The organism is Microlunatus kandeliicorticis (assembly GCF_014137855.1).
Lineage (GTDB): Bacteria > Actinomycetota > Actinomycetes > Propionibacteriales > Propionibacteriaceae > Microlunatus > Microlunatus kandeliicorticis.
The window spans coordinates 514,318-571,669 of record NZ_JACGWT010000001.1; the positions used below are offsets into that span (position 1 = coordinate 514,318).

Annotated in this window: 55 protein-coding genes and 2 riboswitches (1 of these 57 cut by a window edge); of the genes, 32 read left to right on the forward strand and 23 right to left on the reverse strand. The window is 69.5% G+C overall.

The window, feature by feature from the left end; all coding sequences use genetic code 11:
• The 4 genes in view from FHX74_RS02290 to FHX74_RS02305 are tightly spaced (at most 28 nt apart) and all read right to left on the reverse strand, a layout consistent with a single transcriptional unit that may run on beyond the window.
• On the reverse strand, positions 1-1,626 hold the 5' portion of the coding sequence (locus FHX74_RS02290; protein ID WP_182558448.1) for a hypothetical protein. It extends 225 nt beyond the left edge of the window; the window shows 1,626 of its 1,851 coding nt (coding positions 1-1,626); the start codon lies at positions 1,624-1,626; its stop codon lies beyond the left edge, outside the window.
• A complete protein-coding gene (locus FHX74_RS02295; protein ID WP_182558449.1) occupies positions 1,607-2,422 on the reverse strand; it encodes a hypothetical protein in 816 nt (271 codons plus the stop codon). Before FHX74_RS02295 ends, FHX74_RS02290 begins: the two co-directional genes overlap by 20 nt.
• Before the next feature lie 28 nt (positions 2,423-2,450).
• Positions 2,451-2,822: a DUF6112 family protein gene (locus tag FHX74_RS02300; RefSeq protein WP_182558450.1), complete on the reverse strand. Its 372-nt coding sequence runs from the start codon at positions 2,820-2,822 to the stop codon at positions 2,451-2,453.
• Between the two features lie 25 nt (positions 2,823-2,847).
• The gene (locus FHX74_RS02305; RefSeq protein ID WP_182558451.1) at positions 2,848-3,669 is read right to left on the reverse strand and encodes a hypothetical protein; all 822 of its coding nucleotides are present in this window, start codon (positions 3,667-3,669) and stop codon (positions 2,848-2,850) included.
• A 137-nt stretch (positions 3,670-3,806) separates the two neighbouring features.
• On the opposite strand from FHX74_RS02305, the gene FHX74_RS02310 reads away from it, so the two are divergent.
• The 3 genes from FHX74_RS02310 to FHX74_RS02320 all read left to right on the forward strand — a co-directional run bounded on the left by FHX74_RS02310 (position 3,807) and on the right by FHX74_RS02320 (position 6,641).
• Entirely contained in the window at positions 3,807-5,066 is a 1,260-nt protein-coding gene (locus tag FHX74_RS02310) for a hypothetical protein (protein ID WP_182558452.1), read from the forward strand.
• 124 nt (positions 5,067-5,190) lie between these two features.
• Positions 5,191-5,634 (forward strand): helix-turn-helix domain-containing protein, encoded by a 444-nt coding sequence (locus tag FHX74_RS02315; RefSeq protein ID WP_182558453.1) that lies wholly within the window; start codon positions 5,191-5,193, stop codon positions 5,632-5,634.
• Positions 5,631-6,641: an NAD-dependent epimerase/dehydratase family protein gene (locus FHX74_RS02320; RefSeq protein ID WP_182558454.1), complete on the forward strand. Its 1,011-nt coding sequence runs from the start codon at positions 5,631-5,633 to the stop codon at positions 6,639-6,641. Before FHX74_RS02315 ends, FHX74_RS02320 begins: the two co-directional genes overlap by 4 nt.
• A gap of 231 nt (positions 6,642-6,872) precedes the next feature.
• Here the strand turns inward: FHX74_RS02320 and FHX74_RS02325 are convergent, their stop codons facing one another.
• Positions 6,873-7,931, reverse strand: a complete 1,059-nt coding sequence (locus FHX74_RS02325) for a hypothetical protein (RefSeq protein WP_182558455.1) — start codon at positions 7,929-7,931, stop codon at positions 6,873-6,875.
• Between the two features lie 372 nt (positions 7,932-8,303).
• Here FHX74_RS02325 and FHX74_RS02330 point away from each other — a divergent pair, with 372 nt between their 5' ends.
• The 9 genes from FHX74_RS02330 (at position 8,304) to FHX74_RS02370 (ending at position 17,376) form a co-directional block, all read left to right on the forward strand.
• Complete coding sequence (locus FHX74_RS02330) at positions 8,304-8,657, forward strand: WhiB family transcriptional regulator (protein WP_182558456.1); 354 nt, start codon at positions 8,304-8,306, stop codon at positions 8,655-8,657.
• 164 nt (positions 8,658-8,821) lie between these two features.
• Complete coding sequence (locus FHX74_RS02335; protein ID WP_182558457.1) at positions 8,822-9,868, forward strand: hypothetical protein; 1,047 nt, start codon at positions 8,822-8,824, stop codon at positions 9,866-9,868.
• 225 nt (positions 9,869-10,093) lie between these two features.
• The gene (locus FHX74_RS02340) at positions 10,094-11,059 is read left to right on the forward strand and encodes a hypothetical protein (RefSeq protein WP_182558458.1); all 966 of its coding nucleotides are present in this window, start codon (positions 10,094-10,096) and stop codon (positions 11,057-11,059) included.
• 465 nt (positions 11,060-11,524) lie between these two features.
• The gene (locus FHX74_RS02345) at positions 11,525-12,658 is read left to right on the forward strand and encodes a tyrosine/phenylalanine carboxypeptidase domain-containing protein (RefSeq protein ID WP_182558459.1); all 1,134 of its coding nucleotides are present in this window, start codon (positions 11,525-11,527) and stop codon (positions 12,656-12,658) included.
• A gap of 134 nt (positions 12,659-12,792) precedes the next feature.
• A complete protein-coding gene (locus FHX74_RS02350; protein ID WP_182558460.1) occupies positions 12,793-13,416 on the forward strand; it encodes a hypothetical protein in 624 nt (207 codons plus the stop codon).
• Between the two features lie 1,875 nt (positions 13,417-15,291).
• A complete protein-coding gene (locus tag FHX74_RS02355) occupies positions 15,292-15,768 on the forward strand; it encodes a universal stress protein (RefSeq protein ID WP_328823576.1) in 477 nt (158 codons plus the stop codon).
• Entirely contained in the window at positions 15,765-16,508 is a 744-nt protein-coding gene (locus tag FHX74_RS02360; protein WP_220483383.1) for a 2,3-bisphosphoglycerate-dependent phosphoglycerate mutase, read from the forward strand. The genes FHX74_RS02355 and FHX74_RS02360 overlap by 4 nt, the downstream gene beginning before the upstream one ends.
• Positions 16,505-17,008 (forward strand): fluoride efflux transporter FluC, encoded by a 504-nt coding sequence (locus tag FHX74_RS02365; protein ID WP_182558462.1) that lies wholly within the window; start codon positions 16,505-16,507, stop codon positions 17,006-17,008. Before FHX74_RS02360 ends, FHX74_RS02365 begins: the two co-directional genes overlap by 4 nt.
• Positions 17,005-17,376: a fluoride efflux transporter FluC gene (locus FHX74_RS02370; RefSeq protein WP_182558463.1), complete on the forward strand. Its 372-nt coding sequence runs from the start codon at positions 17,005-17,007 to the stop codon at positions 17,374-17,376. Before FHX74_RS02365 ends, FHX74_RS02370 begins: the two co-directional genes overlap by 4 nt.
• Before the next feature lie 332 nt (positions 17,377-17,708).
• Here the strand turns inward: FHX74_RS02370 and ccsB are convergent, their stop codons facing one another.
• On the reverse strand, positions 17,709-18,704 hold the full coding sequence (gene ccsB, locus FHX74_RS02375; RefSeq protein ID WP_328823631.1) for a c-type cytochrome biogenesis protein CcsB: 996 nt from the start codon (positions 18,702-18,704) through the stop codon (positions 17,709-17,711).
• A gap of 443 nt (positions 18,705-19,147) precedes the next feature.
• Here ccsB and FHX74_RS02380 point away from each other — a divergent pair, with 443 nt between their 5' ends.
• Entirely contained in the window at positions 19,148-20,521 is a 1,374-nt protein-coding gene (locus FHX74_RS02380) for a multicopper oxidase family protein (protein ID WP_328823577.1), read from the forward strand.
• Between the two features lie 45 nt (positions 20,522-20,566).
• Here FHX74_RS02380 and FHX74_RS02385 read toward each other — a convergent pair whose 3' ends face one another.
• From FHX74_RS02385 to FHX74_RS02430, 10 genes are read right to left on the reverse strand one after another with little or no spacing between them, the layout of a single operon-like run.
• On the reverse strand, positions 20,567-21,622 hold the full coding sequence (locus tag FHX74_RS02385; RefSeq protein ID WP_182558465.1) for a M56 family metallopeptidase: 1,056 nt from the start codon (positions 21,620-21,622) through the stop codon (positions 20,567-20,569).
• Positions 21,619-21,999 (reverse strand): BlaI/MecI/CopY family transcriptional regulator, encoded by a 381-nt coding sequence (locus tag FHX74_RS02390; protein ID WP_182558466.1) that lies wholly within the window; start codon positions 21,997-21,999, stop codon positions 21,619-21,621. The genes FHX74_RS02385 and FHX74_RS02390 overlap by 4 nt, the downstream gene beginning before the upstream one ends.
• A 60-nt stretch (positions 22,000-22,059) precedes the next feature.
• The gene (locus FHX74_RS02395) at positions 22,060-23,466 is read right to left on the reverse strand and encodes an NADH-quinone oxidoreductase subunit N (RefSeq protein WP_235970210.1); all 1,407 of its coding nucleotides are present in this window, start codon (positions 23,464-23,466) and stop codon (positions 22,060-22,062) included.
• Between the two features lie 13 nt (positions 23,467-23,479).
• Positions 23,480-24,967 carry a complex I subunit 4 family protein gene (locus tag FHX74_RS02400; protein ID WP_182558467.1) on the reverse strand — a complete coding sequence of 496 codons (1,488 nt, stop codon included), beginning with the start codon at positions 24,965-24,967 and terminating at the stop codon, positions 23,480-23,482.
• A 1-nt stretch (position 24,968) separates the two neighbouring features.
• On the reverse strand, positions 24,969-26,861 hold the full coding sequence (locus FHX74_RS02405) for an NADH-quinone oxidoreductase subunit 5 family protein (RefSeq protein ID WP_182558468.1): 1,893 nt from the start codon (positions 26,859-26,861) through the stop codon (positions 24,969-24,971).
• On the reverse strand, positions 26,858-27,172 hold the full coding sequence (gene nuoK / locus FHX74_RS02410) for an NADH-quinone oxidoreductase subunit NuoK (RefSeq protein WP_182558469.1): 315 nt from the start codon (positions 27,170-27,172) through the stop codon (positions 26,858-26,860). The genes FHX74_RS02405 and nuoK overlap by 4 nt, the downstream gene beginning before the upstream one ends.
• Positions 27,169-27,738 carry an NADH-quinone oxidoreductase subunit J gene (locus FHX74_RS02415; protein ID WP_182558470.1) on the reverse strand — a complete coding sequence of 190 codons (570 nt, stop codon included), beginning with the start codon at positions 27,736-27,738 and terminating at the stop codon, positions 27,169-27,171. The genes nuoK and FHX74_RS02415 overlap by 4 nt, the downstream gene beginning before the upstream one ends.
• A complete protein-coding gene (locus tag FHX74_RS02420; protein ID WP_182558471.1) occupies positions 27,735-28,661 on the reverse strand; it encodes an NADH-quinone oxidoreductase subunit H in 927 nt (308 codons plus the stop codon). Before FHX74_RS02420 ends, FHX74_RS02415 begins: the two co-directional genes overlap by 4 nt.
• Positions 28,658-29,749, reverse strand: a complete 1,092-nt coding sequence (locus FHX74_RS02425) for a hypothetical protein (RefSeq protein WP_182558472.1) — start codon at positions 29,747-29,749, stop codon at positions 28,658-28,660. Before FHX74_RS02425 ends, FHX74_RS02420 begins: the two co-directional genes overlap by 4 nt.
• Entirely contained in the window at positions 29,740-30,084 is a 345-nt protein-coding gene (locus tag FHX74_RS02430) for an NADH-quinone oxidoreductase subunit A (RefSeq protein ID WP_182558473.1), read from the reverse strand. The genes FHX74_RS02425 and FHX74_RS02430 overlap by 10 nt, the downstream gene beginning before the upstream one ends.
• A gap of 159 nt (positions 30,085-30,243) precedes the next feature.
• Between FHX74_RS02430 and FHX74_RS02435 the strand changes: the two genes are divergently transcribed.
• The 3 genes from FHX74_RS02435 to FHX74_RS19975 all read left to right on the forward strand — a co-directional run bounded on the left by FHX74_RS02435 (position 30,244) and on the right by FHX74_RS19975 (position 33,196).
• Complete coding sequence (locus tag FHX74_RS02435) at positions 30,244-30,453, forward strand: heavy-metal-associated domain-containing protein (protein WP_182558474.1); 210 nt, start codon at positions 30,244-30,246, stop codon at positions 30,451-30,453.
• 11 nt (positions 30,454-30,464) lie between these two features.
• A complete protein-coding gene (locus tag FHX74_RS02440; protein ID WP_328823632.1) occupies positions 30,465-32,804 on the forward strand; it encodes a heavy metal translocating P-type ATPase in 2,340 nt (779 codons plus the stop codon).
• A 65-nt stretch (positions 32,805-32,869) separates the two neighbouring features.
• On the forward strand, positions 32,870-33,196 hold the full coding sequence (locus tag FHX74_RS19975; protein ID WP_328823578.1) for a metal-sensitive transcriptional regulator: 327 nt from the start codon (positions 32,870-32,872) through the stop codon (positions 33,194-33,196).
• A gap of 80 nt (positions 33,197-33,276) precedes the next feature.
• Here FHX74_RS19975 and FHX74_RS20885 read toward each other — a convergent pair whose 3' ends face one another.
• Both FHX74_RS20885 and FHX74_RS02455 read right to left on the reverse strand, forming a co-directional pair.
• On the reverse strand, positions 33,277-33,966 hold the full coding sequence (locus FHX74_RS20885) for a DUF305 domain-containing protein (RefSeq protein WP_220483385.1): 690 nt from the start codon (positions 33,964-33,966) through the stop codon (positions 33,277-33,279).
• A gap of 57 nt (positions 33,967-34,023) precedes the next feature.
• Entirely contained in the window at positions 34,024-34,434 is a 411-nt protein-coding gene (locus FHX74_RS02455) for a hypothetical protein (protein ID WP_182558476.1), read from the reverse strand.
• A 64-nt stretch (positions 34,435-34,498) separates the two neighbouring features.
• On the opposite strand from FHX74_RS02455, the gene FHX74_RS19985 reads away from it, so the two are divergent.
• The 7 genes from FHX74_RS19985 to FHX74_RS02490 are packed head-to-tail and all read left to right on the forward strand — an operon-like array spanning position 34,499 to position 44,148.
• Positions 34,499-34,774, forward strand: a complete 276-nt coding sequence (locus FHX74_RS19985; protein ID WP_456238295.1) for an arsenic resistance protein — start codon at positions 34,499-34,501, stop codon at positions 34,772-34,774.
• Positions 34,771-36,318 (forward strand): 4Fe-4S dicluster domain-containing protein, encoded by a 1,548-nt coding sequence (locus FHX74_RS02465; protein WP_182558477.1) that lies wholly within the window; start codon positions 34,771-34,773, stop codon positions 36,316-36,318. Before FHX74_RS19985 ends, FHX74_RS02465 begins: the two co-directional genes overlap by 4 nt.
• Positions 36,319-36,367: 49 nt before the next feature.
• Positions 36,368-39,316 (forward strand): molybdopterin-dependent oxidoreductase, encoded by a 2,949-nt coding sequence (locus tag FHX74_RS02470; RefSeq protein WP_182558478.1) that lies wholly within the window; start codon positions 36,368-36,370, stop codon positions 39,314-39,316.
• Positions 39,313-40,341 carry a molecular chaperone TorD family protein gene (locus FHX74_RS02475; protein WP_182558479.1) on the forward strand — a complete coding sequence of 343 codons (1,029 nt, stop codon included), beginning with the start codon at positions 39,313-39,315 and terminating at the stop codon, positions 40,339-40,341. The genes FHX74_RS02470 and FHX74_RS02475 overlap by 4 nt, the downstream gene beginning before the upstream one ends.
• Positions 40,338-41,438 (forward strand): Mrp/NBP35 family ATP-binding protein, encoded by a 1,101-nt coding sequence (locus FHX74_RS02480; RefSeq protein ID WP_182558480.1) that lies wholly within the window; start codon positions 40,338-40,340, stop codon positions 41,436-41,438. Before FHX74_RS02475 ends, FHX74_RS02480 begins: the two co-directional genes overlap by 4 nt.
• Before the next feature lie 12 nt (positions 41,439-41,450).
• The gene (locus tag FHX74_RS20890; protein ID WP_182558481.1) at positions 41,451-42,719 is read left to right on the forward strand and encodes a molybdopterin molybdotransferase MoeA; all 1,269 of its coding nucleotides are present in this window, start codon (positions 41,451-41,453) and stop codon (positions 42,717-42,719) included.
• 55 nt (positions 42,720-42,774) lie between these two features.
• The gene (locus FHX74_RS02490) at positions 42,775-44,148 is read left to right on the forward strand and encodes a chloride channel protein (protein WP_220483386.1); all 1,374 of its coding nucleotides are present in this window, start codon (positions 42,775-42,777) and stop codon (positions 44,146-44,148) included.
• Positions 44,149-44,158: 10 nt separating this feature from the next.
• On the opposite strand, the gene FHX74_RS02495 is transcribed toward FHX74_RS02490, so the two are convergent.
• Positions 44,159-44,389 (reverse strand): hypothetical protein, encoded by a 231-nt coding sequence (locus tag FHX74_RS02495; protein ID WP_182558482.1) that lies wholly within the window; start codon positions 44,387-44,389, stop codon positions 44,159-44,161.
• Between the two features lie 113 nt (positions 44,390-44,502).
• On the opposite strand from FHX74_RS02495, the gene FHX74_RS02500 reads away from it, so the two are divergent.
• Positions 44,503-45,441 (forward strand): LysR family transcriptional regulator, encoded by a 939-nt coding sequence (locus tag FHX74_RS02500; protein WP_182558483.1) that lies wholly within the window; start codon positions 44,503-44,505, stop codon positions 45,439-45,441.
• Positions 45,442-45,444: 3 nt separating this feature from the next.
• Here FHX74_RS02500 and FHX74_RS02505 read toward each other — a convergent pair whose 3' ends face one another.
• A complete protein-coding gene (locus tag FHX74_RS02505; protein ID WP_182558484.1) occupies positions 45,445-46,080 on the reverse strand; it encodes a uracil-DNA glycosylase in 636 nt (211 codons plus the stop codon).
• Complete coding sequence (locus FHX74_RS02510; protein WP_182558485.1) at positions 46,077-46,607, reverse strand: DUF421 domain-containing protein; 531 nt, start codon at positions 46,605-46,607, stop codon at positions 46,077-46,079. Before FHX74_RS02510 ends, FHX74_RS02505 begins: the two co-directional genes overlap by 4 nt.
• 109 nt (positions 46,608-46,716) lie before the next feature.
• On the opposite strand from FHX74_RS02510, the gene FHX74_RS02515 reads away from it, so the two are divergent.
• The 6 genes from FHX74_RS02515 (at position 46,717) to FHX74_RS02540 (ending at position 52,893) form a co-directional block, all read left to right on the forward strand.
• Positions 46,717-47,901, forward strand: coding sequence for a TDT family transporter (locus FHX74_RS02515; RefSeq protein WP_182558486.1), 1,185 nt, complete (start codon positions 46,717-46,719; stop codon positions 47,899-47,901).
• A 133-nt stretch (positions 47,902-48,034) separates the two neighbouring features.
• Entirely contained in the window at positions 48,035-49,042 is a 1,008-nt protein-coding gene (locus tag FHX74_RS02520; RefSeq protein ID WP_182558487.1) for an SDR family oxidoreductase, read from the forward strand.
• 182 nt (positions 49,043-49,224) lie between these two features.
• Positions 49,225-49,419 carry a hypothetical protein gene (locus FHX74_RS02525; protein ID WP_182558488.1) on the forward strand — a complete coding sequence of 65 codons (195 nt, stop codon included), beginning with the start codon at positions 49,225-49,227 and terminating at the stop codon, positions 49,417-49,419.
• 38 nt (positions 49,420-49,457) lie between these two features.
• Entirely contained in the window at positions 49,458-51,179 is a 1,722-nt protein-coding gene (locus FHX74_RS02530) for a glycoside hydrolase family 15 protein (protein WP_220483387.1), read from the forward strand.
• 27 nt (positions 51,180-51,206) lie between these two features.
• On the forward strand, positions 51,207-51,959 hold the full coding sequence (locus FHX74_RS02535) for a potassium channel family protein (protein WP_182558490.1): 753 nt from the start codon (positions 51,207-51,209) through the stop codon (positions 51,957-51,959).
• Between the two features lie 34 nt (positions 51,960-51,993).
• Positions 51,994-52,893: a PrsW family intramembrane metalloprotease gene (locus FHX74_RS02540; RefSeq protein ID WP_328823579.1), complete on the forward strand. Its 900-nt coding sequence runs from the start codon at positions 51,994-51,996 to the stop codon at positions 52,891-52,893.
• 9 nt (positions 52,894-52,902) lie between these two features.
• Here FHX74_RS02540 and FHX74_RS02545 read toward each other — a convergent pair whose 3' ends face one another.
• Together FHX74_RS02545 and FHX74_RS02550 are read right to left on the reverse strand one after the other, a co-directional pair.
• Positions 52,903-53,262 (reverse strand): hypothetical protein, encoded by a 360-nt coding sequence (locus FHX74_RS02545; protein WP_182558492.1) that lies wholly within the window; start codon positions 53,260-53,262, stop codon positions 52,903-52,905.
• A 52-nt stretch (positions 53,263-53,314) separates the two neighbouring features.
• Positions 53,315-53,863, reverse strand: a complete 549-nt coding sequence (locus FHX74_RS02550) for a universal stress protein (protein ID WP_182558493.1) — start codon at positions 53,861-53,863, stop codon at positions 53,315-53,317.
• Positions 53,864-53,895: 32 nt separating this feature from the next.
• Positions 53,896-53,987, reverse strand: a riboswitch (Fluoride riboswitch).
• 70 nt (positions 53,988-54,057) lie between these two features.
• A riboswitch (Fluoride riboswitch) is annotated at positions 54,058-54,119 on the forward strand.
• A gap of 11 nt (positions 54,120-54,130) precedes the next feature.
• On the opposite strand from FHX74_RS02550, the gene FHX74_RS02555 reads away from it, so the two are divergent.
• Both FHX74_RS02555 and FHX74_RS02560 read left to right on the forward strand, forming a co-directional pair.
• Positions 54,131-55,798, forward strand: coding sequence for a MutS-related protein (locus FHX74_RS02555; RefSeq protein ID WP_182558494.1), 1,668 nt, complete (start codon positions 54,131-54,133; stop codon positions 55,796-55,798).
• Entirely contained in the window at positions 55,795-57,306 is a 1,512-nt protein-coding gene (locus FHX74_RS02560; RefSeq protein WP_182558495.1) for a MutS-related protein, read from the forward strand. Before FHX74_RS02555 ends, FHX74_RS02560 begins: the two co-directional genes overlap by 4 nt.
• Positions 57,307-57,352 lie beyond the last annotated feature (46 nt).

Genomic DNA, 57,352 nt, shown 5'->3' on the forward strand with positions numbered 1-57,352 from the left:
ACGTGGGGTTCCGGAGCCATAGGGGGCGCGCGAGATCGGCGGCGATGGCACATGGGGCGCCTCGACGTCTCCGAGGACGCCGCCGCCGGTGGCGGCGTGGCCGGCCATCCAGCGTCCACCGGACTCGAGCGCGCCGGCGGCCAGCACCGCGCCGACGGCGGCCAGGCCGATCGGGCCGGCCGCGGCCCCGGCACCGGCGCCCGCGGTCCGGGCCGCAGTTGTCCCGCGGGCCGAGCCGACGGCGAGCGCCGGTCGTGGAGCATTGCGATCCATGATCATCCGGGTCATGTCCATCGTCGACTGCGCGGACTGCGCCGTCTGCGTGCTCAGCCCTCCGCCGGACCGTGGACCGGAACCGGCCGAGGTGTTCATCAGGCCTCCCGAGAACCGGTAGACCACCCCCGGCAGGAGCGCCGCGACCAGGATGATCGCCACGCCCAGCAGTGCGTCGGAGAACGTTGCCCGGGGTTCGCCGACGTTCGGGACCGACACCATCACCGCGCCGAGCCTGACCGCGATCACGATCAACGGTTTGGCGAGCAGCAGTGCGACGAACATCCGGACGGCCGCGGAGAACCACTCGCGGCTCATCCGTGGTCCGGCGGTGCCGGCCAGGCTGAGCGGCAGCGCCATGATGATCATGAGCAGACCGACATTGCGCATCAGCAGCGCGATTAGGGTCGAGACGATCGCGGCGATCAGCAACAGGCAGACGAGCAGCGCGGTGAGACTGCCGGGCTCGTAGGACGGGGTGAGCGGAAGCGAGCCGGTCGCGTCGGAGATGTACTCGATCCAGCTGGCGAACCGCTGGCCGGCGCGGTCAAGGTCGGTGTGGCCCGTGGCGTCAGGGCGTCCGGCCAGCCAACGGGAGATCTCGTCGGACGCCTTCATCAACAGCACGGCCGCACTCACCCCGCCGGACCAGAACAGTCCCCAGACGACAACGCCGAGGATCGTGTTGCCGAACTGGCGGAAGTCGAACCGAATGGCCGAGATGATCAAGGACATCAGCAGCACGCCGAGCAGCAGGACGGCGCCGACGCTGCCGATGTCGCTGTAAAGCGAGACGATCCCGGCGTTGCGCCAGCCGTCGAGCAACGAGATCACCGCAGTGTTCCCGGTGAGGACGGTCAACAGGCCCTGCCAGAGGCTGACGATGGACTGCTCGAGCCAGAGGTGCACCTGCTGGGTGAGGCAATCGTAGGCGCCGGGCGAGGTGGCGAGGCAGGCCAGCTTCTGCGCGGTCGGGGCGATCCTGTCCAGGAACAGCGTCCGTGCCGGGTCGAGCAGCCTGTCGAGAGCCTCGGCGCAGAACGGGACGGCGGCACGCGCCGGGCCGGGAAGGGCGGCCTGGCAGGCTGCGCGGATACCGCTGTTGTCGCCGTCTGGGTCGACGTTCTCGACGATCACCGATCGGCACACCTTGTTGGCGTCCACGGTGCTCGGCAGCTTGGGGATCTCCGGTACGGACCGGCAGACATCGGCGGCGACCTGCTCGGCCACCACTCGGCGCTCGTCCGTCGACGGGCCGGCCTCGGCCCTCGGAGTTGCCGAGGCCAGCAGGCCGGTCGCCAGCAGCAGCGTCACCGCGGCGACGAGCGCGGTTCTACCGCGGCGCGTCGGCATACTCGAACCAGGTCTGTCGGGCGGTGTCGGTGATCTCGCCCGGATCGGCAGGGGTCCGCGACAGGATGGAGTGTTTCTCCGCGGGCGTCGGGTTGCCGCTCGGGTCGGTGGGGTCGGCCGCGGCGCCGCCGGTGGCGGAGATCAGTGCGCCGTCGAGCTTCCAGTCGTCCTGCGCCCAGGTGAGGTCGATGGCGACGATCGGCCAGACCTGGTCGGTCACTCCAGCGGAGTCCTTGGTGACCTCGGGCGCCCAGATGTAGATGCGCGCCGCGGTGGCGGAATAGGAGCGGACGGCGTAGGCGCCACGCGCGGGCTCGGGCTGGTCCTCGCTCAGCGACGACATGCCGGAGCGGAGATCGGCGAAGGACGCCTCGAGCTTGCCCTTGGCCGCGGCGTCAGTGGTGGTGGCGGCCGCCAGGCTGGCGGCAGTGGTTGCGTTCTTGATCCGGATCGAGTTCATCCACATCAGGTAGTTGGTGGCTGCGGCGATGGCGCCCGACCGGTCATGGGCGTAGCCGAGCGGCACTCCGTCCGGTCCGGTGGTGTGGCCGCCGGCGGCGGTGGTTACGTTGCCCGTGGTGAGCGCCGGCTCGGGCGACCCTTGCTGGTTCGTCGGGGAATAGCTCGGGCTCGGCGAAGGGGTCGGAGCCGCGGAGGTCGCCGGGGTCTGCGGAGTGGTGGGCGGCGGCGTGGCGGTCCCGCTCCGGCCGGCCGTGTAGGCCACGAGGGCGACGACTCCGAGCACGACGACCAGCCCGACGATCACGGCAACAGTCCGACGGGAGGTTTGGGCCACGGTGCTCTCCTTCGCGTACCGCCTCGGCTCATGCTCCGGCGTTGTAGAAGAAGTTGATCAGAGTTGCCGAGATCCCGACCAGGAACGCAACGCCGAGCGAGGCGAAGATCCCGACCTTCCCTACGGTGCTGGCCTGGTGGAAGCCGAGCCGCGGCCCGATGGCGAGGATGAGCCCCGAGAGCAGCAGGCCGACCAGGCAGGCGACGATCGCGTAGAAGCCGATGGTGTTGATCAGGTCGCCGATCGCAGCGCTCCCGGGGGCGTTCTGCGCCCCGGCGGCGATGTCCGGGCCCTCCACCACGTTCTTGCCGCCCTTGGGTGCGGCGACAGCGACGGTAGGCGTCAGGACGCCGGCGAGCGTGACGTAGCCGATGGTGAGCAGGCGGACGAATCTGGGCATGGGTCCTCCGGAGGGGATGGGCGGGTCAGCGCGGGATGGTGACGCGGTGGATGTCGAGACACAGCTGGGTGAGGATCAGGCGAAGACTTGGTCGCAGCTGCCCGTGCGGCGGTAGCGACCCGAGGGGTCCGAGCGATCGATCCGCCGGCAGTCGCCGGACGGTGGTGGTGCGGATACCCAGCGCGGTGGCGGTCGCCCGGCTTCGCCGGTCTGACGACCCCAGCTGGTCGTTGATTACGACCACGGTCCGAGAACGAGGAAGCTCACCCGTCGAGTGCAGCCAGGCCAGCGCCGAGGCGAGATCGTTCAGGCTGTGCTGGTCCGGACGAACGACCAGCACAACGGCGGCCGAGGGCGATGCGGTGACGGCTCGCAGGCAGGGCGCAAGGCCAGCGGAAACGTCGAGGACGGCTAGCCCGGAGGTCTCGCTCGGGACTCCCGCTCGGTCCTGGAGGTCAACGAGCGGGCTAATGCCTTTCCACCTCCGCCGAATCGTGGTGACGGTGTCCGGTTCGACCTCGCCCACCACGAGCCGACGCATCGCGTGCTGCTGTGCGGGGAGCGCGGAAGCGAGGGTGCCGGCGATCAGCCCGACGAGCGTCGTACGGCCTACGCCGCCGGCCAGGCTGCAGACCAGGATGCGGTGGCTGTCCGGCCATTGGGCGTTGGCCAGCTGGTCCGCGGGCCACACCCTGTCGCGCCGTGGACCAGCCAGTCGTCGCACCGCGCGGTCTCCCCCCGAAGACGCGACCGCGGTCAGCCTCTGACCCCGAACGAGGTCGACCGAGACCGGGCGGGATCCGTATCCCGCGCCGACCGGCTCGGCGTACTCAAGGTCATCAGGCATGGTTGTAATGGTAACTGTAGTTAGGGCACATGCCAAGCGTGCTTTCTGACGATTTGGCTGCCTTCCGCCTCCGGAAGCGCTCTGGGCACGTATTCTTCGTCGGGTCCGGCCCCCTTTCAGAATCCGGAGCGCCTCCAGTGAGCAATGAGATCGAGCTGATCACCGACGACGAGGGAATCGCTGTCATCGGGGAGTCGTCGGCCGTCGAGCGCTTTCTCTCCTCAGCCAATCTGCCGTCCCGGGACCTCGGGCTGCACGAACGCCTGGGATCGGCCCTCAGCACGGGCGCAGGCCTCGCGCAGGCCGGCTCGGAGCTCGCGGCGACCTCGGGACGTTGGGTCAAGCTGACGGAGAAGTCGGCGCAAGCGATGAAGACCGGTCAGCTGATGACCGGCTCGTCCTCGGATGTCGCTCGGGCGATCGTTGTCGATAAGGGCAAGCAGACCAAGCACATCCTCGAGATCGTCAAGACGACAACGCCCACGTCGATGCTGACGAACCCGGCGATCCTGGCGGGTGCGGCCGGCATCATGGCCCAGTTGGCGATGCAGCAGACAATGGACGAGATCACCGACTATCTCGCCGTGATCGACGAGAAGGTCAGTGACGTCCTTCGCGCGCAACGGGACGCCGCGCTGGCTCAGCTGGTCGGCGTGGGCTCGGTCATCGACGAGGCGATGACGATCCGCGAACACACCGGCCGCGTGTCGGAGACCACGTGGTCGAAGATCCAGGCCACCTCCCTGACGGTCGCACAGGCGCAGTCGTATGCCCTGTTCCAGCTCGACGCGCTGGCCCAGAAGATGGAGAAGAAGAAGCAGGCACCCGACCTGGCGAAGGTGACGAAGGAGGCCGAGGAGAAGGTCGGTGAATGGCTTGCCGTGCTGGCCCGCTGTTTCCAGCTTCAGGACGCGATCGCCGTCCTGGAACTAGACCGCGTGCTCGACGCGAGTCCTGACGAACTCGACCGGCATCGCATCGCGCTGCAGGCCGCCCGCAGTCACCGGCGAGAGGCGATCGGGCGCAGCACCGAACGCCTGATGGCGCGGATGGATGCCGCGTCGGTGACCGCCGACGCACAGGTGCTCCTCCATCCGATCGCCTCCCACGCCGTGACGCGCTCGAGCAACCAGGTCGGAGACGGCGTCGTCGCTTTTCACGCCCGCCTGGGCATCGACTCGGACCGCCAGGCGCTCGAAGCGAAGGCATGGGTGGCGGCCGCCACTGACATGAAGGACCTCGCACTGGAGACAGGGGTCGACGGGGTCGAGGCCGCTCGACGGTTCGGGGTCAAGACCCTCGGCAGCGCGCGGACCGCCGCCTCCAACGTCGGTGGTGGCCTGACCCAACGACTCGCACGGCGTAGGAAGGACGAGGATCCGGAGCCCGTTGACTGACATTGCGCGTCTCGGCAGGCCCAGGTTGTAATCGAAAGTTTGGTGGTTGAGCGTGCGCGCGTTCCACAGTTCAGCGATTGTGGGACACTCGCGCCGAGAGGACAGCTGGCCTGTGAGGAGGATCGTGGCGTCGGACGGCATCCCCGGCCTGGCCGAGAAGGTGAACCATCTCTTCGCCACCGTTCCGGCTCCCACCAGAAGCGGCTTGTACTCGAACGACACGGCCGCCGCGGCGTTGGCTGAGCGCGGGATCACCGTGTCGGGTGTTCATCTGTCGCACCTGCGGTCCGGGCGTCGGGACAACCCGTCGGCGCGGCTGCTGGCCGCCATTGCCGAGCTCTTCGGGGTGCCGATCGGCTACTTCTTCGACCCGACCATGGAAGACACCCTCAACTCCGAGCTGGACGCGCTGTCGGCGATCAAGGACCCGCGGGCCAAGGAGCTGATGGTGCGGGCACAGGGCCTGAGCCCGGAGAGCATGGACCAGGTCACGGCGATGCTCGACCGGATCCGTGCTCTGGAAGGTTTGGACGGCGGCCCGGGCGGCAAGGCGAAGAAGTCGCGGTGAGGCTGCTCGTCCTCGGTGGCACGGGCTTCATCGGCCGTGCCGTGGTCGAGGCCGCCCTGAGCGCCGGGCACGAGGTGACGACCTTCAACCGCGGGGTGAGCGACACCGACGTCATGGGCGTGCAAGTGATCCGGGGCGACCGAGGAGATGCCGAGTCGATCGCCGCGCTGGTCCGCTCCGGCCCTTGGTCCGTTGTGATCGACTGCTCCGGCTATGTCCCACGGAACGTGCTGGCGGTCACCCGAGCGCTCGAGCCGGTCGCCGGTCACCTCGTCTTCATGTCGTCGGTCAGTGCCTACGCCGGCTGGCCGGTCGCGCCGCTCGACGAGGCATCCCCGCTCCTCGAGGCGCCGGCCGACGCCGGGCCCGACTTCGGCACGGACACCGAGGACGGGCCCACCCGCTACGGCTACCAGAAGGCCGGGTGCGAGGCCGCCGTGCACGAGGTCTTCGGTCCGAGCCGGTCGACGGTTCTTCGTCCCGGTGTGGTGCTCGGGCCGCGCGAATATGTAGGTCGGCTGGTGTGGTGGCTCAACCGTGTCGCCACCGGGAAACGGGTGATCGCCCCTGCGCCAGCCGAACGCCACATCCAGCCCATCGACGTCCGCGACCTCGCCGACTTCACCCTCCGCTGCTCCGAGCTCCACCTGTCCCGAGCGTTCACCATCGCCGGCCCGGTGCGGCAGACCACGTTCAAGGATCTGATCGACGCCTGTCGCTCGGTCACCGGATCGAGTGCCGAGGTGAGCTGGGTGCCTCCCGACATCCTCACGCGCCTAGGTGTGCGGCAATGGTCGGAGCTGCCGCTGTGGCGCACGGCGGACGGCGTGTGGAAGCTCGACAGCACCCGTGCCTTCGACGCGGGGCTCAGCTCCCGTCCGATCGCCGGGACTGCAGCCGCGACCTGGTCGTGGATGCAGTTGGGCGGCCTCGTCGACGGCCGGGAACGCGCCTCGGAGATTGGATTGTCGCCGGCGCACGAGCAGGCTCTTCTCGCCGTCATCTGATGCAGGTGCGGTCGCAGCCGGGCCGGCGTGATCAGGGAGCGAGGCCTCGCCGCTTGGCCTCCGCGACGGCCTCGGAGATACCCGCCCTGGCGGAGAGCACGACCCGAGGTCGCTCTGCTTTGTCCAGTCCACGCTGGCAGGATCGACGATCGTCATGGTGCTTCCTTTCAAGCGGTTCGTGGGGCCACGGTACGGCTGCCTTCCGACAGTCCGACCTAGTCGAAGCTCGGGTCAATCGCCGAGCGGCCGCGGCTTCGCGGCTTCCGCGGCGAGTCGACCGGCAGCGAGGTAGGCCTCGGCCTGTTCCGCGAGCTCGCGTGCTTCCCGGTTCGCTTCCAGGGGTCGGAGGACCGTGAGCACGTTCTTGAGTCGGCCTGTTGTGGAGACCGTGCTGCGGTCAGGGCTCAGGTCGAGCGCGGGGGTTATCAGGGCTCGGGCGGTGGCGATGTCGCCGTCGAGCGCACTGGCAGCGGCGCCGTCGATGAGCAGGCCGTTGACCACGTTCGTCGACGGCGCTGGGTCGCTGACCAGGGCCCGGATCGCGCGGTAGGTCGTCTTGAGGGCCTGGTGTCCGTCGCCGACGCGCAGCCAGGCGGCTCCGGCGCACGCGGTGCCCCGGACGTAGCCGAAGGCGAACTCACCGCCGATGCCGTCGTGGAGGTCGTCACGAAGCCCCTCCATAAAGTCGAGCTGGGCGTTGGCGGCCCCGATCGAGGCACGGACGCCCTCGACGTTGCCGGCCACGGCGTGAGCGCGGGCCTCGATGTGGTGCAGCCGGTAGCTGGGGGCACCCATTGGAGCGATCGCGAGGCCGTGGTCGACGTGGTCGAGGGCGAGCCGAGGGTCGGCCCGCCAGAACGCGAGCGTGGCCCGTAGACCGAGGGTCCAGGCGTGCAAGGAACTGTGTCCGGACATATCTGCATAGCTCGACGCGGTCCTTGCCAGCGTCTCGGCCGCATCCCACCGGTCGAGGTCGAAGGCGAGCGAGGCCATCAGCGCGTTCAGCTGGCCGAGCGAAGCGTAGAGGTCGACCAGCTCGGACGGCCGTCGCGTCCGGTCCGCGAGCGTGCTGGCGACCTCGCTGACGTCGCGGGCGTGCCGCAGACCGGCCAGCCGCGACTCGGTGTCGTAGCCGTTGGCCAGACTCATGACCTCCTGGACCAGAGTCGGCAGCACGTCGGCCGACAGCCGTCCGGAGCGCAGCAGTGCCTCGGTCGAGGACTGCTGGGCGACGCGGCGGATCCAGTCGCCGTCGGGCTCCGGTTCGGGTCGGGCACGGTCGATCGCCATCAGCAGCGAGAAACGTTCCCGCTCGGCAGGGGCGAGACCGGTCAGCACGGTGTCGAGCAGGGCTGCGGTCTCGGTGCGAAGCCGGCTGTCGGGCCGTTCGTGCCAGCGAGCGACACCGCGGGTCGAGAGGCCGAGGCGGTGGGCGAACGACTCCTGCGTCTCGCGAGTGGCCTCCTGCAGGGCGACGGCGAGCGCGCCGGTCCACTCGGTGACGGCCGTCGGACGTGCAGTGCCAGTTCGGTCTGGCTGCAGTGCCGGTTCATGGTCGACCGGATGGGGGAGCGGTTGGCTTCCAGCCATGACGATCAGGATGGGGCACGCCTCTGACAATCGGAAGCACCGATCGGCTCCCGCGCCGACGCGGCAGCACCGATGAGCGACACACCGGTCGACGGGTCGGTGATCATGACGCTCGCGGAGCAGCAGTACCGGGCGTCGGTGATCCGGCAGCTGCAGATCAGCGTCGACTGGCAGCTGGTGGAGTGGGTCGACGGAGCGGCCTGCCGCGACAGCGGACGCGCTGATCGTCCGACCTGCGCACGCTGCCCGGTCCGGGCCGAGTGCCTGGCCGCGGCGCTGGTGGCCGGCGACACGGCCGAGTGGCGCGGGGGAGCAGACCGGGAGGAACGCGCCGGCCTGTGGGAAGACCTCGAGCGGGTCTACCTCGGCCATCGCGACCGCGGGTTCATGCAGCTGGACCGCTCGCTCACCGGGCGGTGGGGATGACCTGGTCGGTGACCGTACCGGTGCGGCCGCTGCCACGGTGGTCTGGCGACCGGTGGTGCGCGGTCGAGGCCGCACGGACGGCGGTGCGCTGCCGGGACGATCTGGCCGTTTTCTATCGCAGCGCGACGCTGCCGAAGCCAAGGAGACAGCTGCAACCGGCGCCGGTGGTTCGGCACCTCGCGCGTGCACTCACCGAGTGGGAAGACCTCCCCGACGGTGCGAGCGCGTCGGAGCTCACACGGCGCTCGCTGGAGCTGGGGCTGGCCGCGCAGCCGGTCCACGACCCGATCAGGCTGGCGGTCCGCTGTGGCGCCGACCGCTCGGAGCGTCTGCGCCGGCTGCCGGCGTACGTCCTCACCCCGGACATGGTCGACGTCTGCATCGCGGCCGCCAACACTCTCGACTACGACAACATCGCCGAGACAGTTCCGGAGCCCGACCTCACGTCGGGGTTCCTGCTGCTGCCCCAACCGCTGCCGATGTTGAGTGCGGGTACGGAGCACCTGATGTTGCCGCGGGCGCTGGCCTGGTTCCCCAGCCAGACCGTCGACCGCGGACGCGTCTGGGGTCCGGCCCACTTCGACAGCCTCGAAGACGTCCCGCTCGTTCCGACCACCCGGATGATGTGCTGGGGCGATCCCGGGGCCGACAACAGACTCGGTCCGCCGATGGCGCTGCTCGGTGACCACTGGTGGTCGGCCGGCCGGCACTACGCCGAGGACGAGCTCGCCGGATGTGTTGCCACCACACAGGCATTGGTCCGGAAGATGCGCGCGGATCGGACCGACCCGGGACCACCGAGGGCGGAACGGGTCGGCAGCCACACCGCAGGTGAGCCGGTCAACGATCATGACTGCCACTTCTTGCCCCGGTTCCTGCTGGCGTTCTGGCGGCTGTGCGAGCAGTCTCTCACCGAGACCACGCCTCAGCACTCGACCGGACGCGGGCCTCGGCACCAGCAGGCCGGGGACCCGGCGGATGTGCGGGTCGTCGCGCTCCGGACGCGACGGTCACGGCAGTGCGAGCCGGACGCCTCCGGTCTCACGCCGCGGAGCTGGTCGCACCGCTGGATCGTGTCCATGCACCGACGACACCAGTGGTACCCCAGCGAAGGCCGGCACAAGATCATCTTCGTCGGCCCGTACGTCAAGGGACCGGCTGATCGACCGCTGCAGCCCAGCCCCGAGACCGTCCGCGCACTGGCCCGCTGAAAGATCCTGGCGAACATCACTCGTGTCAAATGGTAACTGTGGTTACCATCTAGTCATGGGAACGGTGAGGCTGAGGTGATTGGGCGCATGCTTGCAGGGCTTGTCCTGGTGCTCGGTCTCGCGGTCGCCCTCCCGGCTGGTGGCTTCCTGGCCACCCAGAGCGCGTCGACGGGATGCACCGACACCGCGGCGGTGAGCGAAACGGCAACGGCGGCGGGCGGATCCGTGTCCGCACAGCAGATCCGCAACGCCCGGACGATCGACCAAGTCGTCCGCTCGCTCGGATTCTCCGGACAGGCTGCGCTGGTCACTCTCGTCGCCGCGGTCGGCGAATCGGACCTGGTCAACGTCGACTACGGCGACACCGCCGGGCCCGACAGCCGCGGCCTGTTCCAGCAGCGCTCGAGTTGGGGCACCGAGGCCCAACGCATGGACCCGGTCTACGCCACTCAGTCCTTCCTGCTCGGACCTCAGCACGACGGCAAGGCCCATGGTCCCGGCGGGACCGGTCTCGTCGCCATCCCCGGCTGGCAGTCGATGACGCCGGCCGCGGCCATCCACGCCGTCCAGATCAACGCCGACCCGAACCACTACACGAAATTCATCCCCGAGGCCCGCCAGATCGCCGCCCGAGCCGGCATCGACCTGACCCACGCCGGCTCGGACTTAACGTCCGCGGGCCTGGCCGCTGTCAGCTCCGGCGGCTGCACGGGGATTACCGCCGACGCCGCGGCTGTCGGCACCGGCGCCTGCCCCCTCGACGGAGTCTTCGCCCCCGGCCACAAGAACCCGAACACCTGCAACCAAGCCCTCGCCTTCGAGCAGGCCCAGATCGACAGCGGCACCCACCAGTGGCACCGCGCCTGCCTCGCCCTCGTCGCCCGCGCGTACGGCTGGCACGGCTCCGGTGAAGCAACCGCCCGCCAGGCCGCCCAGACGATCATCGACGCCGGCCAGATGCACACCGACACCACCGACATTCCTCGCGGCGCGATCCTCTGGTGGGACGGCTCCGCCGTCGGCAACTCAGCCGGCCACGTCGCCATCTACGCCGGTGGCGGCCTCATCTACTCCAGCGACGCACCGGCCAACGATGGCAGCGTCGGCCGGGTGCCCTGGGACTACCCGATGTCGCGCTGGCACCAGCGGCTGCTCGGTTGGTCGCCGCCGTACTTCCTTCATAGTGCGTGAGCAGCAAGCTAGAGCGCCTCCAGCCTGGGGGTCCACAATTCAGCGAGCGATCAGAGTTGCAGGACTACCGAAGAAAAAGTTAGCAATGAGCCGCAAGAACGAGCGGCGCGGGTCGATCGGAGGCTCGGCGTGACGCAACCACCTGGAGGGCCACCGATCAGCGGCCACCTTGATTCGATGACTCAGGCACTGTGGCACGGAGCGTGACTCAGAGCGAAATAAACGGCGGCGTCTAGTTAGCGACGGTAGCTGGGTTGGGCCGCGTCGAAGGTCGCTGTAGAGCTCACTGGTTTCAGATCTTCGCTTCCTCAACCGATCGGATCGCCGACCCGCTAGTCAACCCCCTTGACGTCTTGGCAAACTGCATCGATTGCAGTCCAGAACGGCAACCGACATAACCCGAAAGGTTTCGCTGCCGACTGCGCTTCGACCGTGTCCATGACCTTCTAGACAAACGAGTCTTCCATGTGCGACCATCCGGAAATGCGCGTTGAGCAAGCTCTCGAGGAGTACAAGGCGGCGACACGGAGTTTGCACTTTCTAAAACGGCTGACCCCGCGTTCGATTACGCAAGACCGGGCTGACTTGATCAATTACGCGAAAAGCGGTAAAAAAAGTTCTCTCTCCTGGGTGCTCGAGCCGAACTCAGATCTTGCCTCAGAACGACTCAGAACCGCGGCGGCACGGATCGAGCAGGTTCTTCCAGGCCACGCTGGCTCATTGCTTAACCTTGCTGAGGGATTAGAGTTGGCCGGATCCGAGCATAAGTCGCATGAATTTCTGGAGTGGTCGGAAAATAGGTACGGATCACCGTCCGACGACCTCATACGCTCGGCGAACAGCATCCTGGAACGAGACGCACTACCCGAGAGGAAGAACATTCCGTCTAACGGGGTTTTCGATGTTTTCAGTGAGGTTGTTACTCAAGTCCTGCCAAGCCGGTTCGTTGTAAGGCTTGACATGCAGTCTGGCGCAAAGGCAAGCGTGTCTGGTCATACAATTCGAGTTCGTGATCAGGAAGTATTTAGTCACGACGAAGTGCTGCGGTTGGTTGTTCACGAAATTGGGACCCATGCATTTCGAAGAGCTAACTCGGACGCTCAGCAAGTCACCGAATTGCTTTCATCACATGACTCAGATGCATGGACAGAAGAGGGACTGGCAGTCTATAACGAGCACCACCTTGGCGTCGCAAGCGACAATACGAATCGCATCTATGCGGCACGCGCTATTGCGGCACAAACTGCTCAGACGAATGGAATATTCGAGGTCCTAGACTTCCTCACACAGCACTTCGAGCCGAGTCGAGCTGTAGATATCGCCATCCGTTGCAAGAGAGGCCTTGTGAGACCGACTCGCCAAGGGGCCTTCACGAAAGATCTAGCTTACCTGGGGGGGTTTTTGGCGGTCAGTCAGCAAATTGAAGGTAACTGTGGTCTGTGGAGCGTACTGATGTCCGCCAAGGTTGCCTTGCACCGGCTCCCTGAAATGCTTGAAGCCAAGAACAGGGGTGCCCTAGTCTCACCCGAGTATCTTCCTTCGACAAGCCTCGTTGAGCTTTCCACGAAAGCCCTCGCGCTCGGAGGATGGCGGGAGTGATCCACGACGGAATCATCGCTGTCACCGCCGCGTTTATCGCGGCATTTCTAAGCTACGCGTTCGGGCGAATTGTGCTACGACCGAGACTCAGGTCGTCTCGTGTCCTTCGGGAACGAGTTTACGACGGCAAGCATGTGACCCAGATCAAGATCATGAACGGGAGCCCCCTTCGATCAATTGTGGATATCCGTATTTATGCTGCCGTTCTTATTCCTTTTATTGATCGTGAGTTCGATCAGCAAGCAAAAAACTTACTCCGAGTTCCCTTGCCCTTAAGCGTGCAAGATGCACTTCGTCTCGAGCAGCGGCGAACTCGCGTCATAAATCTAAGGGCGGATGACTTAACAAATTTCAGCCGCGTCCGACTTACTGAGCTGGGTTGTGGCGATATTGCCGATGCAACAGCCGATGGTTCACGCCAGGTTCGAGATTTGCTGGATCTAAAGCTCGTGGAACCGGGGATTTATGATTCTCAGCATGATCCAAGGACTCGCTTGGTGATAGAGATACTTTGCAAGGATAGCATTACTGGAAGAGATTTTGCTCTGCAGATCGGACCTATTTATTCGTCGGACCTAAAGCATGGGCATTGGAAACATGGCGACGACAGTCCGTCGGGTAGACTTGCAAGAGCTGTGGCCAAGTGGGTTGTGCGGTGGCGGAACGCTGTGAACCGGCAGGACGCAATTGGCTTTATAGAGGAGAAAGAAAGCAGAGCCAGCGATCACTTAAGCTCGGTCGCTGCAGATCGAGAGTAGCAGACCCTTGGTATTAGTTTTTGGATAGTGCGCGAATCTCTCCAAAAGTTAATAGGTCAAGATCAACGAATCCTCATTGCTCAGCGGTGGTCAAGGTTGCCGCTTAAGCAGAGAATAAAGGATTCTTGAGAAATAGTGTGAGGCCTCGTTGCACTCAGCGTAGCAAGCATCGCGTTCTTTCGAACCGGCTAAAGCGCGACTTCGATCGCTGCCAGCACATTTGCGGCAGCCGGTGGTCATGCTCGCAAGCGGTTGGCATACTCTAGAAATTCACCGGCGCTGTCGCTGGTCTGCAGGCGCATCGCTGGTCGAGTCAGCGTGGCCGATCGGGATAAACGAGGGTTGTTCTTGAAGGGGGCCGAGTTGGCCGCGGGCAAGATCCGTGCGTCCGCAGCGCTCAGCTGAAGACTCAGAGTGTGTGAGTGGAGAGCGTCGTGCTGCCAAAGGAATCGGCCGTGAATCAGGTCAGATGGTCCACATGGGTGGGGACATGGCGGGTTAACAGCTGACCGAGGGCAGGGTCCGCCGGCGGGCGCGGGACACGTCGTCACAGTCGTAAGATGCGCCGTCGTCCGATGGGACAACCGAGTTATACTTGAGGATTCCGCATGCGTCCGGTCTAATGAATCGTTTGGCGAGTTCACACCAGATCAGCCCTCTCTCGCTTGAAACGTTCCCTGCCTGGTGGCCATCGCCCAGAAGCACAGCGGGGTCTGGGGTGCATGCTATTGCTCGTACTTTCACGGCGACACCGAGCACACGGTGAGAGACGACTACGGCCGGGCGACATTCAAGCAGAGACTGGTCGCCGAGGGCATCGCGCATGCGGCTCTCGTCTTCGATGGTGCAGGCGCCATCGCTTGGTGTGAGTTCGGGAGACCCGTCGAGCTGCCCAACATCTATCACCGCAAGCAGTACGACGCCGGTGAGTCAAGGCCGGCACCGTGGCGGATCACCTGCTTCTTCGTCGAGCGCAGCGGCCACGGGTTTGCTGCCCCTCGATCGCTATCTCGAGCTTCATACCCTGGCGTCCCTGCCAGGGATCGTCCTTCAACCGGTCGCTCTTGCTCTGCACGCCCTGGTGCTCGCGCAAGCCGGGGGGTCGCTTTGGTGGACTGGTCTAGCAGTTGGTGTGGCTTGTTGCTTCTTGGCCGTAATCTTCGTGCTGCGTTTGGACACGCAGTGGGGCGGGCTGCTGGAGCGAGCAGCGATCTGGCCCTGCCTCCTTGCGCTCCCGATGCTTGCTGCGTCCTTCGTGCGGAAACGCAGCGGTTCACGGGTTGGCTGATCGTCAAAAATCGTTGACGGGTGCCCTTGCCACGATTCGACCGTAATCCAGCGACAGCGCTGTAGGCCCGGTCGGGGTGTCGAAACCAGTGACGCAAGATCGGAGTCCATGCCGCAACCGGCTACCTTGTTGCGGAGCTTGCGGAACTCTTGGGCCCTGTGCCAGGGTGCCGAAACCCTCCGATTGACACCCGCGTTGACCTTTGTTGGACCCCGCGGAGGTAGCCATGATTTCAGAGCTTCGTCACCGCATCCGTCACCCGGCGGTGACCCCATCGGAGCCGCAGCCCCGATGATCACGTGGTGTTCAGCGGGCGGTGATGTCAGGGGTGGCCGAAGGCATCGCGTAGCGACGCGCAGCGCTCCCGATCCTGACGGCTGTCGGTCCCGGAACGTGACGAGTGAGTGAGGCGGCTCGCGCGACCAGCTCTCCGGGTACATACTGACAGTGTCTTCGGGCTCGGTAGTGGGGCTTACCGGACACAACCTCGACGCTTCGTCGACAACAGTCCCTATCTCAGCTAGTCGCGCCTTTGCGCGCCCGAGGTAGGGAGTGTTGTGTCAGAACCAGTCGGAAGCGGACCAGTCGTGGTCGGTGTCCTTCCAGGCTTCGCGCCGGGGGTCGTCGAGGTGGCGGCATCCATCGCTCGTCGCTTCGGTACGACGCTGGTGTGCGTTAGCGTCGACACCTCGCTCGTTGATCTCGGTACGCGTCCGGACGGGTCGGTGATGATGGAGCCGATCGACCCTGACACCGCTGACACGACCCCGCGCGGCCTGTCAGACGGCGACGAGACGACAGTTCGTGCCGCCGCCTCGACCTACGGCGTCGACGTCTCGTTCGTCCCGCGGATCGGAGATGCCAGCCGGGCATTGTCGCAGGTGGCGGAGGACCGCGACGCGGTGATGCTGGTCGTCGGAACCAGGACGGCAGGTGGGCGGATCGCGGAGTTCTTCACGGGGTCGGTTGCCGCACGGCTGGCCCATCAGCAGCACCGCCCGGTACTCGTGGTGCCGGTCGACCCGGTCGGGTTCGACGCCTCGCTGCCCTGGGACACCCTGTGACCGGGCAACTGGTGCTGCTCCGCCACGGGCAGAGCACGGCCAACGCTGCCGGAATCTTCACCGGGTTGCGGGACGCGGCGTTGACCGAGAAGGGCATCACGGAAGCGACCCGGGCAGGGTCGCTGCTGCTGCACGCCGGCATTCGACCGGACCATCTGCTCACGTCGACACTCGAGCGGGCTCTGCACACGGCGGAGATCGTTACCGACCTCCTCGGACGTGGGGCGCCGATCGAGTCCACGTGGCGGTTGAACGAGCGGAACTACGGCGCCCTCACCGGCATGTCGAAGCAAGGCGCGAAGGCGGCGTTGGGGACGGAGGAGTTTTTTGCCATGCGTCGGACCCGCACGGGTCGGCCACCACGCATGTCGATCTGTGCGTGGTTGGCGCTGGGGCGGACGCCGGCTCTTCGTGGGCTGCCGTGGCCGGCAGTTCGTCGAACCGAATCGCTTCTCGACGTCATCCGCCGAGTACGACCCGTCTTGTCGGACTGCATCATCCCACTGCTCCGCGACGGGAGGTCGGTGCTCGTCGTCGCGCACGGCAACTCACTGCGGGCACTGTGCGCCTGCATGGACGACCTGACGGACGGTGAGATCGCGGACCTGAACCTTCCTACCGGCGAACCCCTGCTCTACCGGTTCGACGGCGACGGTGGGCTCTGTCCACGGGGTGGGCAGTACCTGCATCCGGCAGCACGAGCGGCAGCGGCGGCGGTCGCCGCGGAAGGTGGAACATGACGTCCCGATCGGACACGGACCTGCTCGATGGGCAGCTTCCGCCCGACCCTGACATCGACGCCGACGATCCCGAACCTGGTGCCCGGCCTGTGCATCTGCGGTGGCGGTACGTGGGCGCCGTCGCAGTCGGCGGCACCGTCGGTACCGCCGCACGCGACGGACTCAGCACCGCGTTCCCCGCTGAGCACGAAGTGTCGTGGGCGATCTTCTGGATCAACATCGCCGGTGCGCTCATGCTTGGTGTGCTCCTGGAACATCTCGCGCATCGCGGACCGGACGAAGGTCGCCGGCGAACCCTCCGGCTGCTGCTCGGAACTGGAGTCCTCGGCGGGTTCACCACCTACAGCACTCTTGCGACCAGTACCGCGGTGTTGTTCCTCGGCGGCCGGGGGCTGGCCGGCACCGGCTACGCACTCCTGACGGTTCTCGCCGGCGCGATCGCCACCGGACTCGGCCTCGCGATCGCGGGCTGGGTCCGACCGAACGGAGCTACCTCATGAGCGTCCTGGCCTTCCTCGCTGTCGCTGTCGCTGGCGGTGTCGGCGCAGCGACTCGGTTCTTCGTCGACGGGGCGATCAACCGGGGCCGGGAGTTCCGGCTCCCCGTTGGCACTCTGGCGATCAACATCACCGGCTCGTTCCTCCTCGGCGTCGTCACCGGCGTTGCCAGTCACCTCGGCGCTACTCCAGTAGCGGTGCTTGGGACGGGGTTGATGGGTGGCTACACCACGTTCAGCACCGCCAGCTTGGAAACCGTCCGCCTCGCCCGCACCGGCCGCACCACCGCAGCCGCGATGAACGGGCTCGGGATGCTCGTCCTCTCCGTCGCTGCAGCAGCCGGAGGGGTCGCCCTCGGCAACCTCACCTGATCAGTCGACGGAGTCGACCAATTCATGCCCGTCGACATCTCAGACGAGATCCCCTGCGGCAGCGGCAGAAGGTACGAGGTCGACCAGAACCAGTTCGCGGTGATCGCGCAGAACAACCAGCGCAGGCGCAGGACGCCGAGCTCTGACAAAGGTCGGGGATCGACGTCAGCCAGCCGGGTGAGCGTTGATGACGTAACCAGGGATCGTTGGCTGGACCTGTGGCGGCGGTTCACGATCGCTTTGCATCGTGGGTCTTGTGCGGTGCTCGGCTTCACCAAGCTCAGCGCCCCTTCTCGGTAGGAACGGGTCGGCGCTCTGCAACCGGCCCCAGCTCAGACGCCGGCGTAGGAGTGCAGACCGGTCACCAACAAATTGATGCCGATGAAGTTGAACCAGAAGACCGCCACGCCCACGATGGCGATGATCGCGGCATTTCGGCCCCGCCAGCCGGCAGTAGCGCGCGCGTGCAGGTAGCAGGCATAGATCACCCAGGTGACCAGCGCCCAGGTCTCCTTGGGGTCCCAACCCCAGTAGCGGCCCCAGGCGTACTCGGCCCAGACCGCCCCGGCGGCGACGGTGAACGTCCACAACGGAAAGGCGAAGGCGTTGAACCGATAGGCCCAGACGTCGAGCTGGGCGGCCGTCGGAAGTCGACAGAGGTGGCCCTGGACCTGGCCGCGGCGCTCGGCGTTCCGCCGGATCAGGTAGAGCACGGAGGTCGCGGCGCCGAGATTGAAGGCGGCCGCCGAGACCGTGGCCCCGGCGATGTGGATCAGGAACCAGACCGAGTGCAGCGCCGGCACCAACGGGGCCACGGCGACGTAGAAGACGGTGACCGCCAGCCCGTTGCCCAGCGCGGCCAGGAGGGTGACCGGCAGGCCAAGCCAGCCGAGCCCGGCTCGTCTGACCAGCACCAGGTAACCGCCCACCACCAGCACCATCGCCGCGGTCAGGAACTCGAGCATGTTGCCCCAGGGAGCCCGCTGGGCGGCGAGTCCGCGAAGCACCACCCCGCCGAGGTCGAGGGCGAACCCGAGGACGGTGAGCGTCAGCCCGACCCGGGCGGCGGCCGCCGAGACACGGGGAACGGGCACCGGGGAGGTGGGCGACGGAGAGGTGGGCGACGGGCAGACGGGCGCCGTGGAGGCGGCCGCTGACCGGGCCGTGAACCGCCGAGACGTCATCGCGCCGGTGGACGTCCCCCTGGTCGTCGTCGCGGCGGCGAGTCGCGGTCCGGCGACCCGCGTGCTCGTGACCAGCGGGAGTGCCACCATCCGACCCGCCGACCATTCGACCGCGTGGGCGATCATCGCCAGGACGTAGAGCATCGTCGCACTGACCAGACTCAGGCTCGAGAGCGCTTCCACCGAATCTCCTCCGCTCCGCCGGCGCCCAGAACGGGCCCGGAGTGGTCCGGTCGGCAGGATTCGCCGCCAGCAGCGGGACCTCCGGCAGATCCCGACGACGGCCACCCCGGGGCCGAACTACTATGAAGCATAGGAGATGGCTGCCGGCAGGACCCGATCGGGGCTTACCGGTACCGGACGAATCTGGAGACAGCAGCATGGCAACAGAGAACGAGCATCCCTCGAGCGACGAGGGCACGACGGGGCCGGTCCCAGCCGGCATGCCCATGCGTGCTGGGGGCCTCAGTCGCCGCCGGGTACTGGGGGCCGCGGCCGGAGGTCTGGCTGTGGCCGGGGTGGGGACCGGAGCGTGGCTGGTCGGACGACCGCGACCGGTCGCACCAGGTGGTCCGCAGGTTCTGGCGGTGGAACGTGATCGACCGACCACCGGACGGGTGGTCGAGAGGGTTCTCCGGCTCGGCCCGGCCGAACTCGACCTGGGCGGCCGGGTGGTCCGCACCTGGGCCTTCGACGGACAGGTCCCGGCCGCCCCGATCCGGGCCGAACCGGGGGACGAACTGCGGATCCGGGTGCGCAACGGGCTGCCCGAGCCGACCACCGTCCACTGGCACGGTCTAGCGCTCCGCAACGACATGGACGGGGTGCCCGACGTGACGATGGCGCCGATCGCGCCGGGCGCGGGCTTCGACTACGGCTACGTCGTCCCGGAACACCCTGGAACCTACTGGTTCCACCCTCATGTCGGGACCCAGCCCGACACCGGCCTCTACGGTCCGCTGATCGTGACCGATCCGGCCGACAACGGCTACGACGAGGACGTCGTCCTGGTCCTCGACGACTGGACGGACGGCTGGGGTCGTTCTCCGCAGGCTCTGTTGACCGACGCTCGCCGCAACGGCATGGGTGGCGGAGCGGGAGGGAGCGGCGGAATGGGCGGAATGGCGGGGATGGGGATGCCGTCGGCGACCGAGCCGTTGGGCGCCGATACCGGCGACGTCAGCTACCCGGCTCATCTGATCAACGGCCGGGTGCCGTCCGACCCCTTCGTCGTCTCGTCGTCGCCGGGGCGTCGACTGCGGCTGCGGTTGATCAACGCCGGTGCCGACACCGCCTACCGGTTCGCGGTCGGTGGCCATCGGTTGACCGTGACCCATGCCGACGGCTTCCCGGTCCGGCCGGTCGAGGTCGACACCCTGCTGCTCGGGATGGGGGAGCGCTACGACGTCACGGTGACCGCCGGTAGCGGTGTCTTCCCCGTCGTCGCCGTACCGGAGGGGAAGAAGGATCCGATCGCTGCCGGGCTGCTGCGCACGGCCCGCGGGCGTACGCCGCCGATGGGGACCCGACCCGCCGAGCTGCGCGGCCGGATGCTCGGTTACGGCGACCTGGTCGCCACCGATGCGGTTGCGCTGAGGTCGAGAGCCCCGGATCTGAGCCTGTCGATGTCCCTCACGATGGCCGACGGCGGCAGGCAGTGGCTGATCAACGGGCGCCCGTACGACGACCGGCAACCGCTGCCGGTCGAGCAGGGGCAGCGGGTTCGCCTCGACCTGGTGAACCGATCGATGATGTTCCACCCGATGCATCTGCACGGGCACAGCTTCGCGCTCGCCCGGGGCGACGGGAACGGCCCGCGCAAGGACACGGTGAACGTGCTGCCGATGGGCCGGACGAGCATCGAACTGGACGCCGACAACCCGGGTCAGTGGCTCGCGCACTGCCACAACACCTACCACCTGGAACTCGGGATGGGCACCGTGCTCTCCTACCGGACCTGACCCGCGCCGCCGGACCGGACCGCCCAGCGAGGTGATCGGCGCCGATCAGGACAACAGACCGGAGGCCGGGCATACCCGGTCCAGCCAGGCGGCCACCGCAGGTGTCAGGGCCACCAGCACCGGGGCCAGGGCCAGCGCGGTCGTGAATGCGACAGCAGCCAGTCCGGCGCCCGGTGGGTGCGACTCGCGGGTGAGTCGGGCGATCCGGGCCGGTACGTCCGCCCCGCCGGCTCCGAGGGTGCCGATCGGTGGCTCGGCGCCGCCCAACGCCACCATCGCGGTGGCGACGGCGCGCCGTCCGGAGACGCGGACCGCGGCGTCGTCGGCAGCCATCTCGACCAGGGTCCGGAGTTCGCGGGCGGCCAGTGCGAAGACACCAACCGATGCGAAGGTGCGTTGCAGCACGCCCGCGCCGAACAGGATCCGGTCGTGGCGGTGGGTCAGGTGATCGCGTTCGTGGGCGAGCACGGCGGCCAGCTCGCCCGGGTCCAGCCGCCCCAGCGCGCCGCTGGTGAGCACCACGACCGATCTGCGGCCGGGCAGCACGTAGGCGGCTGGACGTGGGTGCGGCAGGACCAGGGCCGCCGAGACCGGCTCGAGCTCGGCGACCAGGTTCAACGCGGCACGGTGCCGGCGTTGGCTGGACCGGGTCGCCCGCCACACCCCGTGTCCGACCACGGCCAGCCGGAGCACCGGGATGCTCACCGTCACCGCCAGCGCGACGACCGCAGCCGTCCGCGACCATCCCGGCATCGAGGCGAGGGGATGGTCAATCGGACCGGCGCCCAGGCAGAGCCGGGCCAACGCGGCGAGCCAGTGCTGACGCTCGTCCGGCGGGACGACCGGGCCGGGCCGGAGCGGGGCGGCCGGGAGGAGGCCGGGAGCGACCGGCCGCCAGCGTGGCACGGGTACCAGCGCCATCACGGCGACCACCGCGGCCGCGAACGGGGTGAGCAGTACCGACACCGTCAGTCCCCGCCAGGCGGCGATGCCCAGTCGGGGGTGCCGGTGTGGCCAGGACGCTGCGGACAGCGTCCGTGCGCCCCCGGTGGCGAGCAGGACCGTGCCGGTCAGCAGCAGCGACACCAGCGCTGCGTTCATCGCGACCGCTCCGGGGGCTCGGGCTCACGGTCCAGCCAGGCCCGCACCCGTTCGACCTCGGCGGCACTCATCGTTTCGACGAAGTGCAGCAGGACGGACTCCCGGTCGTCGCTGGTCGCGAACACCTCGCGCAACAGGTCGGCCGCGTGCTGCTCGCGGGTCCGGGTCGGCCGGTAGTGGAAGGCCCGACCCTGCTTGCGGCGTTCGAGCAACGCCTTGCGGCCGAGGTTCTGCAGCACGGTCTGGACGGTGGTGTACGCGAGCGGGCCCACCCGGTCGCGGTTCAGCTCGGTCAGCACCTCCCGGGCCGAGGCGTCCCGGTCGCGGTTCCAGAGGAGCGCCATCACCTCGGCCTCGAGCGATCCAAGACGCGGCACGCTCCTGCGTTCCTCCTCGATCCCACTGCGTGGGCGACGGTCTTCCTCGCAGCACCGGATTCAGCCTGCACCGATCACGCGCCAGAGTAGTGCCGAAGCGATGCCGAGGAGCACGCTCAGGCCCGCGACGGCGACCGCCACCGTCGCGCCCCAGCGCCGGACCGAGGTGACCGGTCGCCCCGACCGCACCAGTGGGGCGATCCAACGCAGGTAGTAGAACAGGCTGAGCAGCGAGTTCAGCAGCACCACGAGGGCCAGCCAGGCGTCGCCCCCCTCCCAGGCGGCCACGGTGATCGCCAGCTTGCCGGCGAAGACCGCGGCCGGCGGGGTGCCGACCAGACCCAGCAGCGCCACCAGCAGCGCCCCGGCCAACCAGGGTTGCCGGCCGGCCAGACCGGTGTACTCGGTCAGGGTCCGGCGCCCGGGAACGGCGGCGATCACCGCGAACGCAGCCAGGTTGGTCACCGCGTAGCCGGCCAGGTAGACCACCAGCGCACCCGTGGCCAGTCCGCTGCGGCCGGCCATCGCCACCGGCACCAGCAGATAGCCGGCCTGACTCACCGTCGACCAGCCGAGCAGCCGCTGCGGGTCGTTCTGGCTGAAGGCGGCCAGGTTGCCCAGCGTCATGGTGACCACGGCCAGGATCGCCACCAACAGCGCGGCCCGGGACGGACCTGGCAGCACGGTGACGAGCCGGAAGGCCGCCACCAGCGCGCCGATCTTGGGCACGGTGGTCAGGTAGGAGGCAGCCAGTACGCCGCTGCCCTGGGCGGCGTCCGGCACCCAGAAGTGGCCGGGCACGGCGCCGATCTTGAACATCAGACCGGCGAACAGCGCGACGGTGCCGACGATCAACGGGCCGGTCGGGGCGGTGGCCAGCCCGGCCTCCAGCCCGGGGTAGTCGGTCCGGCCGCCGAGACCGTACAGGACGGTGACCCCGGCCATCAGGACGATGCCGGAGAGCGAGCCGAACAGATAGGTCTTGAGCGAGGCCTCGGCGGCCAGCGGTGTCCGGGTCAGCCCGACCAGGGCGTACAGCGGGACGCTGGCCAGTAGGAAGCCGGTGATCACCAGCAGCAGGTCCTGCGCCCCGGCCAGCACCAGGGTGCCGGTGGTGGCCAGCAGCAGCAGGACGCAGAGCTCGGCCTGGCGTGCCGATCCGGCCAGTTCGTCCCCGGCCAGCAGCACGACGATCGCCGTGGCTCCGACCGCGATCAGCCGCACGGCGGTGGTCGCGTGGTCGATCGCGAAGTTGCCCTCGAAGACCGTCCGGATGCCCCGACCGAGGGTGAGCGTCGTGCTGCCCAGGCTGCCCGCGCAGCTGACCAGGGTGAGCAGGCGGGCCAGGTTCAGCCGTCGGCGGGGCAGGAACGAGCCGGCCAGCAGCACCACCAGGGCGCCGGCCACCAGCCACAGCTCGGGCAGCAGACCGAGCACATCGGCGCCGGAGGCCATCTGCGGCACCATCTGCGACACCAACTCAGCCGCCCAGCTGGCGGATCAGGGTCTGCGCGGCCGGCGTGATCACGGCGAGCAGCGGCCGGGGGACCAGCCCGATCGCCACCGCCGGCACCAGCAGCAGTCCGGCGGCCAGGACCTCGTGCGGACTCAGGTCGGCGAAGTCGACCGATGCGCCCCGCTGCGGACCGGTGAAGACGCGCTGGAGCGCCCGGAGGAACAATCCGGCGGTGATCAGGATGCCGAGCAACGCGACCGCGGTCACCGGGGCGAGTGCGATGCTCCCGGTGAAGATCTGGAATTCGGCCACGAAGCCGCTGAAGCCGGGCAGGCCGAGCGAGGCGAACGCGGCGAGCCCGAACATCGCGGTCAGCCGGGGTGCACTGCGGGCCAGGCCGCCGTAGTCGTCGAGGGCGTAGCTCTGCCGGCGCTCCCAGAAGGTGCCGGCGAGCAGGAACAGCGCGCCGGTGATCAGACCGTGGCTGACCATCTGGGTGACCGCTCCGGTGACCGCGATCTGCCGGGCCACTTCGTCGCTGCGTGCGGTCAGGCCGGCCACCCCGACCCCGAGGACGACGTAGCCCATGTGGTTCACCGAGGTGTAGGCGATCGTCCGCTTCAGATCGGTCTGAGCCAGCGCGACCAGCGCGCCGTAGAGCACCGACACCACGCCGACCACGATGATCACCCACGACCACTGTCGCCAGCTCTCGGGCAGCATCGGCATCGCGATCCGGACGAAGCCGTAGGTGCCCATCTTCAACAGCACGGCCGCCAGCACCAGCGACCCGACGGTGGGGGCGTCGGTGTGGGCCGGCGGCAGCCAGGTGTGGAACGGGACGGTCGGGGTCTTGACCGCCAACCCGATCAGCAGCAGGACGATCACCAGCGTGGCCGCGCCGGGCCGGCCGACCAGCGGCGGATGAGCGGCCAGGGCCACCATGTCGAAGGTGTGCGGATTCGACGCGACGAACAGCCCGATGAACGCGCCGAGCAGGGCCAACGAGCCCAGAAACGTGTACAGGAAGAACTTCAGAGCCGAACGGCGGTGGGTCGCGCCGTGGCCCCAACGCGCTATGACCAGATACATCGCCACGATCGACAGGTCGAAGAAGACGAAGAAGAGGATCAGGTCCTGGGCCGCGAACAGCCCGAAGCAGGTGCTCTGCAGGAACAGGTTGACCGCGGCGTACAGCCGGGGCCGGTCGTGCTGGGCGAACGCGTACGCCGCAGCCGCGACGAAGATCACCGCGGTCAGCCCGAGCAGCGGCAGGGACAGCCCGTCCACGCCGACGTGGTAGCTGACGCCCACGCTCGGGATCCAGCGCAGCTGCTCCTCGGCCCACAGTCCGGAGGAGCCGGGCCGGGCCGTGACCCAGAGGGTCACCACCAGGACGAACTCGGCCAGCGCCGTGACCACCCAGACCCAGCGGGCGACCAGGTCCGGCAGCCGAACCACGCATAGCAGCAGCCCGACAACCAGCGGCAGGAAGATGATCAAGGAGAGCATGTCAGCCGATCACGATCAGGAGCACGGCGACGACGATCACGACGGCCGCGCTCTGCAGGTAGTACTGATGGATCTGGCCGGTCTGCGGTCGGCGGGCCAGCCGGGCCAACCGGCGGACGGCGCGGCCAAGACCCTCGACCAGCCCGTCCAGGTCGGACCGGTCGAATCGGGCTGCCGCCCCGGCGAGCGCGACGGTGCGCCCGGCCGCGGTTTCGACGCCGGCGTCCAGCATCCGGTCGTCGAAGCGGGCCAGCAGGCCGGCCAGCCGGTCGACCGGCGCTACCAGCCCGGCCCGGGCCGCCCGCTCGAGTCCGAACCAGTCCAGCAGCAGCCGGGTCGGGCGGGTCGACCGGACGGGCCGGCGTTCGGCCACCGCGGTCCGACGCCAGGCGATCGCGGTCACCACCAGGGCCAGCCCCGCGGAGCCGATCAGCTCGACCACGCCCTCGGCCGGGTGCGGGCCGCCCACCGCGGCGGCCAGTGGGTCCGAGACGGCCGGCAGCGCCAGCACCCCGAGCGCCACCGCAGCCAGGGCGAGCAGGATCAACGGCGGCCACATCGCGGGCTCGATCCGGCGCGTCCCGGGTTCGAACTCGTCCCACCGGTCGGTCTCGGGTGAGCGACCCGACCAGATGATCTGCAGCACCCGGCCGGCGTAGGCCGCCGACAGCGCCGTGCCGAGTAGACCGAGCAAATAGAGCGGCCACCCGCCCTCGGATGAAATTCTGGATGAGGTTGTGGACAGGGCCACGGCCAGCACGCCCTCCTTGCCGGCCCACAGCGACAACGGGGCGATCCCGGCCAGACTGAGCAGACCGACCGTGGCCAGAGCGCCGAGCAGCGGCCACCGCCGGGCGACGCCCCGCAACGCGCTCAGGCGACGGGTGCCGAGCGCCGACAACCAGGCTCCGGCGGCCAGGAACAGCAGCGCCTTGGTGGCCGCGTGCGCCAACAACTGACCGACGCCGGCGCTCACCCCGCCCAGCCCGGCCGCCAGCACCACGAAGCCGAGCTGGGCCGAGGTGGAGGCAGCCAGCACCTGCTTCACATCGCGCTGGGCCAGCGCGACCAGGCCGAGCCCGACCGTGGTCAGCGCGCCGATCCAGGCCACCGTCGTCCCCACCACCGGCGTCCGTGCGAGCAGCTCGGGCACCCGGAGCAGCAGGTAGCCGCCCATCGCCACCATCGCCGCCGAGTGCAACAACGCGCTGACCGGACTCGGGCCCTCCATCGCCCGGGAGATCCAGAACGTGAACGGCAGTTGCGCGGCCTTGCCGATCGCCGCCGCCGCGATGCCCGCGGCCACCACGGTGCGCCACGGCTCGGCCACGTCGGACATGCGGGCCAGGTCGAGCGTCCCGCCGCCCGCCAGAGCCGCGCCGGCGGCCAGGTAGAGACCCAGGTCGGCGGTCCGGGTGGTGACAAAGGCGACCACGCCCCCGGTCACCGCGGCCGGCCGGCGCCAGTCGAAGCCGATCAGCGCGTACGAGGTCGCGCCCATCACCTCCCACCCGAGGATCAGCGTCGGCAGCGTGCGGGCGGCCACCGTGGTCAGCACAGCGGCCACAAACAGCAGCATCAGACCGCCGAACCGGGCCGGCGACTCGGTCACGTCGGCGCCGGCGAACACCAGCACCAGGACGGCGACCACCACCACCGCGACCCCGACCACCCCAGCCAGCGGATCCATCCCCAGCGCAAGATCGGCCTTGGCCAGGAACGGCGTCCGCACCGTCGACTGACCGACGGCGAACCCCGTGGTCAGCACCAGCGTCAGCGCCGCGACCGTCAGGGTGATCGTCACCGCGGCCCGGCGGGACCGGACCCCGGAGAGGGCCAGCACCGCCCCGGCCGCGGCGGGCAGTCCGGGGACCAGCCAGAGCAGGGCGTTCACCGGGCCGGGTCCTCGGCCAGATCGGTCAGCTGGTCCGTCATGTCCGAGCCGCGCGTGCGGTGCACGAGGACGGCGACTGCGAAGCCCATCGCCATCTCCAGCGTCATCACCGCCAGCACCACCAGCACCAGCACCTGCCCGCTGACGTCCGGAGCCAGGAACAGCCAGAGCGCGCCGGCGGCCAGCACCACAGCGTTGAGCATCAGCTCGAGGCCCATCATCACCATCACCACGACCTGCTGGGACAGCGCGCCGTAGAGCCCGACGCAGAACAGCGCGGCGGCGACGATCAGCACCAGGGGGAGGATCATCGGCCCACCCCGCCCGGTTGCGGATCGCTGGCCACGCGGCGGTCCAGGTCGTCGCCGAACCGGTCGTAGCGGGTCCGGTGCGAGGCCAGCACCACGCCGGCGACGATAGTGGCGAACATGACCGGACTGATCGTCATCATCACCAGCATCTTGTCGCCCATCAGCGCCTGACCGAGCTGCCGGGCCCGGGCCGGCGCCGCGTGGGGATGCTGCGGCCACGGAGCGAGCAGGATGCCGACCACCAGCAGGACGAACAGCCCGGCCGAGGCCACCAGCGCCGGTCTCTGGCCGTGCACCATGCTCATCGGTATCAGGGCCGGGTTCATCCCCATGAACATGATCATGAAGACCGCCATGATCGCCATCTCCATGATCATCATCAGGATGGTGATCACGCCGGGATAGGTCAGACCGAACAGCACCAGGGCCCCGCCGACGGCGACGAAGGAAATCGCGAGGGCGTAGGTAGCCCGGGCCATCGAGTCGATAACGAAGACCAGAGCGCCGCTGACCACCGCGACGAGCGCCAGCACGAGGAAGACGATGATGAAGACGACGACGTTCATGACCACCCCCCGACGGTGACCAGCAGCGAGACCACCAGCAGTTGCAGCAGTGCGGCCGGCAGCAGGATCAGCCAGCCGATCTCCATGAACCGGTCGGGCCGAAGCAGCACCAGCCGGTTGCGCAGCACGACCAAGGCGGCGACCAGCACCGCGGACTTGACCAGCAGCCAGCACCAGGACGGCAGCAGTGGTCCCGCGCCGCCGCCGAGGAACAGGGCGGCGGTGAACACCGACCCGGCGACCAGCAGCAGGTAGCGACCGGTGAGGGCCAGCCACCGGTCCGGCCCAGACAGTTCGCCGAGGACGCCGCCGGCCAGATCCGGGCCGGCCGCCGGGCCGAGCGAACCCCAGACCGAGAACCCGGCCACGCCGACCAGCAGCACGACGAAGGCCAGCGGCATCCAGACCACGTACGGCAGCCCGGCCTGGGCGGCGACGATGTCGGTGACCCGGAGGCTGTGGGCGGCCACCGCCGGCGCGGTCAGGGCGAACATCAGCGGGAGCTCGTACGCCAGCGCCGAGGCCAGGAAGCGGAACGCCCCGACCAGGGCGAAGGTGGCGTTGGCGCCCCAGCCGAGCAGCCAGACGAGAGCCCAGACGGCGACGTCGGCGGTGTTGAACCAGACGACGCCGACGGCGGAATCGAGCACCGGGGGCGGGCCGAGCGGCACCACGGCCAGCATCAGCAACGGCACCAGCACCAGCCCGGCGCCGGCGATCCGCCACAAGAGCAGGTCCGCACCGGGCGCTGAGCGACGCCGTTGGCGCAGCAGCCGGGCGGTTTCGGCCAGCGGCAGGGTCAGGCCGTGCCGCACCGACGGTCCGGCCAATACGCCGCCGAACGCCGCCGCGCAGAGACCGCCGACCCCAAGCACGACGACGGTCAGCACGACGCTCAGCACGGCCGAGGCTGCGTCGGTCATCCGGCGGCTCCGACCGGGTGGTCGACCGGGCTGCCCGCGGAGGTTTCCGCAGCGATGAAAGCCAGCCCGGCCAGGCTGGCCACGGTCAGGCGGACGTCGGCCAGTTCGGACCCGGTCAGTAGACCGGGCAGCAGTTCGGCCAGGGCGGGCAGATCCTGCACCGCCGGTCCAGGCGCAGTCCGGTCGTTCCCGGGATCGACCAACCGGAGCAGTCGGTCGTAGCAGTCGCCGCCCCACTCCACCGGGACGTCGACGGCGTCGACGGGTCCGACCCCGCGCAGAGCGCGTTTCAGCGGCCAGGACCGCGCGATCCGACGCCGGAGGTCGACCGGGTCCGGGCCAGAACCGGTCAGACCGAGCCGGTGGTCGCGGGCGGCCAGTACTCGGTCGGCCAGTGCGCCCGCACCGGTCAGCTGCAGCAGCCGAGCGGCCCAGTCCAGCCGGTAGGCGAACGGATCGTGGACCGGAATCCGCTGGGCGGCGGTGACCTCGACCGCGGCGACCACGTCGCCCTGCAGGGTCAGCAGCAGGCTCAGACCGGCCGGCCAGTCGGGCAGCGCCGGCCCGAGCGGCAGGTGCAGGACGTCCATCTCCAGTCCGTCGCGGTCGTCGGCGCCCGAGGCCAGCGCGATCCCTCCCGGCCCGCCCATGTCCATGTCGCCCATGTGGTCGCCCATGTCCATGTCGCCCATGTCGTGGTCGCCCATGTCGTGGCCGCCGTGCTGATCGGGCTCCGCCGACGGCAACGGGTCCTCGGCGCGGTTCCAGGCGAGGTAGTCGGCGGCCAGCTCGTCGAGCACTCCGGGGAGCTCGGGAACTGCTGAGAGCGTCCCCCGGACCCGCGGTCCCGGCATGGCCTGCCACACCCGGTCCAGCGCCGCGGCGAGGTCCCCGTGGGGCTCAGAGCCGCAGACCACCAGCAGATCCGCGTCCGCCGGAGAGGTGGCCAGCGGCCAGCCACGCACCCGGCAGGCGTGCTCCAGCCGCATCCGCAGCTCACCCGCGCCGGGCACCTCCACCGGCAGCACGTGCAGCCGGCCGAGCGCCAGCCGCCCGAGCAGCCGGTCGACCGTCGCGCTCAGGCCCATCGCAGGGCACCTTCGCGCCAGGCCCAGACCACGCCCACCAGCAGCACCCCGAGGAAGACGAACATCTCGGTGACCGCACCGATGCCCTCCATCGCCACCACCAGCGTCCAGGGGTACATGAACAGCATCTCGACGTCGAAGGCGAGGAAGAGCAGGGTGGCGACGTACCAGCGGGCGTGGTAGCGGGAGAGCGCGTGTTCGCTCGGCGCCAGCCCGGACAGGAACGGCAACGCGACCGCGGCCGGCTCGCGGTACAGGAGCCGGTGGCCGGCGTAGAGGACGGCGAGCCCCAGCGACCCGACGATCAGCAGAGCGAGCACCGGGAGAGCCTGCATGCGGTCCGCTCCTCTCCCGATCGACGCCATGGCCGCCAGCCCCATACCCCCCTGGGGTAAGCTGTGCGGTGTGGACCGGGAAGGGTTCCCGGACGCGCGAGGGTTACCTTACACATACCCCTGGGGGGTAAGTCGAGGGAAGTCTGAGAGGAGACCGTGATGACGACTGGTGAGTATCGGGTGACCGGGATGACCTGCGAACACTGCGAGATGTCGGTCCGCGAGGAGGTCGAGACCATCGGCGGGGTCGAACAGGTCGAGGTCGACGCCGGAACCGGTCGGCTGGTGGTGACCGCGGCTGGCGGGATCGACGACCGGGCCGTGCTGGCCGCGGTGGACGAGGCCGGCTATTCGGCGGTCAGGGTCTGATCGGGGTGGCGGTGTCGACGGCCCCGACCGATCGCGATCCGGGTAGCCCCGCGGGCTCGGACCTCGAGCTGCAGATCGCCGGGATGACGTGCGCCTCCTGCGCGATGCGGATCGAGAAGAAGCTGAACAAGCTGGAGGCGGTGAGCGCGACCGTCAACTACGCCACCGAGAAGGCGCGGGTCAGCGTCCCGGCCGGCTACGACCCCGCACTGCTGATCGCCGAGGTGACCAAAGCCGGCTACACCGCGACGCTGCCGCCCCCGCCCGCCCCGGAGATCCCGGCCGCCCAGGCCGACGGGTCCGCCGAGGGCGACGGGTCCGCGCGCGCCGGCGAGGACCCTGAGCTGAGGGGTCTGCGGCACCGGCTGACCGGTTCGATCGCGCTGTCGGTGCCGGTGATCCTGCTCGCCATGGTGCCGCCGCTCCAGTTCACCGACTGGCAGTGGGCCTCGCTCACGCTGGCCGCACCGGTGGTGGTCTGGGGCGCCTGGCCGTTCCACCGCGCCGCCTGGCTGAACGCCCGGCACCGGACCGCGACCATGGACACCCTGGTCTCGCTCGGCACCACGGCCGCCTTTCTGTGGTCGCTCTACGCGCTGTTCCTCGGCACCGCCGGTGCACCCGGGATGACCGACCACTTCAGCCTGCGGCCGGCCCACTCGGGCGCGTCCGACACGATCTACCTCGAGGTCGCCGCGGGAGTGACCACCTTCATCCTGGCCGGCCGGTTCTTCGAGAAGCGGGCCAAGCGGCGGGCCGGAGCGGCGCTCCGGTCGTTGCTCGAACTCGGCGCCAAGGACGTGACACTGCTCGCCGACGGGATCGAGACCCGAGTCGGCATCGCCGCACTCCGGGTCGGTTCGGAGTTCGTCGTGCGGCCGGGGGAGAAGATCGCCACCGACGGCGTCGTCATCGCCGGCACCTCGGCGGTCGATGTCTCGATGATGACCGGGGAGTCCGTGCCGGTCGAGGTCGGCATGGGCGACGCGGTCGCCGGCGCCACGGTGAACGCGGGCGGTCGGCTGGTGGTGCGGGCCACCCGGGTCGGCACCGACACCCAGCTCGCGCAGATGGCCACGCTGGTCGAAGAGGCGCAGACCGGCAAGGCCCCGGTCCAGCGGCTGGCCGACCGGGTGGCCGGGGTCTTCGTCCCGGTCGTGCTGGGGATCGCAGTGCTGACGCTGATCGGTTGGCTGGTCGCCGGCGCGACCGCAGTCGAGGCCTTCACCGCCGCGGTGGCCGTGCTGGTGATCGCGTGCCCGTGCGCGCTCGGGCTGGCCACGCCGACCGCGCTGCTGGTCGGCACCGGCCGGGGCGCGCAGCTGGGCGTGCTGATCAAGGGTCCGGAGGTGTTGGAGTCGACCCGCCGGGTCGACACCGTCGTCCTGGACAAGACCGGCACCGTCACCGTCGGCGCCATGAGCCTGGTCGACGTGCTGCCGGCGGCCGGCGAGGACGCCGCCGAGGTGCTCAGGCTGGCCGGAGCGCTCGAGCACGCCTCCGAACACCCGATCGGCCGGGCGGTGGCCGCCGCGGCCGCCGACCGGCTCGGCCCACTACCGGACGTGCAGGAGTTCGCGAACCTCGAGGGCCGCGGGGTCCGCGGTCGGGTGGAGGACCGGCTGGTCCTGGTCGGCCGTGGCTCGTTGGTCGGCGGCCCCGACGGTCCTGACGGAAGTGACGGACCTGAGAGCACCGACCGCACCGGTGCGGGGCTGGTTGCCGCCCGGACGGAGGCGGAGCGGGCCGGTCGGACAGTCGTCACGGTCGGCTGGAGCGGTGCGGTCCGCGGGCTGCTGGTGCTGGCCGACCGGGTGCGACCGACCAGCGCGGAGGCGGTGGCCGGACTGCGTCGGCTCGGGTTGACGCCGGTGATGCTGACCGGCGACAACGCGGTGGTGGCCCGCCGGATCGCCGACGAGGTCGGGATCGGTGAGGTCGTCGCCGAGGTGCTGCCGACCGACAAGGCTGCGGTGGTGGCGCGGCTGCAGGCCGAGGGTCGGGTGGTGGCGATGGTCGGTGACGGCGTCAACGACGCCCCCGCGCTCGCCCGGGCCGATCTCGGTCTGGCCATGGGCACCGGGACCGACGTGGCGATCGAGGCCTCAGACATCACCCTGGTGCGGGCCGACCTGCGGAGCGCCGTGGATGCGATCCGGCTGTCCCGGCGCACGCTCGGCACCATCAAGGTCAATCTGTTCTGGGCCTTCGCCTACAACGTCGCGGCGATCCCGGTCGCCGCCTTCGGGCTGCTCAACCCGATGCTCGCCGGTGCGGCGATGGCGTTGTCGAGCGTGTTCGTGGTCGGCAACAGCCTGCGGTTGCGTCGTTTCCGGGGGACGGATCGATGACGAGCGGCGATGATGGTGGTCCATCCCGTCGGCGCCCGACGGGCCCGGACCGAGGAGGCAGCCCGGTGACCGAACCGATCGGCGACGGCGGCGACCAGGTCGAGGTCGCCCATCACGGGTACATCAGCGACAAGCAGCAGTACCTCCGACGACTGCGCCGGATCGAGGGGCAGGCGCGCGGCCTCTCCCGGATGATCGAGGAGGAGAAGTACTGCATCGATATCCTGACCCAGGTCAGTGCGCTGACCCGGGCCCTGCAGGCGGTGGCGATGGGGTTGCTCGACGACCACCTGGAGCACTGCGTCATGGACGCGGCCCGCGTCGGCGGCGATGAGGCCGAGGCGAAGCTCAAGGAGGCGAGCGAGGCGATCGGCCGGCTGGTCCGCTCCTGACCGGCCGCTGAAGAACCGCCCCGGTCCACGACCCGTCGGGTCGTGGACCGAGGCGTTGCGTCGGTTCAGAGTTTCGGGGTTCAGAGTTTCGACAGCAGCCCCGTCATGGTGGTGATCTCTTCGTTCTGGGTCCGGACGATGCTGCGGGCCAGGGCGATCGCGTCCGGGTTCGACCCGTCGGCGATCTCGGTCTTCGCCATCACCACCGCCCCGCGGTGGTGGCCGATCATGCCCTGCAGGTACAGCTTCTGCGCGGTCGCGGTGGAAGCGGAGCGGAGCTCGGCCAGTTCGGCCGTGGTGAGCATCCCGTCGCTGCCGCCATGGTTCATCCCTCCCATGCTGCCGGCGGTCGGGGCGCCCCAGATCTTCAGCCAGCCGGTCATCGTGGTGATCTCCGGTGCCTGTTCGGCCTTGATCTGTTCGGCCAGCTTCTGCGCCCGCGGATCGAGCCCGGGCTTGGCCAGGAGCAGGTCGCTCATCTGCACCGCCTGCTGGTGGTGCGGGATCATCATCTGGGCGAACATGACGTCGGCCTCGTTCGCCGCCCGGGCACCGGCGCTCGGGCTCGCCGAGGGCATGCCGGACATCGAGGGCATGCCGGACATCGAGGGCATGCCGGACATCGAGGGCATGCCGGACATCGAGGGCATGCCGGAGGACGATCCGGTCGAGCCGCAACCGGCGGCGGCGGCAACCGCCAGGCCGAGGACGACCGCGGCCGCGGCCCGACGGCGGGGCATGCGGAACTGCTGGATGGTTCGGTAGAACACGGAAAACTCCTTGCTGGGTTCGGGTCGGTGCGGATTCGATCGGGCAGCGCGTGCCGATCAGGTCCGACAGACCCCGAACTCCAGCCGGGAGGGTGACCGGGCCCTCAGTCGGGGGAGCGGGCCGGTGCGACTCTGGCCCGGGCCGCGGATCCGGCGGCTCGCCAGCGCCCGGACCGATCCGAGCCGGTGTGCCGGCCGCAGCACGGTCAGCACCAGTAACAGCAGACAACCGGCCGCCAGCGCGCAGTCCATGGCCGGGGCGCTGGCTCGCGTGTCGACCTGGGTGCTCGGAACGGTGTGCTGGGTGTACTCGGTGTGCTGCCCGGACGAGGTGACGCTGAGGGCGCTCGGCGGTTCGGTCCGGCCGGCGTCTGGGCGGAGTTGGTGCATGGCCACCAGCGCGAGGGCCAGCGCCACGACCACACCGAGCAGGGTAAGGCGCAGCAATCGGAGCAACACGGTCCGCATCACACCCTCCCTCCGTGATTACCCCCCTAGGGTACCTTCTCGTTCGTCGATGGAGACGGATCGGGTGGACCACTACGATGCCTTCACCGCAGCCGGTAACACCTGCGAGCGGGCGATCGCCGCGGCCATCGGCACCTTCGGTGCCACCAGCGGCCAGGCACTGGCCGGGGTGGTCGGCCCGCTGATCGAAGTGCCGGTACTGCTGGGGGCGGTCCACCTCGCGCTCCGAGCAGGCCGGACATTTCCGGGCCGACGGCCCGGACTGCGCACCTTACAAAGAAATTTTGTGACCCCGCCTGTAGAGCGCCGCGGACTGTTCCTCCTAGCCTGCGGTGCATGACCACCGAGGCGCTCGACCACGACACGGGTACCGCGCCGCAGCGCTGGGTGAAGGTGCTCGACCAGACCCGGTGTATCGGCTGCCACGCCTGCAGCACCGCCTGCAAGAGCGAGAACGAGGTGCCCCTCGGGGTCAACCGCACCTACGTCAAGTCGGTCGACGTCGGGGTCTTCCCGCAGGTACGTCGGGCTTTCCAGGTGACCCGGTGCAACCAGTGCACCGACGCGCCGTGCGTGAACGCCTGCCCGACCCAGGCTATGTACAAGCGCGACGACGGCATCGTCGACTTTGACAAGTCGATCTGCATCGGCTGCAAGGCCTGTATGGCGGCCTGCCCCTACGACGCGATCTTCATCAATCCCGAGGATCACTCGGCCGAGAAGTGCAACTTCTGCGCGCATCGGCTCGATGTCGGGCTCGAGCCGGCCTGCGTCAGCGTCTGCCCGACCGAGGCGATCCTGGTCGGTGACCTGAACGACCCCACCTCGAAGGTCGCCCAGTTGGTCCAGCGCAAGGCGGCGGTGGTCCGGCGACCGGAGAAGGAGACCGGCCCCGGCGTCTTCTACCTCGGCGCACACCAGGCCACCCTCGACCCGCTGGCGGCCCGCCGCCCGGACGGTGGGCTCTACGCCTGGGCCACCCAAGGGCCCGCCGACCCGCAGCTGGTCCCGGCCGGTCATCCCGGCCACAACACCTCTTCCGCCGCGGCGTTGGTCTCCTACGACGTCCCGCACCGGGCGCCATGGGGGTGGCGGGTCAGCCTCTACACCTGGACCAAGAGCCTGTCCGCCGGGATGTTCGTCGTGGCGCTGGCGCTGGCGTTCGTCGGTCTGCTCGGCTGGTCCGACCCGGTGGTCGAGTGGGTGGCACCGCTCGGTGCGATCTTCTTCCTCGGGGTCACCGGCGTGCTGCTGATCTGGGACCTCAAGCACCCGTTCCGGTTCTGGATGATCTTCACCAAGCACCACTGGCGGAGCTGGCTGGTTCGCGGCTCGTTCGTGATCGGCGGCTACGGCGGAGTGGCTGTGCTCTACCTGGCCGCGACCTTCTTCGGCCTGCGTCCTGCGGTGCTGGTCACCGGCGCGGTCGGGATCGTGCTCGGTCTGGGCACCGCCTGCTACACCGCGTTCCTGTTCGCCCAGGCCAAGGCCCGCGACCTCTGGCAGAGCCCGCTGCTGCCGCCGCACCTGGCCGTCCAGGCGGTACTGGCCGGATCGGCCGGGCTGCTGCCCTTCACCGCGGGCCTGTCCGGGGCCGCCGGCACCGACGTGGTGGCAGTGGTGCTCGCCGTGTCCGCCGCCGTCCACCTGCTGATGGTGGCCGGTGAGACCACGCTGCCGCACGTCACCGCACACGCCCACCTGGCCACCCACACCATGACCCGGGGCCGCTACGCCCGGTTCTTCTGGGTCGGTGTGGTCGGGGTGGCGATCGGCCTGGCCGCACCCTGGATCGGGGTGTTCGCCGTGCCGTTCGCGCTGATCGGCCTGCTGGCCCACGAACACGCCTATGTCCAGGCCGGCCAGTCGGTACCGCTGGCATGACCGTCAGCCGCCCCGGTGTTTGCATCGCCTACGGATTCGAGGAGCATCGATGACCGCGCACGATGATCGTGGTGCCGCTGATGATCTTGGCGCCAGGGCCCGACGGGTTTCAGCCGCCCGCCGGGCCACCGAGGCCCGGGGCGAGACCTTCTACCCGGGCCCGAGCCGGATCCACCTGGCTGCCTTCCCGCCGAAGGAGCGTTGGGACGACTGGGTCGAACTCGACTCCCGGTCCTGGCCGAAGCGCGTCGAGCACCGGTACATGCTGGTGCCCACCACCTGCTTCAACTGCGAGTCAGCCTGCGGTCTGCTTGCCTACGTCGACAAGGACGACCTGCACGTCCGCAAGTTCGAGGGCAACCCGGAGCACCCGGGCTCGCGAGGGCGGAACTGCGCCAAGGGGCCGGCCACCATCAACCAGGTCACCGATCCCGACCGGATCCTGTACCCGCTGAAGCGGGTCGGGGCTCGCGGTGAGGGCAAGTGGCAGCGGGTCAGCTGGGACGAGGCGCTGGACGCGCTCGGCGATCGGTTGCGCACGGCGATCACCGAGCAACGGCAGAACGAGATCATGGTCCACCTCGGTCGTCCGGGCGAGGACGGTTACACGGAGCGGGTGCTGGCCAGCTGGGGCGTCGATGGCCACAACAGCCACACGAACGTCTGCTCCAGCGGCGGCCGGACCGGATACCAGTTCTGGATGGGGATCGACCGGCCCAGCCCTGACCACGCCAACGCGAAGGTGATCTACCTGATCAGCTCGCACCTGGAGACCGGGCACTACTTCAACCCGCACGCCCAGCGGATCACCGAGGCCCGTGCAAACGGGGCCAAGGTGATCGTGCTCGACACCCGACTGTCCAACACCGCCACCCAGGCCGACTACTGGCTGTCACCACAGCCGGGCAGCGAGGCGGCGATCAACCTGGCCATCGCCCGTCACCTGATCACCACCGGCCGCTACGACCGCGAGTTCGTCCGCCGCTGGTTTAACTGGGTCGAGTACCTCGAGCACTGCTGCCCCGACCTGCCGGTGACCTTCGAATCGTTCGAGGCCCAACTCGTCCGGCTCTACGACGAGTTCACCTTCGACTACGCCGCGTCCGAGTCAGGGATCGACGCCGCGACCCTGGCCGAGGTGGCCGAGGTGGTAGCCGGAGCCGGGCACCGCTTCACGTCGCACAGCTGGCGTTCAGCCGCCGCGGCCAACCTCGGTGGCTGGCAGGTTTCTCGGACCCTGTTCTTCCTGCAGGCGTTGCTCGGGGCGGTCGCCACCGAGGGCGGCTTGTTCCCCAACGCCTACAACAAGTTCGTCCCGAAGCCGATCCACACCCCGCCACATCCCGGCGTCTGGCAGGACCTGACCTGGCCGCTGGAGTACCCGCTGGCCCAAAACGAGCTCAGCTTCCTGTTGCCGCACCTGATCAAGGACGGCCGCGGCACCCTCGACACCTACTTCACCCGGGTCTACAACCCGGTCTGGACCAACCCGGACGGGCTCAGCTGGATGGAGGTGCTGACCGACGAGAAGCAGGTCGGCTGCTTCGTCGCGCTCACCCCGACCTGGAACGAATCGGCCTACCTGGCCGACTGGGTGCTGCCGATGGGACATGCCTCAGAACGTCACGACACCCACTCCTACGAGCAGTACGACGGCCAGTGGCTGGGCTTCCGGCAGCCGGTCCTCCGGGCAGCCCGGGAACGACTCGGCGAGACGATCACCGACAGCCGGGAGATCAACCCGGGTGAGGTGTGGGAGGAGAACGAGTTCTGGATCGAGCTGTCCTGGCGGATCGACCCGGACGGCAGCCTGGGCATCCGGCAGTACCACGAGTCCAAGGCCGAGCCCGGGACCAAGCTCAGCGTCGACGAGTACTACGGGTGGATGTTCGAGAACTCGGTCCCGGGGCTGCCCGAGCGGGCCGCGGCCGAGGGGCTGACCCCGCTGCAGTTCATGCGCCGGTACGGCGCCTTCGAGATCGCCAGGGGAATCGGCGCGGTCCACGAGCAGCCGGTGCCGATCGACGAGCTCAGAGACCTCAACATCACCGACCACGGCCGGGTCTACACCGCCACCGACAAGCCGGCCAGCCCGAACATCGTCCCGCTCGGCGCCCCGGATCCCGACGCCCAAGGGCGACGCGCGGTGGGCGTCCGGGTGGAGGGAGAGATCCTCCGCGGCTTCCCGACCCCGAGCGGTCTACTCGAGTTCTGGTCTTCGACGCTGGCCGACTGGGGCTGGCCCGAGCATGCCTTGCCGGGATACATCAAGAGTCACGTACACCCCGAGGCCATGGACGCCGACCAGATGGTGCTGCTGTCCACGTTCCGGCTGCCGACCCAGATCCACACCCGATCGGCGAACTCGAAATGGCTCGACGAGCTGGCCCACACCAACCCGGTCTGGGTGAACCCCGTGGATGCCCGCCGACTCGGAGTCGCCCGGACCGGCGATCTCCTGCGGGTGGAGACGACGATCGGGTACTTCGTGGCCAAGGCCTGGATCACCGAGGGGATCCGACCCGGGGTGGTGGCCTGCAGCCACCACATGGGCCGGTGGAAGACCGCCGCCCAGGACGGTGCGGTCGGGGCGATGATGGCCACGGTCGACCTGGTCCACGACGGGTCGGAGTGGTCGATGCACAAGACCGCCTCGGTCGCGCCGCACCCCAGCAGCGACCCCGACACCCAGCGGATCTGGTGGAGCGACACCGGGGTGCACCAGAACCTGACCTTCGGCGTCCACCCGGACCCGATCTCGGGCATGCACTGCTGGCACCAGGCCGTCCGGGTCACGCCGGCCCGGCCCGACGACCGGGCCGGTGACATCAGCGTCGACACCGCGAAGTCGCGCGAGGTCTACCTGGAGTGGCTGGCCAAGACCCGGGCGGCGGCCCTGGTCTCCCCGGACGGGAAGCGCCGGCCCGACTGGCTGATGCGTCCGCTCAAGCCCACCCCGGAGGCGCGGCTGATCCCGGCCGCGCCGGGCCCGTCGTGAGCGCACACCTGGCCGACCCCGAGGTGTCCGAGCGAACCGAGAAGACGGACCGGATCGAGTTGATCCGGGCGCTGGGAGCGATCGCGCTGACCCCACCGCCGTCGTCGGACCGTCTGTGCGAGGCCGTCGGGCTGGCGTCGATCGCCCCCGCCGATCACACCGAGGCATTCGTCCTGCTGCTCCCGCCGCACGCGGCCATCTACCTCGGACCCGACGGCCAGCTGGGCGGCGAGGGACTGGACCGGGTCGAGGGCTTCTGGCGGGCCCTCGGGCTGCGACCCCCCGCCGACGCCGATCACCTCGGCGTCCTGCTGATGGCCTACGCCGACCTGCTCGAGCAGACGGCTCCGTTCGCCGAGCGTGTCGATGCGTCCGCCGAGCTCTCCAACGGACTCAGGATGGCACCCACCGAAGCGCGGACCGATCCTGCGGCCCGGGCTGCGGCCACCGTGTTCCACGAGCATCTATGGCCGTTCGCCCCCGGCTATCTGGTCGCGTTGTCCCGGCTCGGTCTACCCGAGGTCAGCGCCTGGGCCGACCTCGTTCTGGCGCTGCTCAGGGACGAACGTCACCGGCACCCGGCGCCACCGAGCCTGCCGCTGGCACTGCGCGAGGCGCCCGGACCGATCGAGGTGGGGATCGGCTTCGACGACCTGCTCGACGCCGTGGTCACCCCGGTCCGGATCGGGATGGTGCTGACCCAGCGCGACCTGGCCGCCGGCGCCGCCGAGGTCGGTCTGGGCTACCGCCGGGGCGAGCGGCGCTATGCCCTCAAGGCGATGGTCGAGCAGGACAAGCCGGCCACCCTGTCCTGGCTCGCTCGGCTCGCCCATCGCGCGGCTGGACGCGATATGGCGCACACAGGTGCGGCCGGAGGTGACGAGACCGAGCGCTGGTGGACCCGACGAGCCACCCACTCCGCCGACGTGCTGGACACCCTGGCCGCCCAGGCGGAAACGTCTCGAGAGCCGTCCGAGCACCGTCTCGCACCGCACGACCCCGCACCGCACGACGCAGCCCGATGAGCCGCGCCGAGTTGGACGATCGCGTCCGGTCAGCGATCGAGGCGGTGGTCGAGCCGGAACTCGGCCGGAGCCTGGCTGATCTCGGCCTGGTCAGGGAGGTCCGGACCGGCCCGCTCGGAGGGGTCCGGGTCGAGGTGGCCCTGACCAGCCGCGGCTACCCGATGGCCGCGGAGTTGCGGACTGCGGTCACCGCCGCCGCCGAGTCGGTGACCGGGGTCCGGAAGGTGAGTCTGGACTTCACCGTGCTCAGTGAGGCTGAACGCGAGCGCGTGGCCGGCAGCGTTCGGTCGGTGCCCGAGGGGGTCAGCCCGGCCCGAGCCGTCTACGCCGTGGCCAGCGGCAAGGGTGGCGTCGGCAAGTCCAGCGTGGCAGCGAACCTCGCGGTGGCCTGGGCCACCGAGGGCAAGCGGGTCGGCCTCATCGACGCCGACGTCTGGGGCTACTCGGTGCCGCAGCTGTTCGGGATCCACCGCGCCCCGACCGCGATGAACCAGCGCATGCTCCCGGTGCCGGCCCACGGGGTCGGGCTGATGTCGCTCGGGTTCTTCGTGGCCGAGAACGAGCCGGTGGTCTGGCGGGGTCCGATGTTGCACAAGGCGCTCAGCCAGTTCGTCACCGACGTCGCCTGGGACGACCTCGACGTGCTGGTTCTCGATCTGCCACCGGGCACTGGCGACGTCACCCTGTCGGTGCTCGAGCTGCTCCCGGACGCCGCTCTGCTCGCCGTCACGACCCCGCAGCCGGCCGCCCGGTCGGTGGCCAGCCGCGTCGGCGCGATGGCCCGGAGCGTGTCGATGCCGGTGGCGGGTGTGATCGAGAACATGACCGAGCTGGTGTGCGCGGACTGCTCGGCGCGGACACCGGTGTTCGGCAGCGGCGGCGGTACCCAGCTGGCCGCGGAGCTCGGTTGTCCACTGGTCGGGCAGATCCCCCTCGATATCCAGCTCCGCGAGGCCGGCGACGCCGGCGTGCCCGTCGTCCTGTCCCACCCGGACAGCCCGTCGGCCCGTGCGCTGCGGCAGACGGCGGCCGCGGTCCGCCCGGTCCGGCGCAGCCTGCTCGGCCGCTCGCTGTCGCTCACCCCCGTGACCCGATAGGCGGGCCGCACGGTGGCGGATCACAGCTGGTCGGCGGCCCGGCAGGTGGCCGCGACAGCCTGCCGCGCGCTCGAGCCGGTCGCGGTACCGGTGCGGGAGGCGCTGGGGTGTGTGCTGGCCGGGGACGTACGCGCTCAGGTTGGGCTGCCAGTCGCCCCGACGGCCGCCATGGACGGCTATGCGGTGCGCGGGACTGGACCGTGGCGACGGATCGGCGCGCTCCTCGCGGGTGAGGAGTGGAGCGGCGTACTCAGGACGGGTGAGGCGGTCGAGATCGCCACCGGTGCGCCGGTCCCAGCCGGCGCTACCGCGGTGCTGAGGTACGAGGATGCCGAGGCCGGTTGCCTGGCCGGCTCGTTCCCGGGGGTGTCTCCGACCTCGATGCCGGTCTCGCTTCCCGCCTTGTCACCGATGCCGTCCGCGGATGACAGGGCGGTCCTGGTCGGTTCCCGCACTGCAGATCTGCCTCACGGGCGACACATCAGAGCAGCCGGCAACGAACTGGCGGCCGGCCAGCTGCTCGCCTCCGCCGGAGAGCGGGTCACCGCGCTGACGGTGGGCCTGCTCGCCGCGGCCGGGCTCGACCGGGTCGGGGTCCGACCGGTTCCGCGCGTCGCCGTGCTGGTGACCGGGGACGAGCTGGTCGACGAGGGTCTTCCCACGGCGAGTCGACCACGCGACGCCCTCGGGCCCGCGTTGCCCGGTCTGCTCGCCGGCCTCGGGGCGGACGCGGCGCACCCGACCCGGGTGGGCGACACCGTCGAAGAGCTAACCCGCGCGCTCCGGCTCGCGCTCGACGTCCGCGAGCCGACAGCCCAGGTCGACCTGGTCCTGGTCACCGGCGCGTCCTCGCTCGGTCCGGCTGATCACCTGCACAAGGCCCTGGCCGACCTGGGTGCCGAGCTGTTGGTCGATGGCGTCGCCTGCCGGCCCGGGCATCCGCAACTGCTGGCCCGGTTGCCGGGCGGCACCCCGGTCTGTGGCCTCCCCGGGCACCCGTTCGCGGCGGTGGCCGCGGTGATGACCCTGGTGGCGCCGATCCTCGCGGTCCTCGACGGTCGCCGCCCGGACCCGGTCACCCGGTGCCGTTGGGATGGGCCACGGCGCGAACACGACGTCATGCTGGTGCCGGTCCGGTTGATCGGTGGCACACCGCAACCGGTTGGCCCGTCACACTCGGCGTCGCTGGTCGCGGTGGCGGCGGCGACTCACCTGCTCGTCGTCCCGCCCGGCTCGGACGACCCGCAGATGCTCCGCCTGCCCACCGGTCTGGTGCACTGAGCCCGGCCGCCGGAAACTGATCTGTCGGAACGCTTCGGTCGGAAAGGAGCCCGCAGTGGGCACCGCACGTCAACGCCAGCCCGCGCCGTTGATCAAGCGTCGGCTGCCCTCGGGCGTTGGCGCGATGATGCAACCGAACGCCACCGGAGACGGCCAGGCCCGGCTGACGGCGAAGTTCTGGTTGATGGTCGCCTTGACCGGCGTGGTGACCGGCCTCTTCGGCGATCTGATGATGTGGATCCTGTTCGGCGTTCAACACCTGGCCTTCGGGGTCGAGGGCACCGGCGGTGGCTTCGAGGCAGCGGTGGAGCGGGCCTCGGCCTGGCACCGGGCGATCCCGCTGCTGATCGCCGGGGTGTTCGGCGGCGTGGCCTGGTACCTGCTGCGCCGGTTCACCCCGGGGAAGAAGTCCGAGGTCGACGATGTGCTGTGGACCGGTCAGGGGCGGTTGTCGTTCCGACGCAGCCTGGGCACCTCTGTCATCTCGGAGATCGTGATCGGGCTCGGCGCCTCACTGGGACGGGAGTCGGCGCCGAAGCTGATGGGGGCGGTCGGTGGCAGCCTGCTGGCCGAGTGGAGCCGGCTGAGCGGGGCGCAACGCCGGCTGCTGGTGGCCTGCGGTGGGGGAGCCGGTCTGGCCTGCGTCTATAACGTCCCGCTGGGTGGGGCGCTGTTCACGGCCGAGGTGCTGCTCGGGGCGGTCAACCTGCCGGTGATCCTGCCGGCTCTGGCCTGCTCCGGGATCGCCACCCTGACCGCGTGGCTCTATCTCCCGTCGCACGCGACGTATGCCGACATCCCGAGCTACCCCTTCGCCTTCCGGCTGTTGGTGTGGTCGGCTCCCGCCGGGGTGGTGATCGGCGTCCTGGCCGCCGGCTACGTCCGGTTGATCGGCTGGATCTCCCACCACCGGATCACCGGCTGGAAGTCGATCTTCGCGCCCCTGGTCGCGTTCGGTCTGACGGCCGGGCTGGCGGTCTGGTTCCCGCAGCTCTATGGCAATGGCAAGGGGATGGCCCACGACGCGTTCGTCGGGGTCGGGGGTCTCGGTCTGCTGGTGGCGTTGAGCGTGCTGAAGCCGCTGGTCACCGTGCTGTGCCTGGGCAGCGGTGCCTCCGGCGGCCTGTTCACCCCGGTCCTGAGCACCGGAGCGGTCCTGGGTGCCGCGCTCGGGCTGCTGTTCGACCGGCTGTGGCCGGGCAGCCCGGTCGGTGCCTACGCGATGATCGGTGCCGCGGCCATGATCGGCGCCGGCATGCAGGCGCCACTGGCCGCGCTGGCTCTGGTGCTCGAACTCACCCACGACGGCTTCTCGCTGATGGTGCCGATGGTGATTGCGACCGTGATCGCGACCGCGATCACCCGCTGGATCGACGGATACTCGATCTACTCGGCCCGGCTCAGCGCCCCGGCCGATGTCACGGTCTGAGACAGCAATCTCAGCTGACGACCTGCCAGGCGGGCAGGCCGCGCAGGGTCAGTTCGCGCACCAGGGCCTCGACCTGACGGTCGTCGGCGCCACAGACCAGGATCGGGCGTTCGAGCAGTGAGGCGTCCTCGGGCAGCTCGGTCCGGGCTCCCCACTGGGTGATCTCCAGGGTGTGGGCGTCGAGGCAGAGCGCACCCTCGGCCTGCAAGCGGCCCGCGCTCGCCGCGTCGACGATGACCATCTCTGCTCCCTTCTCTGCGTCGGTTCGACGATGCCCTTCGACGCGAGCGACCGGTAGCGGCCCGGCGGATGTGGGGTTACAACAGCCTGCTGTGGCTTCGCTAGGCTGTCCGCGTGGAACTGAGCACCCGGATGCCTGATCTGACCGGGCTGGAGACCTTCTTGGCCGTCGCACGTCTCGGCAGCATCAATGCCGCCGCGCACGAGCTGGGGATCAGCCAGCAGGCGACCTCGGCCCGAATGGCCGCGCTGGAGGCCCAGACCGGCGTGCAAATGCTGGTCCGGACCGCTCGTGGTTCGCAACTGACCCCGGCCGGGGTCGTCACCGCAGAGTGGGCCACCCGTGTCATCTCGGCCGCGGTGCACCTGGACCGGGGTCTGGCCACCCTTCGACAGGACCGGCAGACGCGGCTGCGGCTGGCGGCCAGCCTGACCGTGGCCGAGCTCCTGCTGCCCGGCTGGTTGGTCTCGCTCGATGCCGCCCGCCGCGCCCAGGGTCGCTCCCATGTCGAAGTGATGCTGACCGCGGCCAACAGCGAGACCGTGATCGCCACCGTCCGGTCCGGCGAGGCCGATCTGGGCTTCGTGGAGAGCCCGCGGGTGCCGCGCGACATCCGCAGCACGGTCGTCGCCCACGACCGGCTGGTCCTGGTGGCCCGGCCCGACGACCGGCTCGCGCGGCGGAGCCGACCGGTCACGGCGGACGAGCTGGCGCGGACGCCGTTGGTCAGCCGGGAGACCGGCTCCGGCACCAGGGAGGCACTGGTCGCGGCACTCCGCAGCGTGCTCGGCGCGGACACCGCCGAACCTCCGGTGATCTTGTCGTTGTCCACGACCTCGGCGGTACGGTCGGCGGTCCTGGCCGGCGCCGGCCCGGCCGCGCTGAGCGAACTGGCGGTCAACGACGACGTCCACACCGGCCGGCTCGCCCGGATCGATGTCGACGGGCTCGACCTGCGCCGCGCACTCCGAGCGGTCTGGCTCGGCCCGGCCAAGCCGCCGGCTGGGGCCGGGCGCGACCTGGTCGCCCACATCCAGTCCGGTCGACGGTGAGGATCAGGGGCGGACGATCCGCGCAGCCAGGGCGAAGGCCTGCTCCGTCCGGACCGCTGCCTCGTCCCGCCGGTGGGGGTTGGCCGGCGACGGGTGTGGCACCTGCAACGTGACCGGAAGCTCACCCCTACCGGTCGAGGCCTCCCACCCGTCAGCCAGGGTCAGGAACCGCATCCACCCGTCGAGCGCTGTCTTTCCGACGGTGATCACCAGCTCGAGCTCCGGTAACAGCGCGACCACTTCGCCGAGGGCGGGGCGGGCTCTCTCGAGATCGTCCGTCGTCGGTCTGCGTCGTCGACCATCGAGGTCGGCGATCGGCCAGGGAACGACGTTCCAGCGCAGATAGTCCTTCCGCCGCAGCGCAGTGCTCCGACGGAGCTCGCGCAATCGTCGACCGCTCGGATCCTGGTTGTCCTCGGACGCTATGGCCCGCGCGCCGGCGCGGATGGTCGCCGGGCCGGGCGACTCGAGCAGCACCAGGATCCGGGCCGCGATCCCGGCGCCGTCGGGATCGAACCACGGCACGGTCCGCGGCGCAGCATTCGGGGGACTGCGCCAGTCTGCCGCGAGACGGTTGAGCGGAGCGACGGGTGGGGTCCAGATCCGGCCGAGCTTGTCCGCGCGCAGCTCCGGATTCACCGCGAGCCGCCGATTCCGGCCTCTCGCAGACCGGCTCGGGTCGGTTCGCCCAGCTGCTGTCCGGCGCGGATGGCGGTCAGACTGCCGTCGCTCTCGTAGAGCACGACGGCGAGTGAAGCGAGCTCGTCGGTTCCGCCACGGCGCAGCAGGGCGAGCAGATCGTTCCGGGTCAGCCCGGCCCGGGCCAGCGCGGCCGCCTGGACTTGGCCATCCCGGACCACGGCCATCGGCCGGCGGTCGATCAGCCGGCCCAGCAGCCCGTGGCGGCGCAGCACCGAGATGAGCCGGTGCGCCACCAGCAGCGTGACCAGGGCCACCGCACCGGTGACGAACGAGGTGTCCGACGACGTCGAGGTACGGCCAATGATCGCCCCCACCGCCACCGCCACCGCGAAGTCGAAGATGCCGAGCTCGGCCAGCGTCCGGCGTTCCGCCAGCCGCAGCCCGACCACGGCGACCACCAGTAGCAGCAGCGCCTTCGCCGCCGTCCAGCCGAGATCCTGGTATTGACCGATCAGGTGCTCCATCCGCCGATCATGGCCCGCGCCGGCTCCGAAACACCCACAACTCTGGGTTGTAGCTGCACAGCGGTCGCCGGGATACTGGCGCCGCCCCGGACACGGCAGGGTTGGTGCCATGGCGATCACCACCGCTCGCGAGGCGAGCTACGACACCACATCCGGTGCCCCGGAACCGGCCCGGCACGCGGCACCGAACCGTCGGTTCCGACGCGGTTCCTTCCTCCGCGACCTCGAGGGCCAGCCGACCTTCGGTCACATCGGACCGAACTGGTTCGCCTCGGTGATGGGCACCGGCATCGTGGCGAACGCTGCTGCGACGCTGCCGGTTCAGGTTCCGGGACTGCTGGTCTTCGCCCGGGCGATCTGGGTACTGGACGTACTGCTGCTGGCCGTCGTGTTGACCGCGACCGCAGTGCACTGGCTCCGGCACGGCGAGCGGGCCCGGGCACACCTGGACCACCCGGTGATGAGCCACTTCTACGGGGCGCCGGCGATGGGACTGATGACCGTCGGCGCCGGAGCGCTGCTGGTCGGGCAGCCGGTCATCGGCACCCATCCGGCAGTGGTCATGGACGCGGTGCTCTGGACCGCGGGCACCGCGCTCGGTCTGTGGACGGCAGTCGCCGTTCCTTTCAGGGCTTTCACCGGTCACGAGGTCAAGGCCGACTCCGCCTTCGGTGGCTGGTTGATGCCGGTGGTGCCGCCCATGGTCAGCGCCGCCACCGGGCCGCTGTTGATCGCGCACCTGCCCGCCGGGCAAGCCAGGACCACGCTGCTGCTCGGTTGTTACGTGATGTTCGGGCTGACCCTGATGGTCAGCGTGGTGATGATCACGATGATCTGGAGCCGCCTGGTGCACCACAAGGTCGGCGCGGCGGCCGCCGTCCCCACCCTCTGGATCGTGCTCGGGCCGCTCGGCCAGTCGATCACCGCGGCGCACAACCTCGGCGAGAAGGCGCCTGCCCTGCTGCCGGCGCCCTACGGCACCGCCTTTCACGCCCTCGGTCTGGTCTATGGGGTCCCGATGTGGGGCTTCGCACTGCTCTGGGGTGCGCTGGCCCTGGCGATCACGATTCGGACTGCGCGCCAGCACCTGCCGTTCAGCCTGACCTGGTGGTCTTTCACCTTCCCGGTCGGCACCGTGGTCACCGGCACCTCCGGGCTGGCTGCGGCCACCGGGCTGGACCTGTTCACCGGGGCGGCGGTGCTGTTCTACCTCGGTCTGCTGACCGCCTGGGCCACGGTCTTCGTCCGGACCGCGCGGGGTGCCTGGGCCGGACGGCTGCTGAAGGCGGTCTGAGTCAGTCCCCGGCCGCGGTGCCTGGCTCCGCGCTGAGGCCGGCGACCGGTGGCACCGGGGCCTGTGGGAGGTTGGAGCGCGTCCTACGTTCCGACCATGAACGTCCGACATCCAACCGAGGCGAGGAAGTGCGATGACGCAGGTCGTGGTAGTCACTGGGGCATCCGGGGGCATCGGCCGGGCGGTGACCCGGAAGTTCGCCGAGCGGGGCGCAAAATTGGCGCTGATCGCCCGTGGTGAGAAGGGGCTCGAGGCGGCGGCGGCCGAAGTTCAGGAGGCGGGCGGGACCGCACTCGTCCTGCCGCTGGACGTGGCCGACCACGAGGCGGTCGAGGCCGCGGTGGCGCGGGTGGAGGACGAGCTCGGCCCGATCGACGTCTGGGTCAACGTGGCCTTCACCGCCGTGTTCAGCCGGTTCTGGCACGTCAGCCCAGAGGAGTACAAGCGGGCCACCGAGGTCAGTTACCTCGGCTACGTGTACTCGACCATGGCCGTGCTCAAGCCGATGATGGAGCGTGACCGCGGCACGATCGTGCATGTCGGGTCGGCGCTGGCCTACCGCGGGATCCCCCTGCAGACGGCCTACTGCGGCTCCAAGCACGCCATCCAGGGCTTCCACGAGGCCTTGCGTTGCGAGCTGATCCACGAGAAGAGCAACGTGCACGTGACGATGGTGCAGATGCCGGCGGTGAACACCCCGCAGTTCTCCTGGGTGCTGTCCCGACTGCCCGATCACGCCCAGCCGGTGCCGCCGATCTACCAGCCCGAGGTGGCCGCCAAGGCGGTGCTGTTCGCCGCCGACCACCCGAAGCGACGCGAGTACTGGGTGGGCGCCAGCACGGTGGGCACCCTGATCGGGGACAAGTTCATCCCCGGGCTGCTCGACCAGTACCTGGGCTGGAAGGGTTTCTCCTCCCAGCAGACCGGTCGACGCAAGGATCCCGACCAGCCGCACAACCTGTGGGACCCGGCGGACGGGCCGGACGGGAGGGACTTCGGCGCGCACGGCGCCTTCGACGACCGGGCCACCGCGAACGCACCGCAGCTGTGGTTCTCCCACCATCACAAGACCCTGATCGGTGCCGGTGCCGCCATGGTGGCTGGAGCCCTCGTGGTGGTCGGCCGCAGGATGGCTCGGTGAACGCCAGGTCGGCCCGACGGTCATCGGGCACCCTGAGGTCTTCCGGAGCGGCCGGTCTGCTGTGGGGTGCGACTCTCCTCTGGCGCGGACGGACCCTCTTCGCCGCGCTCGAGCATCGGGAGCCGACTCGTGGTGAGCAGGATGCGATCACCGTTCTGGGCGCCCGACACCTGGCTCAGGGCGTGGTGCAGGTTCTGGTGCCCGGGCACTTCGGCCCGCTCTACGCCGGCGTCGACGGCATCCACGCAGCCAGCATGGTCGTCCTCGCGGTCCGGGATCCGCAGCGTCGCCGCGCCGTCCTGCTCAGCGCGGCGGTCGCCGCGGTCTCGGGGCTCTCGGCTGCCCGTGCCACTGCGGTCCGACGACGCAACCGGTGAGCACCGTGAGCACGAGGCGACCGCATGATGTGGCGGTCGTGTATCCGCCGCACACGCTGCGCGACTACGCGCTGATCGCTGACGGGTGCCGCGGTGCCCTGGTCGGACCCCGGGGCGACATCAGCTGGCTCTGCGCGCCGCGATGGGATTCGCCCGCCGTGATCAGCCATCTGGTCGGCGGTGACGGCATCTACGCCGTCACCCCCACCGACACCTTTGTCTGGGGTGGTTGCTACGAGCCGAACTCGATGATCTGGCGCAGCCACTGGGTCGCCGGCGACACCATGGTCGAGTCCCGCGATGCGCTGGCCTTCCCAGGAGAAGAGCACCGCCTCGTCCTGCTGCGAAGGATCTCGGCCGACGACCGTCCGGTGCGGGTCGGGGTGCTGCTCCGGTTGAGCGGCGACTTCGGCACCACCCCGATGACCAGGCCCCGGCTGGACGACGACGGCCGTTGGCACAGCCGGGTGGGCGAGCTCTACCTGCGCTGGTCGGGTGCACCGGAGGCCAGCTGGACCGACCACGCGCTGCGCACCGAGATCACCGTCGAGCCGGGTCGAAGCGCCGATCTGGTGCTCGAGATCAGCGACCGGCCGCTGCTGGACCCGCCTCAGCCCGACCGGGCCTGGTCCGCCACCGAGAACGCCTGGCGCGAAGCCGTCCCCGATCTCGCTCACGCCGCCGCGCCCCGGGACGCCGGACATGCCTACGCGGTCCTCCGCTCGCTGACCTCACCCGGCGGCGGGATGGTGGCCGCGGCCACCCTCGGGCTCCCGGAGCGGGCCGAGGCAGGGAAGAACTACGACTACCGCTACGCCTGGATCAGGGACCAGGTGTACGCGGGGATGGCCTGTGCGGTGGACCAGCCCTTCCCGCTGCTGGGAGATGCGCTCGACTTCACCTGCGCCCGGTTGCTCGAACACGGTGACGCGATCGCCCCGGGCTACCGGATCGACGGCAGCGACATCCCGGGCGAGACCACCCTCGACCTGCCCGGCTACCCGGGCGGCGCGGTCAAGGTCGGCAACTGGGTCCGGCAGCAGTTCCAGCTCGACGCGCTCGGCGAGATGCTCGAACTGCTCGCTGCGGGCGCGCGCTTGGACCACCTGGACAGCCACCACGTCGAGGCGATCGACGTGGCGATCGGCGTGATCGAGCGCAAGTGGACCGACGCCGAAGCCGGCATCTGGGAACTCGACGACGCCTGGTGGACCCAGTCGCGGTTGGCCGCTGTCGCCGGTCTCCGCGCGGTGGCCCAGCAATTGCCGTCGGGGCAGGGCGCGAAGGCCACCGGACTGGCTGACGCGATCCTGGCCGAGACCTCGCGCCGCTGTCTGGCCCCCGACGGGTCGTGGCAACGCAGCCCCGAGCATCCGGGGGTGGACGCCTCGCTCTTGCTGCCCGCTGTTCGTGGCGGCCTGCCGGCCCACGACCCCCGAACTCTCGCCACGCTGGCTCGGGTGGAGAGCGACCTGGTCCAGGACCACCACGTCTACCGCTACCGGCCGGACGAGCGCGCGCTCGGTGAAGCTGAAGGGTCGTTCACCCTGTGCGGATTCATCCTCAGCCTGGCCCTGCTGCAGCAGGGAGACGTCACCGAGGCCTACCGCTACTTCGACATCCAGCGATCGGTCTGCGGGCCGCCGGGGCTGCTGAGCGAGGAGTTCGACGTCGCCCAGCGGCAGCTGCGCGGAAACGCGCCGCAGGCGTTCGTCCACGCGATGCTGCTGGAGACCGCCCAGCGGTTGGCCCTGGCCTGAGGGGGGTCACACGGCGATGGTGAGGTCGTGACCGTGTCCCCGGACGCCTGGCAGCGACGGGTCGAATGGCCGCTCGCAGTCGCGGCACTGGTGTTCTTGGCTGCCTACTCATGGCTGGTGCTCGACCCGGGCCTGCCCACCACGGTCCGGCGGACGTTGGTGCTGCTCGACTACGCCACCTGGGCATTGTTCGCGATCGATTACGCCATGCGAGTGCTGTTGGCCGGCGGCGGGCTCCGCGGTCGGCTGAGCTATCTCCGCCACCACCTACTGGATCTGCTGATCGTGCTGCTGCCCGTGCTCCGACCGCTGCGGTTGCTGCGGTTGATCGCTCTGCTGCGCTTCATCGACCGGCGAGCCTCAAAATCGCTGCAGGGGCGGGTCGCGGTCTACGTGGCGCTGTCGACGGTGCTGGTTCTCTATGCCGGAGCATTGGCCGAGCTGGCCGCCGAGCGTGGCGCGCCCGGTGCCAACATCGAGACGTTCGGCACGAGTCTGTGGTGGGCGGTGACCACCATCACCACCGTCGGCTACGGCGACGTCTACCCGGTCACCACCGAGGGCCGGTGGGTGGCGGCAGCCTTGATGGTGGCCGGGGTCGCGCTGCTCGGGGTGGTGACCGCATCGTTGGCCTCGTGGTTCGTCGCCCGGGTCCGCCGGGACGAGCCGCCGGCCGAGCCGACGGTGCACCCCGAGGTGATCGCGCTGCGGGCGGAGGTGCGCGAGCTGACCGCCGAACTGCGTGTCCACCGCGCCGGTCGAGAGCCCCCGGGATCATGAAGATGAACGACGTGGAGAGGACGAAGAGATGAAGGTGGTCGAGCCACCCCCCGACCCGAGCGGGCGCGACGCACGCGAACGACGGCAGAGCTGGCCGCGTCGGCTGTCCTGGATCGCCGTGCTGGTGGCAGGGGTCGTGGCCTACCTGCTCGTGTTGCGCACTATGATCAGAACCGAGAACCCCAACTTTCTGCCCTCGCTGATCCTGCTCGGGTCGATCGTGGTGCCCGCCACCGTGCTGGTGTTCGCTGCTTCGGGCGGGCGGAAGGTCCTGGCCTCTCCAGGTCTGATCACCCTGGTCGCGGTGATCGGCGGGGTGATCGGCACGGTTGCAGCCGGGACGTTGGAATACGACACCCTGGTCCGGCTCCGGACCATGTCGATGATCTTCGTCGGGCTGATCGAGGAATCGGTCAAGCTGATCATGCCCGTGCTGGTCTTGATCATCGTCCGGCTGCGGAAGTCCTCGGCGGTCGGCGCCGAGGCCGGGGTGATCATCGGCGTGGCCAGCGGGATGGGGTTCGCCACCCTGGAGACGATGGGCTACGGCTTCACCGCCCTGCTCCGCAGCGGGAGTGTGGGCGCGGTCGAGCAGACCTTGTTGCTCCGGGCGATCCTGTCACCAGCCGGGCACGTGGCCTGGACCGGTATGGCCGCGGCTGCGATCTGGGCCATTCCCGGCTCCCGACGGAAGGGACTCGCGGTGCTCCGGGCGGTTGGGGTATTCGTCCTGGTCGTCTTGCTACACGCCGCTTGGGACGGCTTCGACAGCGACACCGTCCGACTGATCGTCGGACTGTTCAGCTTCGTCGCGCTGCTGGCGGTGATCCATCGGGCACACGCCGGTCGCCGGCGGCGGCCGCATCCGCCGACCACGTCCGAGCCGCGGAGTGGTCCGTGGACGCAGCAGGAGAGCGCCCCGCCCACGGGGTGAAGCGAGGGGTCAGACGAGCTGGTTGCCTGGCGCCTCGCCCTCGTCGTCGACCTCTCTGCGTGTCTCCTCCGACGGTTGCAGATGGTGGCCGCCAACACGTTGCCCGGCACGCTCGGCGTGCGGGTTGCTGAAGTAGTCGTTCGGCACCGACCCGTTACCCACCACGTAAAGGTGGTCGGCAGCGATCTCGCTGGCCACCGATCGCAGCCAGGGAGACGGCGGTGGCGTCAGCCCTCTCTCGGTGAGCCCGTGCCGCAGCACCGCCTCGATCTCGTCCTCGGACAGGCCACGGCACTCTTCGAGCAGTTCGATGATGACCTGTTGCTGCTGGGCCTGGACGTCGGTCGGCCCGTCAGCCTGTTCAGTCACTGTCAGCTCCTTCGATGGTCGTGGTTGCAGCGTGCCTGAGTGTCCCTCCGGCTCACCCGTGCGTTTCCCAGGGCAGTGGGCCTCCGTCGACCACGGGCGAGTCCGGCACCACCAGCACCGGCCGGGTTTGGCGGTGTACCAGCTGGACAGCGATGGATCCACCGAAGAACTCACTCATCGCAGCCCGGAGTCCACCGTGGCGGGCACCCACGACCAGGTAGTCGGCATCGACGTCGTGGGCCAGTCGGTTGAGAGCGCTCGCCGGATCCCCGGCCAGCAGTTGCACACGGAGATCGCCGGAGAACTGGTGCAGGACGGTACGAACCCGGTGCCGGAGATCGGCCGCAAGCCGAGAAGACCGCTCCTCGTCCTCGACCAGGTCCGGGTCGAGAGGCTCGACTCTCGGCGTTCCGTCGGGGTCGAGGTCGGCGACGTACTCCGAGACGTCGGCACAGCCGCAGACCAGACCGGCACCGAGGTCGGTGGCCAGCCGAGCGGCGGCGTGCAACACCGCTTCCGACGGATCGGGGGTGACACCGACGAGGACGGTGCGGCGTCGCTGCTCGGATGCGCCGGACGATTCAGCTCCGGTGATGGACATCGGCGCGACTCCTCCCGGGCCAAGGCCCTGCGAAAGGGGTAGGGATCATCAGCGTCGCGCGGTTCGAACTCTGGCCGACCAACGTCGACCATTGGTTCCGGCGGATTCCATCGCCAATTGAAAAGTAGCACGGCGATCCGAAGAACGGACTGTGGACCCGCCCTGGCCGACTTCACCGGTCGTCCGCTACGGTTCGGATATCAGGCGATGGGGCTCGCCTTCGACCGCCGATCCGGCTGATAGCTCCTGCACTCGACAACCCCTCGAATGAAGGGCTGTGCAGGAGGCTGTGTGTCCGGACAAGCAGTGGCGACAATCAGTGTGGCGTTCGACGGATCGGCTGGCGGAGCCGACAGCGACGCCGATCCCGACTATTTCCAGGATCTCCGGCTGGACCAGGTCCAGGCGTCACTTCGACGGCGCGGCAGGATCGACGTCAGTCCGCTGTTCCGGCGACGGCTCGACGATGTCGGCACGATCCGTCGACGGCTCGGTGTGTTCGCCGATCTGCAGCGAGACAGCGAACTGCGCGCCGGTCTGCTGCGTTTCGTGGAGACGATGGAGCGGGTGCGCGGCTGCCGGAAGAACGCCACCGACCTGCACCACGACCACCAACGGCGCGGCTGGCTGCTCGAGGGTGCCCGCAGCTACCTCCGTGCGGTCCGCGATCTCGTCGGGTTGTTGAACGCCGCCGCCGAGCTCGGCAGCGGGCTCGCAGCGATTGCCGATCACCTCAGCTCCCTGCAGCAGGGGGAGGCGTTCCGGTCGTTCGCGACCGAGACTGCTGAGGTGGACAGGGGTCTGGCCACGATCCGGTATGTGGTGCGGATCAAGGGCCTGCGGGTCACGGTGTCGCTGGAGACCGACCAGCCGAGCGACGACGGGTACGACTACAGTGCCCAGGTCGCCGACACCTTCGCCCGGCTGCAGCAGATGGCGGCGAAGAGCCATGTGAGCAAGCTGACCGATACCACCTCGATGAGTTATGTCGAGTCAGACATCCTCGATCGGGTCGCTCGTCTCGACCCCGCACCGTTCGACGCACTGCGGCGCTTCTGCGACGATCACACCGACTTCCTCGATCCGGTGCTGGTGCGCTTCGACGAGGAGGTCCAGTTCTTCCTGCGCTATCTCGATGTCGTCACCAGGCTGTCGGCACGCGGAGTCAGCTTCTGTCACCCGGAACTGATCGAGCCCGGTGACCCCGACCGGGACGAGCAGGTCGAGGACGTGGTCGATCTCGCCCTCGCCCTCGCCCTCGCCCCGGGCACCGACGGTAGACCGGTGGGCAACGACTTCGCCCGTTCCGGTGCCGAGCGGGTGCTGGTGGTCAGCGGGCCGAATCAGGGTGGCAAGTCGACTTTCTGCCGGAGCGTTGGGCAGCTCTACCACCTCGCCGCGATCGGCTGTCCGGTCCCGGCCCGCTCGGCGCGAGTGAGGTTGGCCTCCTCGATCGACACCCACTTCGAACGGCAGGAGGAATCGGCCGACGTCGGCGGGAAGCTCGAGAACGACCTCCGTCGCATCCACGCGGTGCTCAGCCGTGCCGACGCCGGCTCGGTCATCCTGATCAACGAGATGTTCTCGTCGACCACGCTCGCCGACGCGGAGTTCCTGGGCACCAAGATCATCGAGCAGATCGCCGCGAAGGAAGCCTTCGGGGTCTACGTCACCTTCGTAGAAGCGCTGGCCACACTCGGGCAGGAGACAGTCAGCATGGTCAGCGCGACCGACCCGGAGGACCCCACGCGACGGACGTTCCAGGTGCTCCGCAGCGCTCCGACCGGTCACCACTATGCGAAGGCACTGGCCGAGAGGTACGGCTTGGTGCGGGGGGCGGTGACCGACGCGATCGAGGCCCGCCCAGCGGCGGTCGAACTGGACCGTGACCGACCGGCTCGGCAAGGTCGACACGACCAGGAGGCGAACTCGTGAAGGTCCGACTGATGCTCCCCGACGACGATCTGGACCTGGATGCGCCGCTGCCGTCCTGGACCGACGACCTGGTCGTCGACCTGCAGGCCGAACCCCTGTTCGAGGCGATGGCCGGTGGCGATGACCTGCTGTACGCGGTCGCCCGGCAGGTGCTGCTACGGCCGCTCGACGACGTTGCGCTGATCGAGTACCGGCAGCAGATCCTGCGCGACTGCAGCCGCGTACCCGAGGTCGTCCGCGCTCTCTACGAGCTGGCCGGCGACGCGTTGGACGTCCGTCGCCGGGTGTTCGGCGGCTTCATGCGCGACAACCCCAGGGTCGTGTTGCACCACGCCATCGACGTCCTCGCCGACCTGTTGCCCTACCTGCGTCGGCTCCGCAGGATCGCCGACGAGGCTATGGACCGGCTCGGGGACAGCGGACTCCGAACCTTGTTCGCGGCGATCGTCACCGATCTCGACGAGAACTACTGCCAGCAGGTCGAGGCCGAGATCGCACGGTTGCAGCTTCCCGGTGGTGTGGTGATCGGCAAGCGGCTCGGCCTCGGCAACGCAGGTGTCGGCGATGTCCTCCACCGTCCCGAGCGTCAGCATCTCGCCGATCGGCTCGGCTTCGGCGACACCCGATCGTTCTCCTTTCAGGTAGCTGCCCGTGACCAGGCCGGCGTCGACGCGTTGTCGGATCTGGAGAGCCGAGGCGTGAACAGGGTCGCCGACGCCGCCGGGCAGGCTGCCGACCACCTCGTCGGGCTGTTCCGCAAGCTGCGCGTCGAGCTCGGCTTCTATCTGGGCTGCGCCCAGCTGCAGACCGCCCTCGAGACCGCCGGGGTTGCGGTGACCCGCCCGGAGCCGTTGCGGACTGACGGGTCCCGGCTGACCGCCCACGGTCTCTACGACCCCTGCCTGGTCCTGGGCGGAGCCGGCGGTGCGGCGGCGAGGCCGGTGGGTAACGACCTGAACGCTGACGACCGGACGACCGTGGTGATCACCGGCGCGAACTCGGGTGGAAAGTCCACCTTCCTCCGCGCGGTCGGGCTTGGGGTGCTGATGTCCCAGTGCGGTCTGTTCGTCTGCGCCGAGGACTGGACCTGGACCCTACGTTCCGGTCTGTTCACCCATTTCCTCCGGGAGGAGGACGCGACGTTGACGAGCGGGCGATTCGACGACGAGCTGCGACGGATGAAGGACATCGTGGATGCGGTGACCCCGGGCGGACTCGTGCTGATGAACGAGTCGTTCGCCTCCACCAACGAATCCGAAGCTGCCGAGATCGGGGCCGAGGTCGTGCAGGGGCTGACGCGAGCGGGCGTCGGGGTGGTGGTGGTCACCCATCTGTACGCTCTCGCCGACAGGTTGCAGCACAGCCGGGACGAGCCTCTGTTCCTCCGCGCCGAGCGGCGCGGAGACGGCGTCCGGACCTACCGTCTGGTCGAGGCCGAGCCGCTGCCGACCAGCTTCGGGGCCGATCTCTACGCCCGGCTGTCACCGTGGCCCGAGCCCCAGCGATGATCTGGTCGCTGTCCGGCACATCTCGTCCCGAACGCATATCCGGGCG

Coding starts and splice junctions, on each gene's coding strand:
- FHX74_RS02370 (WP_182558463.1), top strand. CDS start 17,005: ATGAGCGTCCTGGCCTTCCTCGCTGTCGCTGTCGCTGGCGGTGTCGGC.
- FHX74_RS02385 (WP_182558465.1), bottom strand. CDS start 21,622: ATGAACGCAGCGCTGGTGTCGCTGCTGCTGACCGGCACGGTCCTGCTC.
- FHX74_RS02325 (WP_182558455.1), bottom strand. CDS start 7,931: ATGGCGATCGACCGTGCCCGACCCGAACCGGAGCCCGACGGCGACTGG.
- FHX74_RS02480 (WP_182558480.1), top strand. CDS start 40,338: ATGAGCCGCGCCGAGTTGGACGATCGCGTCCGGTCAGCGATCGAGGCG.
- FHX74_RS02425 (WP_182558472.1), bottom strand. CDS start 29,749: ATGGGCCTGAGCGCGACGGTCGACCGGCTGCTCGGGCGGCTGGCGCTC.
- FHX74_RS02430 (WP_182558473.1), bottom strand. CDS start 30,084: ATGCAGGCTCTCCCGGTGCTCGCTCTGCTGATCGTCGGGTCGCTGGGG.
- FHX74_RS02555 (WP_182558494.1), top strand. CDS start 54,131: ATGAAGGGCTGTGCAGGAGGCTGTGTGTCCGGACAAGCAGTGGCGACA.
- FHX74_RS02345 (WP_182558459.1), top strand. CDS start 11,525: ATGTGCGACCATCCGGAAATGCGCGTTGAGCAAGCTCTCGAGGAGTAC.
- FHX74_RS02550 (WP_182558493.1), bottom strand. CDS start 53,863: ATGTCCATCACCGGAGCTGAATCGTCCGGCGCATCCGAGCAGCGACGC.
- FHX74_RS02435 (WP_182558474.1), top strand. CDS start 30,244: ATGACGACTGGTGAGTATCGGGTGACCGGGATGACCTGCGAACACTGC.
- FHX74_RS02420 (WP_182558471.1), bottom strand. CDS start 28,661: ATGACCGACGCAGCCTCGGCCGTGCTGAGCGTCGTGCTGACCGTCGTC.
- FHX74_RS02415 (WP_182558470.1), bottom strand. CDS start 27,738: ATGAACGTCGTCGTCTTCATCATCGTCTTCCTCGTGCTGGCGCTCGTC.
- FHX74_RS02515 (WP_182558486.1), top strand. CDS start 46,717: ATGGCGATCACCACCGCTCGCGAGGCGAGCTACGACACCACATCCGGT.
- FHX74_RS02300 (WP_182558450.1), bottom strand. CDS start 2,822: ATGCCCAGATTCGTCCGCCTGCTCACCATCGGCTACGTCACGCTCGCC.
- FHX74_RS02470 (WP_182558478.1), top strand. CDS start 36,368: ATGACCGCGCACGATGATCGTGGTGCCGCTGATGATCTTGGCGCCAGG.
- FHX74_RS02395 (WP_235970210.1), bottom strand. CDS start 23,466: ATGGTGCCGCAGATGGCCTCCGGCGCCGATGTGCTCGGTCTGCTGCCC.
- FHX74_RS02305 (WP_182558451.1), bottom strand. CDS start 3,669: ATGCCTGATGACCTTGAGTACGCCGAGCCGGTCGGCGCGGGATACGGA.
- FHX74_RS02455 (WP_182558476.1), bottom strand. CDS start 34,434: ATGCGGACCGTGTTGCTCCGATTGCTGCGCCTTACCCTGCTCGGTGTG.
- FHX74_RS02400 (WP_182558467.1), bottom strand. CDS start 24,967: ATGCTCTCCTTGATCATCTTCCTGCCGCTGGTTGTCGGGCTGCTGCTA.
- ccsB (WP_328823631.1), bottom strand. CDS start 18,704: ATGCTCTACGTCCTGGCGATGATCGCCCACGCGGTCGAATGGTCGGCG.
- FHX74_RS02465 (WP_182558477.1), top strand. CDS start 34,771: ATGACCACCGAGGCGCTCGACCACGACACGGGTACCGCGCCGCAGCGC.
- FHX74_RS02520 (WP_182558487.1), top strand. CDS start 48,035: ATGACGCAGGTCGTGGTAGTCACTGGGGCATCCGGGGGCATCGGCCGG.
- FHX74_RS02495 (WP_182558482.1), bottom strand. CDS start 44,389: ATGGTCATCGTCGACGCGGCGAGCGCGGGCCGCTTGCAGGCCGAGGGT.
- nuoK (WP_182558469.1), bottom strand. CDS start 27,172: ATGATCCTCCCCCTGGTGCTGATCGTCGCCGCCGCGCTGTTCTGCGTC.
- FHX74_RS02330 (WP_182558456.1), top strand. CDS start 8,304: ATGAGCGACACACCGGTCGACGGGTCGGTGATCATGACGCTCGCGGAG.
- FHX74_RS02365 (WP_182558462.1), top strand. CDS start 16,505: ATGACGTCCCGATCGGACACGGACCTGCTCGATGGGCAGCTTCCGCCC.
- FHX74_RS02510 (WP_182558485.1), bottom strand. CDS start 46,607: ATGGAGCACCTGATCGGTCAATACCAGGATCTCGGCTGGACGGCGGCG.